Source organism: Actinomadura atramentaria DSM 43919, from assembly GCF_000381885.1.
Classification (GTDB): Bacteria; Actinomycetota; Actinomycetes; order Streptosporangiales; family Streptosporangiaceae; genus Spirillospora; species Spirillospora atramentaria.
This window is the reverse complement of the sequence record NZ_KB907226.1, coordinates 57,317-113,731: the sequence shown is the minus strand read 5'-3', so window position 1 is coordinate 113,731 and position 56,415 is coordinate 57,317. Positions and strand designations below refer to the sequence as shown.

Genomic DNA, 56,415 nt, shown 5'->3' with positions numbered 1-56,415 from the left:
GTTGCGCTGGATCTCGTTGGTCCCGGCGTAGATCGGTCCGGCGAGGGCGAACAGGAACCCGTCGAGCCACGGCCCGGCGGCGGGCGCGTCCGGGCCGAGCAGTTCGAGGGCGAGTTCGTGCATGCGCAGGTCCAGCTCGGACCAGAACACCTTGGTCAGGCTGGACGCCGCGCCGGGGTCGATCCCCTCGGCGAGGTCGGCGGCGGCGCGGAAGGTGTGCAGCCGGTAGGCGTCGGCGTCGCACCACGCGGCGGCGGCCCGGTCGCGCAGGGCGGCGTCGGCGCTGCCGCGCGCGAGGGCCAGCAGCCGGTCGGCGGTGGCCATGAACCGGCCGGGGCTGCGCAGCGTCAGGCCGCGTTCGGAGCCGGTCGTGGCCATCGCGACGCGCCAGCCCTGGCCGGGTTCGCCGAGGACGGCGTCGTCGCCCACCCGGACGCCGTCGAAGAAGATCTCCGCGAAGCCGGCCTCGCCGTCGAGCTGCGCGATGGGCCGGACGGTGACGCCCGGCGCCTCGAGCGGCACCATGAAGTAGGTGAGGCCGCGGTGCCGCTCCGCGTCCGGGTCGCTGCGGAACAGGCCGAAGCACCGGTCGGCGAACGCGGCGCGCGAACTCCAGGTCTTCTGCCCGTCGAGCCGCCAGCCGTCGCCGTCGCGGACGGCGGTGGCGCGGATCGCGGCCAGGTCGCTGCCCGCCTCGGGCTCCGACCACGCCTGCGCCCAGATGTCGTCGCCGCGCGCCATGCGCGGGAGGTGGCGGCGCTTCTGCTCGTCGGTGCCGTACGCCAGGAGCGTCGGCGCGAGCAGGAAGATCCCGTTCTGGCTGACGCGGCCGGGCGCGCCGGACGCCCAGTACTCCTCTTCGAAGATCAGCCATTCGAGGAGGTCCGCGCCGCGCCCGCCGTACTCCCGCGGCCAGGACACGGCCGACCACCGGTCGGCGGCGAGGGTCCGCTCCCACGCGCGGTGCCGCTCGAAGCCCTCGGCGGTGTCCATCGAGGGGAGCGGTTCGGCGGGGACGTGCGCGGCGAGCCAGTCCCGGACGCGGGAGCGGAACGCCTGGTGCTGCGGGCTGAAGGTGAGATCCACGTGCCCTCCGGACGGCGACCAACCTAGCGACCGCTTGGTACGCTAGCCGCCGCACCGCCCGCGCGGCAAGACCCGCTCGACCAAGCAAGTGCTTGCTGTTAGCGTGACGCCCAGATCCCCGACCCCGGAGGGCGGACGACGTGACGAGCGAGACCACGACCATGCGGGCGGCGCTGCTGCGGAAGTTCGGCGCGCCCCTCGACCTCGCCGAGGTCACCGTCGCGCCGCCCGGCCCCGGTGAGGTCCTGGTGCGCGTCGCCGCCTCGGGCGTCTGCGGGTCCGACCTCAAGGCCATCGCGGGCACGAGCCCCGTCGTCACGCATCTGCCGTGCGTCCTCGGGCACGAGAGCGCCGGGACGGTCGAGGCGGTCGGCCCCGGCGTCGCGTCCGTCCGGCCGGGCGACGCCGTCGTCGTCGCGATGAACGGGCCGTGCGGGAAGTGCCGCGAGTGCGTGCGCGGCCGCGTCCACCTGTGCGGCGGCCGCGCCCGGATGGCGGCGATCATGGGCCTGACCGCCGACGGGACGACCCGGCTGCGCGCGGGCGGCGAGGTCGTCCGCCCCTACATCGGCATCGGCTCGTTCGCCGAGAAGGCCGTCGTGGGCGAGGCGATGTGCGTCAAGGTCGGGAAGGACGACCCGCTGGACCTGCTCGCGCTCACCGCGTGCGCCGTCGTGACCGGGGTCGGCGCGGTGCTGAACACCGCGCGCGTCGAGCCGGGCGCCAGCGTGCTGGTGGTCGGCTGCGGCGGGGTCGGGCTGAACGTCGTCCAGGGCGCGGTCCTCGCCGGGGCGACGACGATCATCGCCGCTGACATCGCGGAGTCCAAGCTGCGCCTCGCCCGCGAGTTCGGGGCCACCCACACGATCGCCGCCGACGACCTCGCCGACCGCGTCGGCGCGATCGTGCGCGGCGGCGCCGACTACGCCTTCGACGTCACCGGCGTCCCGGGCGTCCTGGCCGCCGCGTTCGCCGCGACGCGCCCCGGCGGCACGACGGTCATGGTCGGCAGCCCCGCCGCCGACGCGGCCGTCCAGATCCCGCCGGGCCTGCTGTTCGGCTCGCGCCGCCTCATGGGCACCCAGGGCGGCGACGCCAACCCGGCCCGCGACCTGCCGCTGCTGGCCGCGCTGCACCGCGCGGGCCGCCTGCGCCTCGACGCCCTGGTCAGCGAACGCCTCCCCCTCGACGCCGTCAACGACGCGGTGCGGCACGTGAAGGAGGGCGGGGTGGCCCGCTCGGTGCTGGTCTTCTGAGAAACCGGAGCGGCAGGACGCGCGTCCTACTATGAACCACCGAAATCGGAAGGAACCCCCGTGCAGGACGCGCCCCCGCCGCCCGACGACGACTCGCGGCCCCCACCCCACGGCTACCCCTACGGAGCACCGGGGGGCCACGCCTACGGCTACGACCCGCGCTACGGCTACGGTCCGCCGGGCGTCCCGCCGGGCGGCTACCGGCAGGGCGCCCCGACGAACCCGCAGGACACCAACTGGGCCGTCGGGATCTACATGGGGACGCTGTTCGCGGGCATCCTCGTGCCGCTCGTCATCTACTTCGCCAAGCGCTCGGACTCGGCGTTCGTCCGGTTCCACGCGGCGCAGGCGCTGAACTACCAGCTCACCGTGATGATCCAGATGTTCGCGCCGCTCCTGGTGCTGGTGCCGATCGCGATCCTCGCGGACACGCCGGTGTTCCTCATCCCGATCATCCCGATCTTCTTCTTCCACGCGATAGCGCAGTACGTCTTCCTGATCCTCGCGACGGTGCGCTCCGCCAAGGGCGAGCTGTACCGGCTGCCCACGGTCGTCTGCTTCCGCATGGTCCGCTGACGGCCGTCCCGCGCCCTCCCCCGGCGGGAGGGCGCGGGGCGCCCGAATCCGGCTCGGATTTCTCCAACCAAGCGATTGCTCGGCTTGCGCCAATTGATGTAGCGTGCGCTTGTTCGGTCACGTCGCCGGAAGGGGGATGCCGATGCCGTTCGCCGACCTGGGCGACGCGCGCCTGTTCTTCACCGACGACGCGCCGCGCGCAGCGCCGACCGGGCCGCCGCTGCTGCTCGTCCACGGGTTCGCCGCCGACTCGGCCGACTGGTCGTTCCACGTCCCGGAGCTGAACCGCGCCCGCCGCGTCGTCGCCCCCGACCTGCGCGGCCACGGCCACTCCTCGGCCCCGCCGACCGGCTACCGCCCGCAGGACCTCGCCGCCGACCTGCTCCGGCTCCTGGACCGGCTCGGCGTCGCGCGCGCCGACGTGATCGGCCACTCCCTCGGCACGATGGTCGGCAGCGTCCTGGCCGTCGAGCACCCGGACCGCGTCCGCGCGCTCGTCTGCGTCGACCCCGCCTACGGCCAGCCGACGTCGGTCGCCGCCCACTTCCCCGCGATGTTCGCGGGGCTGCGCGGCCCCGACCCGTACGCCACCGCGCTCGCCAACGACGCGTGGTGCTACACCCCCGACTCCCCCGCGTGGCTGCGCGAGTGGCACCGCCGCAAGATCCTCGCCACCGCCCCCGCCGCGCTCGCGCAGGCGTTCGCCGGGCTGTACGAGGGGCCGGACGCGTTCGGCGTGCGGCCCGCCAGCGCGGCCTACCTCGCGCGGCGCGCCGTGCCCGTCCTGTCCCTGTGGTCGCAGGCGCAGGCGGGCTCCGCCGCCTGGGAGCGCGACCTGCCCGGCCATCCCGCGTCCCGATCCGTCCTCGTCCCCGGCGGCGGGCACCGGCTGCACGCCGAGCGGCCGGAGGAGTTCCTGCAGACCGTCACCGCGTGGCTCGACGCACTCGACAAGGAGTAGACCCCGTGAAGTTCTCGATCTTCCTCAACCCGCAGATCCCCGGGTCGGGCTGGGCCGCCGAGGAGAACGCCAAGGCGCGGCGGCCCATCGGCCGCGACGTCGAGTCGTACCAGAAGCTGCTCGACGAGGTCCGCGAGATCGCCGTCCACGCCGACCGGGTCGGCTTCGACGCGCTCATGATGACCGAGCACCACTTCCACTCCGAGGGCTTCGAGTTCTCGGTGAACCCGCTGATGTTCCTCACCGACCTCGCGGCCCGCACCGAGCGCATCCTGCTCGCGCCGCTCGGGCTCGTCCTGCCCGCCTGGGACCCGATCCGCGCCGCCGAGGACGTCGCGCTGCTCGACCACTTCTCCAAGGGGCGGCTGCGGCTCGGCGTCGCGCGCGGCTACCAGGCGCGCTGGGCGAACGTCCTCGGGCAGCGGTGGAACGCGGCCGCCGCGCGGTCGGACGGGTCGGCGTCCGACAACCGCAACTTCGACGTCTTCGGCGAGATCCTGAAGATCATGAAGCTGGCGTGGGCGAACGACTCGCTGCGCTACAAGAGCGACGTCCTGGACTACGAGGTCCCGAACCCCTACAGCGGCATCGAGGGCTGGCCCGCGCAGGAGTGGACGAAGACGTTCGGCGCGCCCGGCGAGATCGACGAGAACGGCGTCATCCAGTCCGTGTCGGTCTGCCCGAAGCCGTACCAGAACCCGCACCCGGAGCTGTGGCAGCCGTTCACCGTCTCCGACCGGTCGGTCATCCGCGCCGCGCAGGAGGGCATCCTGCCGTGGATGTTCACCCCGAACCCCGACGACCACGCCGCCAAGGCGAAGCTCTACCAGGAGGAATGCGCCCGCCAGGGCAAGGACTACAAGCTCGGCGAGCACACCGGCATCCTCAAGATCGTCGGAATGGCCGACACCCGCGAGGAGGCCATCCAGACGTACGGCAAGGGCATGCAGAAGGACTTCGCGTCGTTCTTCGGCCCGTTCGGCTACCTGGAGGTCCTGCGCAAGAAGGAGGACGACCGGCACAAGCCGATCTCGCCCGAGAAGGGCGACTTCAAGCGCATGAACGAGGTCGAGATGGCGCTGCTCGGCACCCCCGACGACGTCAAGCGCGGCATCCAGCGGATGCTCGACCGGATGCCCGACCTGGAGTGGTTCGGCCTGTTCATGCAGGGCCAGCAGGGCGTGCTGCCGCTCGACACGGTGAAGCGCAACCTGGAGATGTTCGCCACCGAGGTCATCCCCGAGTTCCGGGACTGACGCGATGCGCTTCTGGCTCGGCGCCTCCTTCGCCGACGCGGGCGAACTCCCCGGCCTCGCCCGCGCGGCGGACCGCCTCGGCTTCGACACGGTCGCCGTCTCCGACCACATCTTCCACACCGACTACAGCAGCCCGTACCCGTACACGGCGGACGGATCGCCGCCGTACGAGCCCGGGACGCACTGGCCCGACCCGTGGGTGGTCATCGCCGCGATGGCCGCCGTCACCGAGCGGGTCAAATTCGCGACGAACGTTTACGTCGCGCCCGCCCGCGACCTGTTCACCGTCGCCAAGGCCGTCTCGACGGCGGCGTTCCTGTCCGGCGACCGCGCGCTGTTCGGCGTCGGCGTCGGCTGGTGCGCCGACGAGTTCGCCCAGACCGGCCAGGACTTCCGGACGCGCGGCAGGCGGCTGGACGAGATGATCCCGGCGCTGCGCGCGCTCTGGGCGGGCGGCGAGACCGAGTTCCACGGGCGGTTCTACGACTTCGGGCCGCTGAGCATCGCGCCCGTCCCGTCGAAGCCCGTTCCGGTCTACGTCGGCGGCGACAGCGACGCCGCGCTGCGCCGCGCCGCCCGCGTCGGGGACGGCTGGATCGGCAACCGCATCTACGCCGAGGACGACCTGGAAGACCTTCTGAAACGCCTGGAGGGCTTCCTGGCCGAACACGGCCGGACGCTCGCGGACCTCGACGTCGTCGCCCCCATCGCGGCGATCCCGACCCCCGACCTCTACCGCAGGTGGCGCGACCGGGGCGTCACCTCGACGCTCGCCGCCCCCTGGTGGCTCGCCACCCCCGACGAGAAGGAGCGCCACGGCAAACGCACGCCCGCCCTGAAACTCGCCACGATGGAGCGCTTCGCCGCCGAGGTCATCGACCGGATGTGACGCGGGCGACGGCCCGGACGGGCGCTCCGTCCGCGGCCAGGCTCAGCGGGAACAGGAACGCCTCGACCGCGCGTCCGGCCGCGCGGGCGGCGGCAACGCGGGCCAGGTTCGCCAGGTTCTCCGCGATCACCCCGTCCGCGCCGAGCAGTGCGCGGTGCGCCGCGAGGTCCCCGCCGTCCGGTTCGCCGGGCGGCGGGGTGCGGTCCACGCTCGGCGCGTCGATCCCGACCGTCCGGACGCCCGCCGCGACGACCGCCGCCGCCGTCTCCGGCGCGAGGTACGGATGCGCGAAGTAGCGGCCGGTCGCCCAGTGCTCCGACCAGCCCGTCCACACCAGCAGGACGGCGCCGGGGCGCAGCCCGGCCGGGAGCGCGGCCGGGCCGATCGCGGCGTGCGGCGCGTGCCCGCGCGCGTCCATGACCTCGACCGGGCCGGTGAAGCGCGACAGCGGCAGCGCGTCGAGGCGCGGCCAGGCGTCGTCGAGGTGGAACGGGGCGTCCACGTGCGTGCCCGACTGCGAGCCCAGGTGCAGGCGCTGCACGTTCACGCCGTCGCGGGACGCGGTCAGGGCGGGCTCGACGCGCACCTGCGGGTCGCCGGGAAAGACCGGCGTCCCCGTCCGCAGCGGCACCGACAGATCGACCAGCTCGGCGGTTTCCACGTCGCGCACGATAGCGTTCAGGCGTGCTTCCGCTCGTGACCGCCGTCCGGTACGTGACCCCCCTCCGCGAGGGCGGCTCGCTGCCCGGCATCGTCGAGGCCGACGACCTCGGCACCTACGTCATGAAGTTCCACGGCGCGGGGCAGGGCCGCAAGGCCCTGGTCGCCGAGGTGGTCGCGGGCGAACTCGCCCGGCGGCTCGGGCTGCGCACGCCCGACCTCGTCGCCCTCGACCTCGACCCGCTCATCGGCCGCCACGAGCCCGACCCCGACGTCCAGGACCTCCTCAAGGCCAGCACCGGGCTGAACCTCGGCGTGGACTACCTGCCGCGCTCGTTCGGGTTCGACCCGCTCGGCTGGAAGCCCGACCGGGCGTTCGCGTCGCGGGTGCTGTGGTTCGACGCGTTCATCGGCAACGTCGACCGGAGCTGGCGCAACCCGAACATGCTCGTCTGGCACGGCGACGTGTGGCTCATCGACCACGGCGCGAGCCTGATCTTCCACCACGCGTGGGCGAACGCGGCGCGGCTGTTCAGCGGCGCGTACGACGTGGACGACCACGTCCTGACGCCGTTCGCCGACGACCTGCCCGGCGCGGAGGCCGAGCTCGCCCCGAAGATCACCGAGGCGCTGCTGCGGGAGATCACCGCGCTCGTCCCCGACACGTGGCTGGAGAACGAGCCCGGCTTCGCCTCCCCGGACGACGTCCGCGACGCCTACGTGGACATCCTCCTCAAGCGCGTCGCCGAACCCCGCGTCTGGCTGCCCGACCTCGACGTCTCCGCGCGCCGCCCCCACACCGGCGCGCGGCGCGGCGAGAACCGCCCCGGCTGGCTCGGAGGCCCGGTGTGAGCCCGACCGTCTTCGAGTACGCGGCGCTGCGCGTCGTGCCGTGCCAGGAGCGCGGCGAGGCGATGAACGTCGGCGTCGTGCTGTACTGCCGCGCCCACGACTACCTCGGCTGCCGCGCCGACGTGGCCGACGCGCGGCTGCGGGCGCTCGACCCGGCGCTGGACCTCGCCGGCGTGCGGACCGCGCTGGCCGCCGTCGCGGCGCTGTGCGCGGGCGGGGCGGACGCGGGCCAGGCCGCCGGGGAGCCGCCCGGCGCGCGGTTCCGCTGGCTGACCGCGCCGCGCAGCACCGTCCTGCAGCCGGGGCCCGTCCACGCGGGCCTCACCGAGGACCCGGCGGCGGAGCTGGACCGGCTGCTCGACCTGCTCGTCCGGTAGCTCAGAACAGCACGGACATGAACACGCCGGTCTCGCGCAGGCCGACGCGGTGGTACGTGGCGCGCGCGGGCGCGTTGTAGTCGTTGACGTACAGCGACACGACCGGCGCGACCGTCCGCAGCGCCTCCCCGACCAGCGCCGCCATCCCGGCGGCCGCCAGCCCCCGGCCGCGCAGGTCCGGCGGCACCCACACGCCCTGCACCTGGCAGGCGCGCGGGGTGACGGCGCCGATCTCGGCCTTGAACATGACGCGGCCGTCCTCGATCCGGGCGAACGCGCGGCCCGCGCGGATCAGCTCGGCGACCCGCGCCCGGTACAGCACGCCGCCGTCCCCCACGTTCGGGGAGACGCCGACCTCCTCGGTGAACATCGCGACGCACGCCGGATACACCAGGTCGAAGTCGTCCATCCGGACGCGGCGCACCGCCGGATCGGGCGGGACGTCCGACGGCTCGGACGTCGCCATCACCGGCTGCGCCGACCGGATCGCCCGCGCCGGACCCCAGTACGGGCCGAGCACCTCCCACATCGCCGAGACCGCGTCGACCGGCCCGACGATGGACGAGCAGCGGCGGCCCTGCGCCTGCGCGCGCTCGGCGAACGCCCGGACGGCGGCGGGCCCGGCGTTCACCGGGATCAGGTTCGCGCCCGCGTAGCAGACCGCCCCGAGCCGCCCGTCCCGGACGTAGCCCCACATCTGCGCGCCGAGCCGGCGCGGGTCCAGCCCGGCCGCGTGGACGCGCGAGCCGACGAACACGTTGGCCACCGGGTCGGCGTCCAGCAGGTCGAGGACGTCGTCCCGGTACCGGTCGTCCAGGAGCCGCACGGGCGACCCCAGCATCCGCATGCTCACCGGCTCCGCGGGACCGGAGGCCGGTGGGGCCTCAGCGCTGTCTCGGTCACGGTGCCAGCCTATGCCGTCCCGATCATCGGGCCGCCAGGGGCCGCCGCCGTCACCGGGCCGCGGGCGGCGGTCCGGCCTGGCACGTCGCGTCCACGCCCGGCCCGGCGGGCGGCAGCGCCCCGGTCCGCAGGTACGCGGCGACGGCCCCGTCCACACAGGCGTCGCCGCCGCCCGTGACGCCGTGGTCGCCGCCGCCGCGCTGCACCAGCAGCCGCGACGCGGGGAACAGCCGGTGCGTCTCGACCGCGCCCGGGTACGGCGTCGCCGCGTCCTCGGTGGCCTGGATCAGCAGCGGCGCGGCGGTCCCGCCGACCGCCGGGGCCGGGCCGCCGGGCACCGGCCACGTCGCGCACGGCGCGTTGTACCAGGTGTTGCCCCACGTCTCGAAGCGGTAGCCCGCGCGGAACTGGCGGACGCTGTCGCGGTGCCAGGTCTTCCAGTCGCGCGGCCACGCGGCGTCGCGGCACTGCGTGGCGGTGTAGACGGCGAAGTTGTTCTGGTCGAGCCAGCCGGGGGCGCGCCAGCGGGCGCGCAGGCCCGAGTCGTCGCGGCGGTTCACGTACGCGGCCAGCGCGGCGGCGTGGGTGGGCCAGGTGGACTGGGTGTACCCGTCGTCCAGGAACAGGTCGTCCAGCTCGGACGCGCCGATCTTCCCGGCGGCGGGCGCGGCCTTCAGCCGGGCGCGCGCCTTCTCGTAGTTCGCGCGGACGGCCGTCCCGGTGCGCCCGAGGCGGTACACCGCGTCGTTCTTCGCGATCCACCCGAAGAACGCCCGGATGCGCTTCTCGAACGCGACGTTCTGCGCGAGGTTGTCGGCGTACCAGACGCCGCTCGGCCGGACGACGCTGTCCAGCACGAACCGGCGCGCGTGCTGCGGGTACCGCGTCGCGTAAACAGCCCCCAGGTAGGAACCGTAGGAGTAGCCGAAGTAGCTGATGCGGTCCTGGCCGAGCGCGACGCGGATCGCGTCGACGTCGCGGACCCACGCGTCGGTGCCGAGGTACGGCAGCAGGTCGCCGTAGCGGCGCGCGCAGTCGCGGGTGTACGCGGCGGCGCGGGCGCGCCACGCCTTCTCGGCGGCGGCGTTCGCGGGCCGGGTGTCGGCGCGGGGACGGCCGGGGTTCAGGTAGGACGTGTCGCAGACGAGCGCGGGCCTGCTCCCGCCGACGCCGCGCGGGTCGAACCCGATCCAGTCGTAGGCCGCGACGACGTCCGCCGGGAACCCGGCGCGGAACTCGTTCGGCATGTCGCGGCCGTGCGCGCCGGGGCCGCCCCGGTTCAGCAGGATCGCGCCCTGCGAGCGCGCGGCCGTGTGCCGGAGCCGGGTGAGCGCGAGCGTGATCGTCCGGCCGCCCGGGCGGGCGTGGTCGAGCGGGACGCGGAGGGTTCCGCACTCCAGCCCTTTGAGCCGCTCGCCCTCGACGGGGTCCTTGGCGGGGCACGCCTTCCAGGAGATCGCGGGCGGCGGCGCGGCGGGCGCGGGGACGGCCGGGAGGGACAGGAGCGCGGCGAGGGTCGCGGCGCTCGTGGCGGCGCCGCTTCGCAGAGTGATGAGCACCCGACGATTACACCTGCGGCGGGGCCGGTCACCCGGTCACGCCGCAAGTCCCGCGATTCCCGGCGAATGCCGTCATCTCCCCCGGTGGACGGGGCCGGTCGCGCGCGACCGGCCCCGCCTCCGAGGTCCCGCTACGGCCGGGCCAGCAGCAGGTTCTTGTCCGGCTCACCGGCGACGCGCGGCGCGGCCTGCGCGGCGCGCGCGGTCGCGCTCGTCGGCACCGGGTCGTTCAGCGCGGGCAGCGCCTCGCAGACGACGTCCGCGGTCCGCCCGGCCCGGCGCGCCGGAAGGCTGCCGTCGGTGAGGTACGCGGCGACGCGGTCGTCGAGGCAGGTGTTGCCGTTGAGCGTGTTGGCGTGCGTCTTGCCGCCCTCCTCGGCGACGAGCCGCGCCGACGGGAACAGCGAGCGCATCTGCTCGCCGCCCGGGTACGGCGTGGCCGCGTCGAGCGTCGACTGGACGAGCAGGATGCCCGGCGTCCGCGTCGACCCGACCGCGAACGGCCGGTTCCCCGACGCGTGCCAGTAGTGGACGGGCGCGTTGAACCACAGGTTCGACCAGGCGTTGAACCGGATGCCGCTCGCGTACTGCCGCGCGACGTCGTTGTGCCAGGTGCTCCAGCTCTTCGGCCACTGCGCGTCCACGGCCTGGACGGCGTTGTAGACCGCGAACCCGTTGTCGCCCTCGCCCTCGGTGAGCCAGTCGAGCAGGCCCGCCGGGTCCTTGTCGTTCGCCCAGGCCGACAGCGCCTCGGCGAACGGGATGTAGAAGCCGGTGTTGTACCCGGCGTTGAGGACGGTGTCGTCCAGCTCGTCCGGGCCGATCTTCCCGGCGATCGGGCTCTTCTTCGCGGCCGCGCGGATCGCGTAGTACTTCGCCTCGACGGCCTTCTCGGTCGCGCCCAGGTGGTACACCGAGTCGTACTTGGCGACCCAGGACCACCACAGCTTCATGTTGCGCTCGAACGCGACGTTCTGGCTGAGCTGGCCCTTGTACCAGACTTCGCGGGTGTCGACGTTGCCGTCGAGGACCATGCGCTTGAGCCGCTGCGGGAACAGCGTCGCGTAGGTCGAGCCGAGGTACGTGCCGTACGAGAACCCGTAATAGCTGATCTGCTTCGCGCCGAGCGCCGTGCGGATCGAGTCGATGTCACGCGCCGCGTCGGTGGTGCGCATGTACGGCAGCATCCAACCGAACTTCTTCTGGCACGCGTCCGCGTACGCCTTCGACCGCGCCTTCCACACCGCCTCCTCCTTGGCGTTCGCCGGGACGTAGTCCGGACGGACGGGATCGGAGTAGTCGGGGACGCACGTCAGCGCGGGCTTGCTGGACTCCACACCGCGCGGGTCGAACCCGATGATGTCGTAGCGCGCGGCGACGTCCTTGGGCAGCCACGACGCCAGCCCGCCCGACAGGTACAGCCCGGACCCGCCCGGACCGCCCGGGTTGCCGAGCAGCACGCCCTGGTAGTTCTTGTCGTCGGTGTGCTTCACGCGCGACACCGCGACCGAGATCTTGCGGCCGTTCGGCCTGCGGTAGTCCAGCGGGACCTGGACCTGCCCGCACTCGGCGTTCGCGAGGTACGCGCCGCCGGTGACGTCGGTGGGGCACGCCGACCACCGGATCGCGGCGCCCGGGGCGGTGTGCCCCTGCGGCGCGGCGAGGGCGGCGGTGGCCGACCCGCCGACCGCGACCGCCGCGGCGGCGGTGATCACTACGAGCCTTTTCAAGGAAACCCCCTTGTCGCCGGCCGCCCGGGGCAGGGAGGTCCGGGCGCGCCGGGAAGGCGATGATGAGCGCAAACGGTGTGGATTGTCGTCACCGCGACGCATTTGCCGGGAGGGGCTGCGGCAAGAGGATGCCCAATCGTGACAATATTCGCGAAAGTTTGTGATCACCGAACACGTTTCAACCCCCCGCCCTGACTCCATCCCCTGACAAACACGGCCGCGGCGGGGCGACGCGCTCCGCGCCTCGCCCCGCCGCGGCCGACCATCGCCCACCCGACCACGCACCTCCGCGCGTCCCGCGCGCGGCGTGCCCCACGACACCGCGTGCGCCGGGGCACGGCGAGCGCCACCCGCGCCGCGACACGGCCGCCCCGCGCGCGCGTGGCGCGCGGCGGGGCGCTCGCGTTCGTGTAGCCCCGCGCGCGAGCGGGGGTGCTCGCGTTCTGCGCGTGTAGCCCCGCGCGCGGGCGGGGCGCTCGCGTTCTGCGCGCCCGCGTTCGTGTAGCCCCGCGCGCGAGGCGGGAGCGGGTGGGTGCGGCGGGGTGTGAGCCGCCAGGCGAACACCCCGCCGCACCCCTTGGTTTCCTTTAGCGGACGACCTCCAGGTCGCGGGTCGCCTGGGCCGCGCGGGCGGTCTTGGCCGCTGCCGCCTTGGCCGCCGTCGCCGACTGCGCCGGGGGCACCGGGTCACCGAGCTGCGGCACGTGGACGGTCCGCTGCTTCGGCCGCGTCCCGTTCAGGAAGTACGCGTCGAAGTAGGCGTCCACGGCCGCCGAGCCCCGGTGGACGATGCAGTGCGTCCGGTCGCCGTCCTGCACGACCAGCCGCGAGCCCTTGAGGTGGCGCTGCATGTCGAGCGCGCCCTCGTAGGGCGTGGCCGCGTCCGCCGTCGCCTCGAACATCAGGATGTTCTCCGGGAAGCCCTTGGCCCTGCCGATGTCCACCGGCTTGCCGGCCTTGGCCGCCCAGTTGCGGCACGGCGCGTTGAACCAGACGTTGCCCCACGTCAGGAAGGGGTGCTTCCGGTTGATGCGGTCGTTGTCGCGCTGCCACTTGTTCCAGCTCAGCGGCCACTGGACGTCGGTGCATTCGGTGGCGAGGTACATCGCCCACGTGTTGTCGTCCGAGCCGCCGGTGGTCTGCGCGCCGAAGATGGACGCGAACGTCGCGGCGTCGCCGGACTTGTACGCCGACAGCCCGACGCCGAACATGTCCCACAGCGCCTGGCTGCGCCGGTACGCGGCGTTCTGGATGACGTCGTCCAGCTCGTCCGGCCCGACGGCCAGGGAGGTGCCGTCGACCGTCTGGTAGACGGGCTTCTTGGCGAGCGTGTCGACGAGGCCGTAGAAGAACTTCCGCACCTGCGTCTGCGTCGTGCCGAGGTGGTACACGGAGTCGTACTTGGCGAGCCAGCCGAAGTAGTACTCGATGTTCTTGTCGAACGCAACGTCCTGGTCGAGGTTCGCCTGGTACCAGACGCCCTTCGGCCCGACGACGCCGTCCAGCGCCATCCGCCCGACCGTGCGCGGGAACAGCGTCGCGTACACCGAGCCCAGGTACGTGCCGTAGGACGCGCCGTAGTAGTCGAGCTTGGAGTTCCCGAGCGCCTTGCGGATGGACTCCAGGTCGCGCGCGGAATCGGTGGTCTTGACGTGGTTCAGCAGCCCGATCTTGTCGGCCGCCGCGCACTTGGCCGCGTAGTCCGCGGACCGCTTCAGCCAGACCGACACCGACTCGCGGTCGCCGTTCCCGTAGGCCGGGCGGGGCGCGTTGGAGCTGTCCGGGTCGCAGCTCAGCGACGGGACGCTGTGGCCGACGCCGCGCGGGTCGAACCCGATGACGTTGTAGGCGTCCTGCATCGCCTTGGAGTTCTGCGCGAACACGCGCGCGCCGAAGTCGATGCCCGCGCCGCCGGGCCCGCCGGGGTTGACCACGAGGTCGCCCTTGGCCTTGCCGGAGCCGGTGTGCGGCGTCCGGGTGAGCTGGAGGGTGATCTTGCGGCCGGTCGGCCGGGCGTAGTCCAGCGGCACCTGGAGTTCGGCGCAGCGGATGGTCTCGGAGACCTTCACGGAGCTGAGCGCGTCGTACGGCTTCACGCTGTCGACGATGTCGGCGGCGCACCGGTGCCAGGCGAGTCCGGCGGGGGTGGACCCGCCGGGGGACGCCAGGGCTGGCGTCGCGGCGGCGGCGCCGAGCCCGGTGAGGCCCAGTCCCGCGGCCACGGCGGCGCTGACGAGTTTCTTCACGAATCCTCCTCCTGCGCGGTCCCGGACTAAAGGGACCAACATGCGCATTCCGGGAGGGAACCGTGCCACTCGGTCATTTAAGACGGCAGAGGCCGGTGGGAAGGGATGCGGATTCGTGATCTTTCAGACGCCGGATCGTGAGTCATGGAACGTTCCGAAATGATCTCGGCGCAGACGACGACGGCCCCCGGGCGAACCCGGGGGCCGTCGGACCGGACGGCGGGGAACGTTCCCGGCGATCCGGATGAAGACTGCGGCGGTTAGCTCACGACGACCTCGGCACCGGGGCCCGACGCCGCGCCGTCCTCGCCGATCTCGATGCCCATCTCCTCGGCGATGCGCATCGCCTCCTCGATCAGCGTCTCGACGATCTGCGCCTCCGGCACCGTCTTGACGACTTCGCCCTTGACGAAGATCTGGCCCTTGCCGTTGCCGGACGCGACGCCGAGGTCGGCCTCGCGCGCCTCGCCGGGCCCGTTCACCACGCAGCCCATCACGGCCACGCGCAGCGGCACCGGGAAGTCCTTCAGCCCGGCGGTGACCTCCTCGGCGAGCGTGTAGACGTCCACCTGCGCGCGCCCGCACGACGGGCACGACACGATCTCCAGCCCGCGCTCGCGCAGCCCCAGCGATTCGAGGATCTGGGTGCCGACCTTGACCTCCTCGACGGGAGGCGCGGACAGCGAGACGCGGATGGTGTCGCCGATGCCCTGCGACAGCAGCGCGCCGAACGCGACCGCGGACTTGATCGTCCCCTGGAACGCCGGGCCCGCCTCGGTGACGCCGAGGTGCAGCGGGTAGTCGCAGGCGGCGGCGAGCTGCCGGTACGCCTCGATCATCACGACCGGGTCGTTGTGCTTGACCGAGATCTTGATGTCCCGGAAACCGTGCTCCTCGAACAGCGAGCACTCCCACAGCGCCGACTCCACCAGCGCCTCGGGCGTGGCACGGCCGTACTTCTCCAACAGCCGCTTGTCCAGCGAACCGGCGTTCACGCCGATGCGGATCGGGACGCCCGCGTCCTGCGCCGCCCGCGCGATCTCCCCGACCTTGTCGTCGAACTTCTTGATGTTCCCCGGGTTCACCCGCACCGCCGCGCACCCCGCGTCGATCGCCGCGAACACGTACTTGGGCTGGAAATGGATATCGGCGATCACCGGGATCGGCGACTTACGCGCGATCTGCGGCAACGCCTCGGCATCGTCCTGCGACGGGACCGCGACCCGCACGATCTGGCAGCCGGACGCGGTGAGCTCCGCGATCTGCTGAAGCGTGGCATTGACGTCGGCGGTCAGCGTCGTGGTCATCGACTGCACCGAGACGGGGGCGTCACCGCCCACCGGCACACTGCCGACCATGATCCGGCGGGACTTGCGGCGGGGCACCGCGGGCGTCCGCCTCCCCGCGTCCTCGCCGCGCACCATCGGAATTCCCAGTGAAACGCTCATCCCTCTCCTCTGACTCGCCCCTCCAACCCTAAGCGCCCGGCCGACGAGGCGTGACGCCGACGCCCGACGAAACGGGTGACATCCCGAAAACTCCCGGTGACATCGTCCGTTTCCTGCCGGTCAGCCCGGTATCTGGAGCGGATTGATCAGGTCGGCCAGGATCAGGAGTACCCCGAATCCCACCAGGAGCACTACGGCGAGGTAGGTCAGCGGCATCATCCGGGTGAGATCGACCGTCCCGGGGTCCGGCCGCCCCCGGACGCGGTTCACGCCCGCCCGCGCCTTCTGGTAGGCGACGACCGCGAGGTGGCCGCCGTCCAGCGGCAGCAGCGGGACGACGTTCAGCGCGCCGAGGAAGATGTTCACCGACACCACCAGCGACAGGTACAGCGCGATCTTCTCCCGCGCCGTCCCGTGCGCGGAGAAGATCTGCCCGGACGCCTCGGTCGCGCCGACGACGCTGCCGACCTGGCCGCCGGGCGTCGCGCCCCGGTCGGGCGAGAACAGGCGCGGGATCGCGGACGGCAGGTCGGCCACGGCCGAGCCGAGGGCGCCGAGCGTCGAGCCGATCCCGTCGGCGGCGAAGGCGAGCGCCCCGCCGGGCCCGCGCCGGTCCCAGCCCGCGCCGACGACCTTCGCCGACATGCCGAGGAACGGCGCGCCGCCGACGTCCGCGAGCCGCGCCCGCAGCGTCAGCGTGCCCGCGCCCGGCCGCTCCACCGTGATCGGGACCGTCTGCCCCGGCTTCGCCGCGCCGATCGCGGACCGGAGCTGCGCCCAGTCCGCGACGGGCCGTCCGCCGAACCGGACGATCCGGTCCCCCGGCCGCAGCCCGGCCGCCGCCGCCGGGGACCGCGGACGGCCCGGCCCGCACTTCCCGGCCAGGTCGGCGGGCACGCACGGGCTGACCTCCGCCGCCGTCGAGGTCGCGGTGCCCGGGTCGCGGACGCCGACCGTCATCGCCATCACCGCGAGCAGCAGGAACGCGAACACGAAGTTCACGACGACGCCCGCCGCGATCACCACGGCCCGCCGCCCGGCGGGCTGCCGGAAGAACGCGCGGTCCCGGTCCTCCGGCGGGACGTCCTCCAGCGGCGTGTACCCGACGATCCGGACGAACCCGCCGAGCGGGATCGCCTTCACCCCGTACTCGGTCTCGCCGCGCCGCCAGGAGAACAGCGTCGGCCCGAAGCCCACGAAGTACTGCGTGGCCTTCATCCCGAACCGCTTGGCGGCCACCAGGTGGCCGCCCTCGTGCAGCATGACGGTGACCAGCAGCGCGACGACGAACGCCACCGCGCCCAGAAAGTAGGCCATCGACCCTCCCGTGCCCGCGGGCGCGGGAGCGCCCGGGTCAGGCCGCGGCGGTCAGCTCCCCGGCACGGGTCCGCGCCCAGTCGTCGGCGGCGAGCACGTCGTCCAGCGACGGCGCGTCCGCACGGCCCGTCCCCCCGGCCTCGTGCTCCTCCACTACCCGCGCGACCGTGTCGACTATCCCGAGGAACGGCAGGCGGCCCGCGCGGAACGCCTCGACGCACGCCTCGTTGGCCGCGTTGTAGACGGCCGGGAACGTCCCGCCGAGCGCGCCGACGCGCCGCGCGAGCGCGACGGACGGGAACGCCTCGTCGTCCAGCGGGAACAGCTCCCAGGTGTGCGCCTTCGTCCAGTCCAGGGCGGGCGCGGCCTCGGGGACGCGGTCCGGCCAGTCCAGGCCGAGCGCGATCGGCAGCCGCATGTCGGGCGGGCTGGCCTGCGCGAGCGTCGACCCGTCGGTGAACTCCACCATCGAGTGGATCACCGACTGCGGGTGGACCATGACGCCGATGCGGTCCATCGGGACGTCGAACAGCAGGTGCGCCTCGATGACCTCCAGGCCCTTGTTCACCAGCGTCGCGGAGTTGATCGTGACGACGGGGCCCATGTCCCAGGTGGGATGGTTCAGGGCCTGTTCGACGGTCACGTCCGCCAGCTCGGCGCGGCTGCGGCCCCGGAACGGCCCGCCGCTGGCCGTCAGCACGAGCCGCCGGACCTCGTCGGCGCGCCCGCCGCGCAGGCACTGCGCGAGCGCCGAGTGCTCGGAGTCGACCGCGACGATCTGACCGGGCCGCGCCCGCTCCTTCACCAGCGGGCCGCCGATGATCAGCGACTCCTTGTTCGCGAGCGCGAGCGTGCGGCCCGCGTCCAGCGCGGCGAGCGTGGACGCCAGGCCGAGCGCGCCCGTCACGCCGTTCAGCACGACGTCGCAGGGCAGCGCCGCGACCTCGGCGACCGCGTCCGGGCCCGCGACGATCTTGGGGATCGGGAACTCGCCGGACGCGAAGCCGCGCTTGCGCGCCTCGGCGTAGAAGGCGAGCTGGAGGTCCTGCGCGGCGGACGCGCGCGCCACGGCGACGACGTCCGGCCGGAACTCCAGCGCCTGCGCGGCGAGCAGGTCCACCCGGCCGCCGCCCGCCGCGAGCGCCGCGACGCGGAACCGGCCGGGGTTGCGGGCGATCACGTCGAGGGCCTGGGTGCCGATGGAGCCGGTCGAGCCGAGGACGACGACGTCCCGGGGAGCGGTGGTGTCAGAAGGAGGCGTCACGGCGTCCATTGTCCACGCGGTGGCGCCGGTGGGGCGCGGCGACCGGCCTCGCCGCACCGGCTGCCGACCTTTGCCGCTCTTTGCACTCACGGTAACGGTCGCAACACCTGTGGCGACATATAAAGGGAGGCACGCGACAGCGGCTCGTCCGGGAAGGAGGGGACATGACCGGAGCGACCGAACCGGGGTTCGACCCGAGCGTGCTCGACGCGGCGCAGCGCCACGGCGACGCGTGCGTCGTCTGCCGCAAGCGGTGGCCGCGGCCCCGCGTCCGCGTCGGCCACGTGCCCGGCGGCGGGGGCGTGTTCGCCTGCGCCGAGTGCGCGGCGCTGCTCCCCGTGCCCGCGCCCGCGACGCCCGCCGGCGAGCGGCCCGCCCGGCAGCGCCCGGCGTGGGCGGCGGCCGGCGACTGACCGCCGCGGACCCCCCGACAGGACTTTCCAGGAAGAAGAGGGTGACCCGGGCCATCGGGGGGAGGCTCGGGACCACCCGGGGCGTGCGCTCGGCTGGGGGCGGTCGAGCGCGCGCGGACGGGCCCCGGCGGCCGCCGACTCCGATCGGCGGCGCCGGGGCCCGCTCACATCAGCGGGCGAGTTTCGTCGCCTCGATCCACGCGCGGGACCACTCGACGTAGTCGGTGCAGCGGCGCTCGCCCTTGTCGGGGCCGCCCACGCACACCGCGGACGGCGTCCGCGCGAACAGGATGCCGTTGAGCCGGTCCCGGTCGCCCACCCGGTAGGCGTCGCAGAACCCCGACTTGGCGCGCTCGCCCGAGCACGCCTGCGGGTTGGCGGGCGCGACGCCCGACCATGCCGCGACCTGCGCCTGCACGTCGGGCGAAGCCGTCCAGCGCAGCCACTGGTACATGCAGTTGGGGTGCGCGGCGCGCGCGCCGATCATCCACGCGCTCATCCAGCCCGTCACGCCCTCGGACGGGTCCGCGGTCTGGACGCCGCGTCCGGCGCGGCCGAGGACGTCCGCCTGGTAGGGCGAGCCGCCGCCGAGCACCGCGCCGCCCGCCGCGAACGCCGACACGGCGTCGGCCGAGTCCGTCCAGTAGTCGCGCACGCTCGGCCGCTGCCGCTCCAGCAGGCGGCGGACGGCGGCGAGCTGCTTGGGCGTCAGCGAGTACGGGTCGGTGATCTTGAGCTTGCGGTCGCTGGCCTTCAGGTAGAGGGCCGCGTCGGCGATGCTGAGCGGGGAGTCGCGGACGACGATGCGGCCCGCGTACCGGCGCGCCTGGTCGGGGTCGTACAGCGCGCCCCAGCTCGACGGCGCCGGGACGGTCCGCGCGTCGTACATCAGCACGTTCGCGCCCCACAGGTACGGGACGCCGAACACGTCGCCGTCCTTCTTCAACAGGTTCCGCAGCTTGGGTTCGAGCTTCTTGTAGCCGTCCACGAGGTCGGTGTTGACCTGCGCGACCTGCTTGCCCGCGACGAGCCGCCCGGACACCTCCGGCGGGGCCAGCACGCCGTCGTAGCGGCGCGCCGGGTTGCTCATCAGGTCGGTCATCTCCTGCGTGGTGCGGGCGGTGCGCCAGCTCACGGTGCAGCCGGTGCGCTCCTGGAACGGGGTGACCCAGTCGACGCGGGGGTCGTTGCCGCCGTTCTCGATGTCGCCCTGGAGGGCGACGAGGTTCAGCTCGCCCTCGGCGGGGCCGAGCGTCCCGGCGACGCGCGCCGCCGTCGCCGCGCGGTGGCCGCCGTCGCCGCCGCCGCAGCCCGCGAGCAGGAGCGCCAGCGCGGCCAGCGCCGCGCCCGCCCGCGCACCCGTGCGCGCGGCACCCCGCCGTGACCCGCGCCGTGACCCCAGCATGTCGCTCCCGATCCGCTTGCCCGGACCGTCCCCGCGGTGATCCGGCCCATCGGCGCAGCGTAGCGCCTCCCGGGGCGCGGCGATCCGCGCGCCCCGGCCCGTACGGGGGCGCGGGCGGGCCGCCGGAAATCCCCGCGGCGAATGCCGGGAAGCGTTTCTTTGGACATGTCCCATTTCCCCGGCCGGGGGCGCGGCGGCGTTTATCGCGGGGCGCGGGCGCGCAATTTTCGGTGCAACGGCGCGGGGCTGTCCGGGACGGAGGGCCGCCGCGGCCCGGGGAGGACGGTGTGCGCCAGGGTCCGCGCCGCGCCCCGGTTCGCTGGAGGGGGGTGCGGCGCGGCTCGCCCGGCCCCGGGCCGCGGCGGCCGCGGCGGTGGCGGCCAGGTAAGGACGGCGGTCACCTCGCGGTGCCGCCCGGCCACGCGACCACCGGTACCCGGGGGGACGGCGGCGGTGTGGCGCCCTCGACACGGAGCAGGTTCGAGGGACGCCGCGCGTCCCGCCGGGGCTGGGGGGACGGCGGCCGCGCGGGGGCCCGCTCGGGGTGCCGCGCGGCGCGGGGGACGGGGGGACGGTCGGCGGGCGGGCGGCCCTCGATGCGGGCGATGAGGTGCTGCGGGGTGGCGGCCTCGACGAAGCCCCGGGCGGCGCTCCCGCGCGGCGGCAGGGCCCACCAGTGGCCGGTGTAGGGGCCGTACCAGACGGCCCATCCGGGGAAGCGGCGCCGCAGTGCCTCGACCTCCGCGGCGTGCTCGTCTGCGCTCATAACGCGGCTCCCCTGCGGCGGACCGGCCGGACGGCCGGTACGAACCTTTAACGTTTTAGCCACATTTAATTGGAACAGTCAGATTGTGTCGCCCGACACAGACCCAGTCAATGGCCGTGGCGATGATTTGTCGATACCGCGCAGACGGAAATTAACGACAACAACCAACAGTCGTCAACAATCTTCGGGAACCCGACGAACAGGGCATTCGCCCCAGACGGCTCGCGACCCGGCCGCCGCGCGGGCGTTGTGAAATTTGTCCCTCTTCGCGCGTTTAGTCCGTTGTTTCGCCACGCGCGCGGCGGCCCAGCAGGCGCAGCAGGCCGGGGTCCGTCGCGAACAGCCGGTCCAGCTCGTGCTCGCCGACCCGCTCGGCGAGGATCTGCAGTGCGGCGTCCTGCCGCACGTACTCGGCGGCCATCAGGGCGACCGCCGGGTCGGCGGTGTAGATGCCCCACGCCGTCCCGTCCGCGCCGAAGCCGCCGACGACGGCCTCCCGGCGGTCGCCCACGACGACGATCAGGCGGTAGCCGAGGTCGTCCAGGACGGCCTCCGGCGCGGAGTAGCGGTGGCGGTGGACCGTCGCGGCCGCCGCGAGGCCGTCCGGCTCGGGGCCGAACGCCAGGACCGACACCTCGACGCCGCGCTCCCCCGCGTCGCGCAGGCCGTCCGCGAGGTGCGCGGCCTCCTGCGGCCACAGCGAGGCGAACACGTCGCGGCGGGCGGCGGCCAGGACGTCGGCGGCGCGGGCGAGCAGCGCCGCGCCGTCGCGCAGGTTGTGGATGACGTGCGGCTCGGGGGCGGCGGCGACGGCGGGCAGCGCGGTGCGCAGCACCGAGACCGAGCCGTCGAACTCGCGGCGCAGCCGGTCGAGCAGGGCGTCCGGCGGGAGCGGCAGGTACCCGGTGGCCTCGCCGTCGCCGCGCAGCTCGTAGGCCGCGCCCCGGCTGACGAGCTTGCCGAGCGTCTCGTAGACGGTGCTGCGCGGGACGCCCGAGCGCTTGGCGACCTCGTACCCGTTCAGCGGGCGGCCCGCGCCGACGAGCGCGGTGTACGCCTTGGCCTCGTAGCCGGACATGCCGAGCCGCTGGAGGTGCGCGAGGACGTCCTGCATGCTCACCGCCGACATCCTAGAGGCGTCCGCGGCCGTGACCGCCCCGTGATCTAGGATCCTTGAAACGATCTTGGAGGGGACGCATGGACCTCGGACTGGACGGCCGCCGCGCCGCCGTCGCCGCCGCGTCGGGCGGGCTCGGGCTGGCGAGCGCGCGGGCGCTGCTGGCCGAGGGCGCGCGGGTGGCGATCTGCGGACGCGACGCGGACCGGATCAACGCGGCGGCGGCCGACCTCGGGCCGGGCGCGCATCCGATCGTCGCGGACGTCGGGACGCCGGAGGGCGCGACGGGGTTCGTCGCGGCGGCGCGCGCGGCGCTCGGCGGCGTGGACATCCTCGTCGCCAACGCGGGCGGGCCGCCGCCGGGCGGGTTCGCGGACACGCCGCTGGAGTCCTACGGCCCGGCGCTGGAGCTGAACCTGCTGTCGGTCGTGGCGATGTGCCGGGCGGCGGTGCCGGAGATGCGCGAGCGCGGCTTCGGGCGGGTCGTGGCGATCACGTCGCTGTCGGTGCGGCAGCCGAACCCGAACCTGATCCTGTCGAACACGGCGCGCGCGGGCGCGACCGCGTTCCTGCGGACGCTGGCGCGCGAGGTCGCCGCCGACGGCGTCACGGTGAACTCGCTGCAGCCCGGCTCGCACGCGACCGCGCGGCTGGCGAAGCTGTACGGCGGCGACCTGGCGAAGGCCGCCGCGCAGGTCCCGGCGCGGGCGGTCGGCGCGCCGGAGGACTTCGGCGCGTTCGTCGCCTACCTGTGCTCGCGGCAGGCGTCGTTCGTGACGGGCGCGGCGATCCCGGTGGACGGGGGCGAGTACGCCGGGCTGCTGTGACCCGGCCCGCCCTGCGAATAAGCGCTCGGTGACTACGATGCGGGGATGGCCTCCCCCGTGGACTGGACGCCCCCGTCCGAGCACCTGATCCGCGCCGCCGACCTCGCCCTCGCGCCGTGGCGCGCGTGGACGTCGCCCGTCTTCCACGGCGTGGAGAACGTGCCCGTGCGCGGCCCGGCGCTGCTCGTCGGGAACCACACCGTCTACGGCGTGGTGGACGCGCCGCTGATGTTCTTCGAGATCCACCGGCGGCGCGGCGTCTGGGTGCGGTCGCTGGCCGACCACCTGCACTGGCTCGTCCCCGGCTGGCGGACGCTGCTGACGGCGGGCGGCTCGGTGGGCGGCACCCGCGACAACTGCCGGGCGATGCTCGCGGCCGGGCAGACGGTCGTGGTGTTCCCCGGCGGCGCGCGCGAGGCGACGCGGCGGCGCGGCGAGCGGTACCGGCTCCAGTGGGAGGGGCGGCTCGGCTTCGCGCGGATGGCGGTGGAGGCGGGCTGCCCGATCGTCCCGTTCGGGTCGGTCGGCGCGGAGGAGATGTTCACGACGGTCGTGGACGCGGCGAGTCCGCTGCTCGGCCCGGCGCGGGCGCTCGGCCGCGCCGTCCTCGGCGACCGCGGCCGCCGCGACGACCTGCTGATGCCGCTGTCGCGCGGGATCGGCCCCACCCCGATCCCGCGCGCGGAGCGGCTCTACTACCGGTTCGGCGCGCCGATCGACACCTCCCCGTGGCGCGGCCGCGCGGACGACGTCGGCGCGCTCACCGAAGTGCGCGACGCGACCCGCGAGGCCGTCGAGGGGATCATCGACGGGCTCCGCGCCGAGCAGGCCGCCGATCCCGGCCGGACGCCCGCCGGGCGCCTCGGCCGGGGTCTGGCGCGCGGCGCGCGGCGGCTGCCCCGGCCGCGCGCCGCGCTGTCCCTTCCGCCCGTGCCGCTCGCCCGGCGGCGCGCCGCGCCGCCGGGCTGACCGTCACGCGGCCGCGCGCCGCTGGAACGGCAGGTAGCGGTCCGCGCGGTGCGGCCGGGCCGGCATCCCGGTGGACTCGACGGCGAGGATGCGGTCGAAGCGGAACGCGCGCACGCCCCGCCGCATCCGGCACCAGCCGACGAGGTACCAGTGGTCGCGGTGGACGAGGCAGGTGACGGGCTCCACCTCGCGGATCGTGACGTTCGCGCCCGCGTCGCCGTAGCAGAGCCGGACGACGCGGTGCTCGGTGATCGCGGACGCGATGACGCGGGCGCGGTCGGCGGTGGCCGCGTCCTGGGCGTCGGTGAGGGTCTGCAGGGTCTCGGCGGCGACGGCGTCGTGCGGGCCGTCGCCGAGGAGGGCGCGCAGGGCGCGGCGGGCGGTCGCGGCCTGCGGTCCCGCGCCGAGGTGGGCGAGCGAGAGCGCCAGCGAGGCGACCTCGGCGGGGGTGAGGGCGGGCTCGGTGGTTGCGGACTCGGTGGTTGCGGGCTCGGTGAAGAGCGGTTCCGTGCGGGGCGTCGCAACGTTCGGCATGGTTCGATTATATGTTCGAACACCGACATTTCCCAGGGCCGCGGGCCGCCCGCGAGGGGGCCACTTGAGCAGATCAGCGCGGTACGGGACACTGATCCCCCTATCAGGGGAATGACAGGTTCCAGTGCCGTCCGGGGGTGTGCCGCTTGACCGACGCGTTCCCCGTGCTCGACCGCGACGGCGTGGACGCCGAGCTGGCCGCCGTCCGCGACGCGCGGGACCGGATCAACGCCGAACTGCTCGAACTGGAGGCGCAGCCGGGCTACCGGATGCTGCTCGGGGCGCCGGTCGAGGGCGCGACCGCGCGGGCGCGGGCCGAGGTCCGGGCGGGCGTCGCGGAGCTGTGGGACTGGTTCGGCCGGTACGCGCGGGTGGTCGACGCGGCCGGGGAACTGCGCGCCCGCCGGTCCCGGCCCGACCGCGCCGAGCTGGCCGAGCTGTCGCGCCTGCTGCTCGGGCGGTCCGTCGAGCCGCCCGCCCGCGAGGTGCCGCTGGAGCGGCGGACGCTGCTCGCCGCGCCGCCGCCGAACCACACGCTCGCGACCGTCGTCGACCGGATGACCGACCTGTACGAGGACGCCGTGCGCCGCGTCGCCGACGTCGACGCGGCGTGGTCCGCGCTGCTGCCCGCGCTGGAGCGCGCCGAGCAGGCCGGACGCGACGCCGCCGCGCTGCCCGAGGCCGCCGCGCCGCTCGCGGAGCTGGCCGCGCTCGCGGCGGCCGTCCGCGCCGACCCGCTCACCGCGCTCCGCGACGGGCTGCCGCGCCTCACCCGCGTCCACGACGCGCTGGCCGGGCTGCGCGAGCGCGCCCGCGCCGAGGCTCGGGCGCGCGCCGAGCTGGGCGACCGGCTCGCGGCGCTGGACGCGGCGGTCGCGCTCGTCCGCGACGCCGAGGACGAGGCGCGCCGCGTCCGCGCCGAGGTCGCCGCCAAGGTAGCCGCCCCGCCGCCGCCGGACGTCCCGGCGCTCGCCGTAGCCCTCGCGGACCGCTGCGCGGCCGTCCGGCGGGCCGGGGACGCGCCCGGCCTGGCCGACCGCGTCGCCGCGCTGGAGGCCGCCGCCGCGGACGCGCTGCGCCGCGTCCGGGAGAGCCGCGACCTGGCCGCCGGGCTGCTGGACCGCCGCGAGGAGCTGCGCGGACGGCTGGACGCCTACCGGATGAAGGCGGCCAGACTCGGCCACGCCGAGGACGCCGACCTCGCCGAGCTGCACGAGCGCGCCCGCGCGCTGCTGTGGTCGGCGCCCTGCGACCTGCGGCGGGCCACCGCGGCGCTGTCGGGCTACCAGCAGGCCATCACCGCCCGCGCGAAGGGACCGGACCGTTGAACTGCACCGCGCCGGGATGCACCGGAAACATCGAGGACGGTTACTGCGTCATATGCGGCATGCCACCTTCCTCCGGCACGCCCGCGGGCGGGGCGCTGCCCGGCGCCGCGCCGCCGACGACGCGCACACCCGCGTCGGGGCCGCCCGCGCCGCGCTACGGGTCGCCGTCCGGACCGCCGAGCGCGCCGCCGTCCGCTCCCCCGCCGGGGACGCCGTCCGCGCCGCCGTCCGGGCCGCCGTCCGGGCCGCCGTCCGCGCCGCCGCGCTGCGCGGTGGCGGGCTGCGGCGGGACGATCCGCGACGGCTACTGCGACGTCTGCGGCATGCCGCCCGGCCAGGGCGCCGAACCCGCCCCGCCCACCGTCGTCAGCCGCCCGGCCGCCGCCGGCTCGCACGCGTCGCGCGGCAGCTACGGCACGCACGCGACCGGCTCGGTGCGCACCGGCAGCACGCGGACGGGCTCGGCGCGGTCGTCGGGCCGGCGCGGGATGCTCGGCGCGGGCCTGGTCGAGGTGCCGCGCGTCCCCTACCGCGACCCGTCCACGGCGGTGCTGTCCAACGCGGAGGTCGCGGAGAACAAGCGGTTCTGCGGGAGCTGCGGCGAGAAGGTCGGCCGCGCGCGCGGCGACCAGCCCGGCCGCAGCGAGGGCTTCTGCCCCAAGTGCGGCACGCGGTTCTCGTTCACGCCGAAGCTGCGCCCCGGCGACCTGGTGCGCGGCCAGTACGAGGTGCTGGGCTGCCTCGCGCACGGCGGGCTCGGCTGGATCTACCTCGCCAAGGACCGCAACGTCAGCGACCGGTGGGTGGTGCTGAAGGGCCTGCTGGACACCGGCGACGCCGACGCGGCCGCCGCCGCGCAGGCCGAGCGGGCGTTCCTGGCCGAGGTCGAGCACCCCAACATCGTCAAGATCTACAACTTCGTCGAGCACGCCGGTGACGACTACATCGTCATGGAATACGTCGGCGGCCGGTCGCTGAAGGAGATCCTGTCGGCGCAGCGCGCGACGGGCGCGGAGGCGCTGCCGCTCGGCCAGTCGATCGCGTACGCGCTGGAGGTGCTGCAGGCGTTCGGGTACCTGCACGCGCAGGGCCTGCTGTACTGCGACTTCAAGCCGGACAACGTCATCCAGTCCGAGGAGCAGCTCCGGCTGATCGACCTCGGCGGCGTCCGCCGGGTGGACGACCAGGTCAGCCCGATCTACGGGACGGTCGGGTACCAGGCGCCGGAGATCTCCGAGGTCGGCCCGTCCGTCACGTCCGACCTCTACACGGTCGGCCGGACGCTGGCGGTGCTGAGCTTCCCGTTCCGCGGCTACACCGGGAAGTACGCGACGAGCCTGCCGCCGCGCGAGGACGTCCCGCTGCTGGCCCGGCACGAGTCGTTCGACCGGTTCCTGCGCCGCGCGACGCACCGCGACCCGGCGGAGCGGTTCCAGGACGCCGCCGAGATGGCCGAGCAGCTCACCGGCGTCCTGCGCGAGGTGCTGTCGGCCGAGGACGGGCAGCCGCGCCCCGCCGCGTCCGGGCTGTTCGGCCCCGAGCGGGCGGTGCCGGGCACCGAGGGCGACGCGGCGACGGCGCTGCCGCCCGTCCCGCCCGCCGAGGCGGCCGCCGCGCTGCCGGTGCCGCTGGTGGACGGCGCGGACCCGGCGGCGGGCACGCTCGCCGGGCTGACCGCGATGGAGCCCGCGCAGCTCGCGGCGGCCGTCGCGGCGATCCCCCGGCAGACGCCCGAGGTCCGGCTGACGCTGGCCCGGGTGCGGATCGAGCTGGGCGACGGCGCGGGCGCGTGGTCGGTGCTGGACGGCGTCGCCGCCGACCTGCCCGGCGACTGGCGGATCGAGTGGTACCGGGCGGTCGCGCTGCTCGCGGACGGCCGCACGGCCGAGGCCGAGCCGCGCTTCGACCGCATGTACGGGCTGCTGCCCGGCGAGGCCGCGCCCAAGCTCGCGCTGGCGTACTGCCGCGAGCAGTCCGCGCCGCGCGACGCCGCGCGCCTGTACGACCTGGTGTGGCGCACCGACCCCGGCTACATCAACGCGGCGTTCGGGCTGGCGCGGGTGTACCTGCGGGCGGGCGACCGGACGTCGGCCATCGCGGTGCTGGACTCGGTGCCGCGCACGTCGGTGCGGCACGTGAGCGCGCAGGCGGCGGCGGTCGCGACGGCGGTGCGGGGCCGTCCTTCGGGCGAGGCGTCGGCCGAGGAGCTGGTCGGCGCGGGCAACCGGCTGACCGTCCTGGAGGTCGACGAGCTGCGCCGCGCCCGGCTCGCGGTGGAGGTGCTGCACGCCGCGCTCGACTCCGTCCGGCACGGCCGGGCGGGCGGGCCGGCGACGGTGTTCGGCGTGCCGCTGGCCGAGCAGCCGCTGCGCGGCCGCCTGGAGGAGACCTACCGGGTGCTGGCCCGGCACACCCGCGACCGCGAGGAGCGGCGCGAGCTGATCGACGCCGCGAACGCGGTCCGGCCGAGGACGCTGCTGTGACGGAGGTTCCGACGATGAAGCCGGCCGACCCGGTCTGCCCCGCCTGCCGCGAGGTCGTGTACGCCGGGGAGGAGTTCTGCGAGGCGTGCGGGAGCCGGCTCGGCCCCGACCCGGTCCCCGCCCGTGTTCCGACCCGCGGCGGCGGGCGGGCGTGCGCGGGTTGCGGCGCGGACGCGGTGGACGCGGACGGCTACTGCGAGCGCTGCGGGCTCAAGCAGCCCGCCCCGCGCGACCGCGTCGAGCTGGAGATCGCGGCGGGCCGCGCGGCGGGCGTCAGCGACCGGGGCCGCCGGCACAGCCGCAACGAGGACTACCTGGCGCTCACCGAGCATCCGGCCGGGTTCGCGACGGTCGTGTGCGACGGCGTCGGCTCGTCCCCCGACCCCGACCGCGCGTCGCTGGCCGCCGCCGAGACGGGCGGCGCGGCGCTGGCCGAGCGGCTGGCGGCGGGCGACGACCCGGCCGACGCGACGCGCGCGGCGCTGCTGCGCGCCGGGGACGCCGTGGCCGCGCTCGCGCCGTCGCCCGCCGAGGCCCCGTCCTGCACGTACGTGTCGGCGGTGACCGGGCCGGGGACGGTCACGGTCGGCTGGGTCGGCGACAGCCGCGCCTACTGGCTCGCCGCCGACGGCTCGGTCGCGGACGGCGACGGCGGCGACGTCCTCGGCCCGTCCCGCCAGCTCACCGCCGACGACTCCTGGGCCGCGATCATGGTCGCCCGCGGCGCGCTGACCGAGGCCGAGGCCGAGGCGCACCCCAACGCCCACGTCATCACCGGCTGGCTCGGCGCGGACGCCGAACAGCTCGACCCGCACGTGCGCACCTTCGCCGTGGACCGCCCCGGCACGGTCCTGGTGTGCAGCGACGGGCTGTGGAACTACCTGCCCGCGGCGGGCGGGCTCGCCGCCGTCGCGGGCGACGCCGCCGCGGCGCCCCTCGACGCGGCCCGGGCCCTGGTCCGGCACGCGCTGGAGGCCGGGGGACGCGACAACATCACGGTGACGCTGCTTCCCGTCACCGCAGGGAACGGAGCGCCCGCATGACCGACCTGCCGCAGTTCGCCATCAGCGTGGACCAGAACAAGTACCTGCCCGAGGGCGGCAGCGAGGTCCACGCGATCGTGTCGGTGGAGGCGACGGGCGGGCCGGTGGCCGCGCCGTCCGCCGCCGCGGCCGAGGTGATCATCATCGACACGTCGGGGTCGATGTCCTACCCCGACACCAAGCTGAAGTCGGCGGTGGCCGCCGCGACCGCCGCCGTGGACACGCTGCGCGACGGCGTGAACTTCGCGATCGTCGCGGGCAACGACTCCGCGCGGATGGTGTATCCGGCCGAGCAGGCGCTCGTCCCGGCGAGCGACGCGACGCGCGCCAAGGCCAAGGCCGCGCTGCGCAAGCTGAAGGCGTTCGGCGGCACCGCCATCGGGTCCTGGCTGCGGCTCGCGGACGAGCTGGTCGAGGACCACCAGGGCGGCGTCCGGCACGCGATCCTGCTCACCGACGGCAAGAACCAGCACGAGACCGACGAGGAGCTGGACGCGGCCCTGTTCCGCTGCGGCGGCCGGTTCGTCTGCGACTGCCGGGGCGTCGGCACCGACTGGAAGGTCGCGGAGCTGCGCAAGGTCGCGTCGGCGCTGCTGGGCGGCGTGGACATCGTCGCGGACCCGCAGGACCTCGTCGCGGACTTCCAGGCGATGACCGAGGCGGCGATGGGCAAGGCCGTCGCGGACGTCGCGCTGCGCGTGTGGACGCCGCAGACCGCGCGGCTGCGGTTCGTCAAGCAGGTCATGCCGACGGTGGAGGACCTGACGGCCCGGCGCGCCGAGTCCGGCCCGCAGGCGGGCGACTACCCGCTCGGCGCGTGGGGCGCGGAGAGCCGCGACTACCACATCTGCGTGGAGGTGCCGCCGAACGCGGTCGGCAAGGAGCTGCGCGCGGCGTGGGTGAAGCTCGTCGTGCCGGGCGCGGCGGGCGCCGAGGACCAGGTGCTCGCCAGCGGCAACGTCCTCGCGGCGTGGACCGACGACGAGGCCGAGTCCACGCGCATCAACCCGCGCGTCGCGCACTACACCGGGCAGGCCAAGCTGGCGGACGCCATCCAGCAGGGCCTCCGGGCGCGCGAGGAGGGCGACCTCGACACCGCCACCGCGCGGCTCGGCCGCGCCGTGCAGCTCGCCGACGAGGCCGGGAACGACCCGATCACCGCGCTGCTGCGCAAGGTCGTCGACGTGGAGGACGCCGCGACCGGCACCGTCCGCCTCAAGCGCGACGTCGACAAGGCCGACGAGATGTCGCTGGACACCCGGTCCACCAAGACCGTCCGGACGCGCGGCGGGGTCTGACATGGCGACCTGCCCGGCCGGGCACGCCTCGGCCGCCGCCGACTACTGCGACGTCTGCGGGGAGCGGATCGGCGGCGCGCCCGCCGCGCACCCGCCCGGCCCCGCGCCGGTCCGCCCCGCGCCGGTCCGCACGGGCGCGACCTGCCCGGACTGCGGCACGCCCGGCGCGGACCGGTTCTGCGAGAACTGCGGCTACGACTTCGCGACGGGCGGCGGAAAGCCCACCCCGGCCCCCGGACCGGCGGACCGCCCGGCCGGCTGGGTCGCGGTCGTCGCCGCCGACCGCGACTACTTCGCGACGGTCCTCGCCGGGGACGGCCCGGACGTCAGCGGCCTGACGTTCCCGCCGTACAACCCCGAGCGCCGCGTCCCGCTGACCGGCCCGGAGGTCCGCATCGGGCGGCGCGGGTCCGCCGGGCCGCCGCCGGAGATCGACCTGCGCGAGCCGCCCGGCGACCCCGGCGTGTCCCGCACGCACGCGGTGCTGCTCGCCCGCGAGCGCGGGTGGGCGCTCGTCGACCCCGGCTCCACCAACCGGACCTGCCTGAACGGCGCCGCCGACCCGATCCCGCTCAACGTGGAGATCCCGGTCGGCGACGGCGACCGCATCCACGTGGGCGCTTGGACCACGATCACGCTCCGGGAGACCCGATGACCGCCGTCCCGCAGGCCGTCCAGCAGGCCGCCGCCGCGCCGCCCGCCCGCCGGGAGCCGCGCGGCCCCGTCCGGCGGCGCGGCCCCGCCCGGCTCGTGCCGCGCACCGCCGCCGCCCGCGTCCGCGCGCTCGCCGCGCTGGTCGTCGTCGCGCTGGCGGTGACGCTCGCGGTGACGTGGAACGCCGTCGCGGACGCCCGGCACGGGATGCGGGTGATCGGGCACGACGCGGGCCCGCAGGTCGTCGCGACCAGCGACCTGTACTTCCAGCTCACCGACATGGACGCGCAGCTCGCCAACGCGCTGCTCATCGGCGGCTCGCAGGGCCTCGGCGCGACCCGCGCGCAGGCGCTCGCCCGCTACGAGCAGAACCACGCCAAGGCCGCGACGGCGCTGCTGCAGGCCGCCAAGCTCGCGGACGAGCCGTCGGAGAACGCCACCGCGCAGGAGGTCGTGATCGCCCTCGGCGACTACGAGCGCCTCGCCGGGCAGGCGCTGCTGCTGGACCAGCAGTTCGGGCACACCGCCGGGCCTCCGTCGCAGCGCGTCCTGGACCTGTACCGGCAGGCCAGCGACATCATGAAACTGGACGTGCTGCCGAAGGCGTACAACCTGACGCTCGACAACGGCACGCTCGTCCGGCACACCTACGAGGACGAGCGCGCGGCCGTCCGCAACGGCGTCATCGCGGTGGTCGCGGCCGGGGCGGTGCTGGTCGTGCTGCTGCTGGCGCTCCAGGTGTTCCTGACGCGGCGGTTCCGGCGCGTCCTGAACCCGCCGCTGGCGCTGGCGACGCTCGTCGCGGTCGCGCTGACCGCGTTCGGCGCGGTCACCCTGTCCGCGCAGTCCGCCCACCTGAAGCGCGCCAAGGAGGACGGGTTCGACTCGATCCTGTCCCTGTCGCGCGCCCGCGCGATCGGCAACAGCGCCAACGCCGACCAGACCCGCTACCTGCTCGACCCGGGCCGCGCCGACACCTACGAGCAGGTGTTCCTCAGCAAGTCCCAGTCGGTGCTGTACCTGAAGGCGGGCAACCTCGCCGCCTACAACGACGCCGTCCAGCGGCAGCGGGGCCGGACGGGCTTCCTCGGCTTCCTCGGCACCGAGGCGGCGCAGCGCGGCATCGCGGGCCAGGACGCCGCGCTGGCGAAGGTCATCGCGGCCTACCGGACGTTCCAGGCCGACGACCACCGCATCCGCGGCCTGGTCGAGGCGGGCCGCCGGGACGAGGCGATCCGGGCGCGGCTCGGCCGGACGGCCGGGTCGTCGGCGGCGGACTTCGCCGCGTACGACGGCTCGCTGGTCAAGCTCGTCCAGATCCACCGCGACGTGTTCGACGACGCGGTCCGCGACGGCGACGGCGGGACGCGGCACTGGGAGTGGGGCCTGCCCGTCGCGGGCCTGCTGGTGGCGGCGCTGGTGCTGCTCGGCGTGCGGCCCCGGCTGGCGGAGTACCGATGAGGAGGCACACGATGCTCGCTTGGACGGGCGCTTCGACCCGGGCCCTCGCCCGCCGGTCCGGCGCGGCCTGCGCGGCGCTCGCGCTGCTGGCGGCCGGCGGCTGCGCGGTCGCGGGCGCGGACGGCGACTCGGTCGCCCGCAAGGACGAGCTGGTGATCGGGATGAGCCCCGACAAGCCGGGCCTCGGGATGCGCACCGGCTCGACCTACAGCGGGTTCGACGTGGACGTCGCGCGGGAGATCGCCAAGCGGCTCGGCGTGCCCGCGGGCAAGGTCGCGTTCCGGCCGGTGACGTCCGCGACGCGCGAGAAGATGTTGCGCGCGCACGACGTGGACATGGTCATCGCGTCCTACTCGGTGACGCCGGAGCGCAAGACGCAGGTGACGTTCGCGGGGCCGTACTACGTCGCGCACCAGGACATCCTCGTCCGCCGCTCGGACACGTCGATCAAGAACGTCCGCGACCTCAAGGGCAAGCGGCTGTGCGACGTGCCGGGCTCGGTGTCGTTCCCGCGCGTCACCCGCGAGCGGGGCGTCGCGGCGGTCTCGGTGAAGGCCGACACCTACGGCGAGTGCCTGACCAAGCTGCAGTCCGGCGCGCTGGACGCGGTGTCCACGGACGACCTGATCCTGGCGGGCATGGCCGCGCAGTCGGCGAAGGACGGCGGCGCGCCGCTGCGGATCGTCAACGCGCCGATCTCCGACGAGCCGTACGGCGTCGGGCTGGCCCGTGACGACGTGGACGGCTGCGAGGCGGTGAACAAGGCGATCACCACGATGTACCAGGACGGGACGGCCGCGAAGCTGCTCAAGCAGTGGTTCGGGCCGGTCGGGCTTCAGGTGACGACGACCGTGCCGCAGTTCGAGGGCTGCGACTGACCGGACGCGCGGTAGAGATCTCGGCCGCGAAACGGTCAGTGATATCAGGCGGTTACGTAAGTACCGGACGTCACACAAGATCGTAGGTTATGGTCGCGGCCAAAATCCGTTCTTGTCCTCACATCTGGTGCGAGGAGCGACATGACGACCATCGTCCTGGTGGTGATGTGCGTCGTGGTCGGAGTCCTCGAACTGGACGCGGGTCGGCGCGGCCGGGACCGCGAACGCGCGTTCGCCCGCCAGATCAACGCGCTGGGCGACCAGATCGCCCGGCAGAACGAGGCGCTGGCGACCGCGGGCGAGCGGCTGACCGCCGAGCTGTCGCGGGTCCGCGACGACGTCCTGCCCGGCCTGGACTCGCGCGTCCGCGACAACGCCGGGCAGGTCGCGGACCTCGCCGAGCTCGTCCACCGCGCCGACGCCCACGTCCGCGCGCAGGCGGGCCGGATGACCGACCTGGAGCAGCAGCGGGTGACGCTCGCCGCGCTGCGCCGCAAGCTGGGCGAGGTCGAGGGCGCGGTCCGCGCGCTGGACCGCGCGGGCGGCGCCGCCGTCGAGGACAAGGTGGACACCGCGCTGGACCGCCTCGCCGACCTCGCGCGCGGTGGCGGCGAGATGCTCGAACTCCAGCGCACCCTCACCCGCACGCTGGAGGAGATCGAGGACGTCGTCGGCGAACTGCTCCAGCTCACCGAGGGCGAGCTGGACGACGCCGTCGCCGGGGCGCTCGCGGGCCGCTCCCCCGACTCCGGCGTCCGCGCGACCGGCCGCCTGTGGACGCGGGACGCGCAGATCCGCGACATCCTCACCGAGGTCTACGAGCGCGCCGTCCGCGCGAGCGGCCTGGAGGTCCGGTTCCGCACCGGCGAGCACGCCGACGGCGCGGCCGAGGGCGAGCGCCGCCGCTACTTCCTCGGCGGACGCCACGTCGCCGACCTCGGCGGCACGTTCACCGCGCTGCTCATCTCCACCGGCACCGACCTGCGGCCCGGCCTCGCCCGCGACGGCGCGGCCCGCGCCCCCGAGGACGAGGCCGCGCTGAAGGCCCTGCTGCGCACCGTCTTCGAGTCCACGGGCGCGGTCGCGCAGATCGGCCCGCTGCTGGCCGTCCGCACCCGCGACGAACTGCTGTGCGCCGTCCTCACGCCCGACCAGAACCTGGAACTGGAGAGCGACGAGGTCTTCTTCGACCCGGTCGCGGCCGTCCGGCGGCTCCGGCTGCTACCGCCGCATCAGGTCTGGGACCTGACGGCCTGGGGCGCGGGGGCGGGCGCGTAGGCGCGGACCCGCCGGTCGTCCGGCGGCCCGATCCGCACGAACACCGGGCAGCGCGGCACGCGCGTGCGCGGGTCCACCTCGGCGCACAGCCCGACCCCGGCCGCGCGGTCCAGCAGGACGACGTTCTCCACGGCCCGCGCCGCGCGCACCGCGTACGGCACCGAGTCGGCGTCGTCGTCGTGGACGAGTTCCTCGAAGGTGAGGCGGCGCGCGAACCGCAGCAGCGCGGCCGCGTCCACGATCCGCGTCCCGGCGGCCTCGGCGGGGCCGGCGATGACGATCCCGAAGCTCGGGTCGGCGCGGCCCCGCACGTAGATCTCCCGGTCCGGCTCCAGGCCGCGCGCCCGCCGCGCGAGCTGCAGCCCGAACCCGGCGTCGCCCGTCAGGAACGCGGGCGGGCCCGCGGCGCCGCACGCGACGCCGACCGCCCCGGCGGGCGCGCGCCAGCCGGGCAGGTACAGGCCGAGCCCGCGCACCAGCAGCCGCCAGACGGGCCGCCCGGTGACGTCGGGGACGAACTCCCCGCCCGTCCCCCGGGCGTTGGCCGGGCCGCCGCCCGGCGGGAGCTGCGACGGGTCCGGAACGAGGTCCACGCGGCCGTCCATGCGCCCATCTTCGGACGCGGGCCCGAGCCGCACAAGGCCGCGCGGGAACGGCCCGGCCGGGACCGGACGGCCGCCGCCCGGCCGCTCCCGCCCGTCCCGCGCGGTCGGCTACGGTGGTTACCCCCACGGACGGACGAGGGTGCGCCCAGCGTGAATATGCAAGACCTGATGGTCCGCCGCGACTCCGAGTCGCGGATCATCGACAAGTACCTCATGTCGTACGAGGGCCGGGTGATCGCGGTGCGCAAGCACCCCGCGGTCCTGCTGCCCGCCGCGTCGGTCGCGGTGGGCGCGCTGCTGGTCTGCGGCGCGGTGTCGGTGGTCACCGGCCTCTGGCTCGTGTGGTGGCTCTGGCTGATCGCCCTGGGGTACCTGCTGTGGAAGATCCTGTCGTGGTCGATCGACTTCTTCCTCGTCACCGAGCACCGGATCATGGCGGTGTCGGGGATCATCAACCGCAACGTGGGCATGGCGCCGCTCAGCCACGTCGACGACATCAAGCTGACCCGCACGGTCCTCGGCCGGACGCTCGGCTACGGCGACTTCGAGCTGCAGACCAGCGGGCAGTGGCACGCGCTCAAGGAGATCGGGTTCGTGCCGTACCCCGAGCAGCTCTACCTGGAGATCTCCTCGGTGATCTTCGGCTCGGACGACTGACGGGGCCGCCGCCGCGACGCCGCCAGCGCGGCCAGCGCCCCGGCCGCGAACAGCAGCGTGCCGAGCGCGTTCGCCTGCGGCGGCACGCCCGTCTTGGTCGCGCCGTACACCCACACCGGGAACGTGACGGTCGAGCCGCCGGTGAAGCCGGTGACGACGACGTCGTCGATCGACATCGCGAACGCCAGCAGCGCGCCCGCCGCGACGCCCGGCGCGATCATCGGCAGCGTGACGAGCCGGAACCGCGCCCACGGGCCCGCGCCGAGGTCGCGGGCGGCCTCGTCCACGGCCGGGTCCAGGCCCGCGACGCGCGCCCGGACCGTCACCGCGACGAACCCCAGCGAGAACAGCACGTGCGCGGCGACGAGCGTCGGGAAGCCGCGCGGCACGTTCAGCGTCACGAACATCGACAGCAGCGCCGCGCCGAGCACCAGTTCCGGGCAGGCGACGCTCATCAGCACGACGACGTTCACCGCGCCGCGCCCCCGGAACCGGTACCGGCCGAGCGCGAGGCCCGCGAGCGTGCCGAGGACCGTCGCGACGGCCGTCGAGACGAGCGCCAGCACGACGGACGTCGCGAACGCGCGCGTCAGGTCGGGCCGGTCGAACAGGTGCTGGTACCAGCGCAGCGTGAAGCCCTGCCAGCGGGTGTTGCCGCGGTTCTCGGTGTCGTTGAACGCGAACAGCGCCATCACCGCGACGGGCAGCAGCAGCCAGCCGAGCAGCAGCCACGTGTAGGCGCGGCCGATCACGCGGCGTCCCCGAGCACGTTGCGGGCGCCGAGCGCGCGGGCGTACGCCAGGACGGCGACGAGCAGCACCGCCATCAGCGTGAACGACAGCGCCGACGCGGTCGGGTACGCGCCGTTGTCGAAGTACTCGGCGCGCACCACGCCGCCGACCATCGTGTCGTCCGGGCCGCCCAGCACCTCGGCGTTGACGTAGTCCGCCGCCATCGGCACGAACGTCAGGACCGCGCCCGCGAACACGCCCGGCAGCGACAGCGGCAGCAGGACGCGCGCGAACGCCGCCGCCCGGCCCGCGTACAGGTCGCGGGCGGCCTCGGGCAGGCTCCGGTCGACGCGTTCCAGCGCGACGTAGATCGGCAGCGCCATGAACGGCAGGAAGTTGTACGTCAGGCCCGCGATCACGGCGAAGCCGGTGTCGAGGACGCGGAAGTCCGTCGGGAGCAGACCGTGGTCCTTCAGCGGGCCGAGCAGCGGGCCGTCGTCGGTGAGGACCTGCCGCCACGCGAACGTCCGCAGCACGAACGACACGAAGTACGGGACGACCAGCAGGAACAGGTACCGGGTCTTGTGGCGTCCGGCGCGGAACGCGATCCAGTGGGCGGCCGGATAGGACAGGACGGCGCACGCGACCGTGGCGGCCAGCGCGTAGCCGAGAGACCTCGCCAGGACGCCGCCGTACACGCCGATGCCGTCTCGGTAGTTCTGCCAGTGGAACGTCTGGCGGAACCCGTCGATCAGATTGCCCGACTGCAGGGACAGCGACGCCATCAGCGTCATCGGAATCAGGAAGAACGCCAGGAGCCACAGCCCGCCCGGCAGGACGAGCAGGTACGGGGCGAACCGGCCGCGCCGCGCCACGCGCGCGTCACGCTCCCCGCGGAATGGGCTCGAACGCGCGCTGGTAGACGGGTTCCTCGTCCTGCGTCAGGCGGCGGTAGCGGCGCAGTCTCGCCAGTTCGTCCGCGTTCGGGAAGACGAGCGGGCTGTCGGCGAGGCGGGTCAGCTCCTTCGCCTTCTTGCCGGACGCTTTCTGCGCGTCGGCCCGGATGATCCGGCGGGTGTCCGGGACGGGCGTGATGTAGTTGACGAACTCGGTGAGCGGGGCGTTGTGCTCGGGGACGTACAGCCAGTCCATGAGCGTCAGCGCGTCCACCGGATGCTCGGCGGTGCTGGGAATGCACAGATTGTCGGTCCAGCTCGTGCCGCCTTCTTCCGGCACGACGAACGCGACGTCCGGCCCGGCCATCGTGTAGACGTCACCGGACCACGCCATCGTCAGCCAGACCTCGCCCTTGCTGACGGCGTCCACGTAGTCCTGCTCGTAGTACTTGCGGACGATGCCGTCATCACGCTGCCGCCTGAGCTTCGCGGCCGCCCGCCGCCAGTCGTCCGGGGTGCTCTTCTCCGGGTCCGCGCCGACCGCGAAAACGCCGAACGAACCGAGTTCCTGCGAATCGCTCATCATCCCGACGCGGCCTTTGTACTTCGGGTCGAAGAGCTGCGCGATGCTCGTGATCTCCTCTTTCACGTACCGCGTGTTGTACGCGATACCCGTGACGCCCGACTCGTACGGGACGGTGAACGCGTTGCCCGGATCGAACGACGGGTTCTTGAATCCGGGCCCGGCGTACTTCTCGAAGTTCGGCAGCCTGGCGTGATCGAGCGGCGCCAGATATCCGAGCCTGCGGCATTTCTCGAGCTGGATGCCGTTCGTCAGGACCATCAGGTCGAAACCGATCGACTGGTGCGCGGCCAGCGGAGCCTGGATCTTCCCGAACCAGGGGCCGGTCTCCTCGATGACCTCGCGGTAGGTCACCCGGACGCCGCTGTCCCGCTCGAACGCCTTGATCGTCGCCTGGTCGTCCTGCATGTAGCCGGGCCAGTTGGCCCAGCTCAGCTTTCCGGCGGCGCGCTTGCCGCGCCAGAAGTCCGCGTCGGGCGCCTTCCCGCGCCCCTTCACACCGCACGCGCTCGCGGCCATGACCGTTCCGGCCGCCGCAAGAAACCCCCGCCGCCTCACGCGACACCACCCCGGCGCGCCGCACCGGACCGCGCCGACCCGTCCGCCTCCGCATCCGACCGCACCGCGCCGTCCGGACCTCCTCCCGACCGCGTCGGTGGTCGCCGGTCGGCGTCCGGGTTCGTGTCGTCGTGCGAGGCGGCGTCGAGCGCGTAGGAGTGGCGCTGGTGCCAGGAGACCCAAACCCTGTCGCCGCGCGCGGCCGGTGTGCGGGTCGCGTCGTCGTTCTGCGCGTAGACGACGACGTCCCCGGCCGCCGTCGCGACGCTGTACGTCGTGGACGCGCCGAGGTACCCGACGTCGGCGACGGTGCCCCGCAATGCGCAGCGCGCGTCATCCGGTCGGTCCCGGCCGATGCCGATCTTCTCCGGCCGCACGGCGATCTCCAGCGGCTCGCCGGAGCGCGCGGACGCGTCCGGAACGACGACCCGGCCGTCCGCGCCGAACGCCAGCACCGCGCCCTCCGGCCTCCATTCGGTAACGCGGCCCGCGATGAGGTTCGACGTGCCGACGAACCCGGCGACGAACCGCGTCCGGGGCCGCTCGTAGACCTCCCGGGGTGTGCCGACCTGCTCGATGCGGCCGTCATTCATCACCGCGACCCGGTCGGACATGGCCAGCGCCTCCCCCTGGTCGTGCGTGACCAGCACGAACGTCACGCCCACCTCGCGCTGGACGCGTTTCAACTCGCCCTGCATCGCCTGTCTGAGCCGCAGGTCCAGCGCGGCGAGCGGCTCGTCCAGCAGCACGGCGCGCGGCCGGTTCACCAACGCGCGGGCGAGCGCGACGCGCTGTCGCTGCCCGCCCGACAGCGCGTCCGGGCGCGCCTTCTCCCGGCCGGTCAGCTCGACGACCTCCAGCATCCGCCCGACGCGCTCGCGGACCTCCGCGCGCCCGACGCCGCGCCTGCGCAGCCCGAACGCGACATTGTCGAAAACGTTCATGTGCGGGAACAGCGCGTACGACTGGAACACCGTGTTGACGTCCCGCCGCTCCGGCGGCACGCCGTCCACGGACGCGCCGTCGAGCCGGACCTCGCCCCGGTCGGGCGTCTCGAACCCCGCGACGACGCGCAGCAGCGTCGTCTTCCCGCAGCCGGACGGGCCGAGCACCGAGAAGAACTCGCCCGCCGCGACCGCCAGGTCGACGCCGCGCAGCGCGGGAACCGTCCCGCCGCGCCCGGGGAACGCCTTGGCGACGTCGCGGAGGCCGATCGCGGGAACGCCGTTCTGCACCCTGCACCCCCGTCCCCGTTGAGCACGCGATCCGGACGCCACTATCCCATTTCCCGCCATATCCCTCGAATCCCGGCTACTCATCCATCCGGGGGATGCCAGCGCGCACTGGCGCGTCGTATTTTGAGGTGCTGCCAGGAAGGAGACCGGCCATGCCCGAGTCGGTTCCCGCTCCCCGCTCCGAGTCCGTCGAGTTCCGCATCTCCCCCGAACAGCACCTGGTCCTCCACGAGGCCGCCGCCCTCCTCGGCTGGACGGTCGCCGAGTACGTCCTGTCCACCGCCCTGGACCGAGCGGAACGAGACCTCCACACCCACGCCGCGACGATCGCGCCCCCACTCCCCGACCCCGACCTGACCCCCTTCACGGTCTTCCTGACCATGAACACCTGACCCACCCGAACCCCCACACGGCAGCAAAACCCCACCCCACCCAAACAACGCCACCAACCACCCGACCACTCGGCCAAACCCGAGACCACCGCCCCACCCCGGGAACACCGCAGACCAGCCCCGCGCGAGAAACCCGGCCGCAACCACACGGCCCATCACCCGAACCGCCCCTGCCCGGCCGCTCCTCGAAAAGCGCCCCGCCCGCATCGAACGCCCCCGGCGCAGGCGCGCCCCCACCCGACCCGCACACCACGTCGCACATCACGGATCACAACCCCGAACGGCCCCGCCGCCCACACGACACACCGCTCAACAGACGACGGCCTCACGGGCCACCCCACCCACACACCAACTCACGCGCCGGAGCCCCTGCAATCGGACTGAGTCCGCAGCCGCCCGCAGCACCGGGTTCCCACATCGCGAGTTCCGGCGATCCTTGCGCGAACACTGATCCCGCAGGCGAGGCGCCGGACGCGTCACCCACACCGATTCCGTGGCAGAGCCACCGGGCCGAAGCCAGGAAATCCGCAGCATCCGTCACGTGCGCGTCTACGTCCCAAGCGCGACCTGCACAACTTCACCGAACCACCCGACGCGCGCGCAGACGACCTCGACGCGGTCAGCCAGGTCACAGCCCCAACGCGATGGCACTCCCCACGCAACGGCTCGGAAGCCCGAGGCCCGTGCCACAGCCTGCCCTCGCAATGGACGCATCGTCGTCGTGGAGCGTCGAAGACCCCAGCAAGCCCATCATGCAAGCAGCCAAGACACCGTGACCATGATGCTCCCGTTTCGCTCGCGGACGTCTACCCGACTGCGGGAACAAACCCACGCGCGTCACCCCGAGAGACCACACCACGCACCGCTCCACCCGCAGACCTCTGCCCGACCTGCGGAAATGGACCGACGCGCGCCGACCCGGGAGACCGCGCCACGCTCCGTTCCACTCGCGGACCTCCGCCCGACCTGCGAGAACAGACCAGTGCGCGCCGACCCGAGAGACCTCGCCACGTCTTACTAAGCCCTCTGGGCGCGCGACCTGCCGAGCGTCACAACGCGCGCGTCGAGCGTGGGAGCGCCGCGCCTCATGCCGGATGCGGCCCAGCAGTCCGCTGCTCACCGGGTGGCCGCTCTCCAGCCCGCGGCTCAGGATTCGAGGGCCGCGCGCAGGCGGGCCGCGTACTCGGCCGCCTCATCCTCGGACTCGTACTTGTGACGGGGCCAGAAGAAACCGCGCAGGCCGTCCTTCGGGTTGCGTGGGACGACATGGACGTGCAGGTGCGGGACGCTCTGGCTGATCCGGTTGTTCTCCGCGACGAACGAGCCCGCCGCGTCCAGTGCCGTCTCCATCGCGGCCGCCAGACGGCGGGCGTGGGCGAACAGCGGGCCGACCTCCGCCTCCGGCAGGTCGACCAGCGTCTCCCGGTGGACGCGCGGGACCACGAGCGTGTGCCCCTTGAACAGCGGCCGGACGTCCAGGAACGCGACCGCGTCGGGGGCGTCGAGGACGCGGTGCGCGGGCCGCGTCCCCGCGATGATCTCGCAGAACAGGCAGTCGGTCATGCCCGGCATTGTCCGCCCGAACCGGCTTGACGACCCGCTTACACGCCGGTCGCTAGCGTGCGGCTGCGATGCGCCTCGACGATGTCGCCTTCCGCTACCGCCGCCGCGGCCCCTGGGTCCTGCGCGGCGTGACCCTCGACGTCCCGTCCGGCCGGATCATCGAGGTGACCGGCGGGAACGGCTCGGGCAAGTCCACGCTGCTCCGCGTCCTGGCGGGCCTGCGCCGACCTCGGCGCGGCTCGGTCACCGGCCGCCCGGCCCGCGTGGGGTACGCGCCCGAACGCTTCCCCGTCGCCCAGCCGTTCACCGTCCGGTCGTACCTCGCCCACGCGGCCGCGCTCCGCCGCGTCCCGAAGCACGTCGTCACCGACTGGGCCGAGCGACTGGAGTACACGCGCCTTCTGGACGTCCGCCTACCCGACCTCTCCAAGGGCAGCGCGCAGAAGATCGGCCTCACCCAGGCCTTCCTGGGCGACCCCGGCCTGCTCATCCTGGACGAGCCGTTCGCCGGTCTCGACGCGCGCACCCGCGACGCCCTGCCCGCACTGCTCACCGAGCACGCCGAACGCGGCGCGACCGTCATCGTCAGCGACCATCAACGCGTCCTGGACCACCTCCCCGCCCTCCCCCGCCTCCGCGTCGCCAACGCCACGGTCACCCCTCTCGCCGCGCTCGATGCCTCTCTCGCCGCGCTCGGTGCCAACCCCGACGCGCACCCGCCAAAAACGTCAGAGGACGCAGACCCCAGGGAAACCGCAGACCGCAGGGGAACGGCAGTCCCCAGGGAAACCGCAGATCCGAGGGAAACGAACGACGACGCCAGCTCGGACACCGCTGCGGTGACCGCACCCGGCGCGCGGAAACCGAACGAGCAACGAGCAAGGCCCGCAGACCCCACGCGTCCGGACGCGTCCGCTAAGCAGGAGGAGCAGACCATCCTCGAAGTGACGGTCGCCACCAGGGAGGCGGACGCCCTCGAAACGCGCCTGCGCGCCGACGGCCACCGCGTCCGGAGACTGCCGTGATCGCACTCATCCGTTTCCTCCTGGCCGGTTATCTGCGGTCATCCCGCGTCCTCTACGCGGTGATCCCGATGGTCCTGCTCATGGCCCTGGCCCTGACCCAATGGCCAGCGGGACTTCCGGACGTGCGACTCCGGCTGGGCACCGGCGAGCTGGGCGACGTCCCCGCGTTCATGTTCCCGATCTGGGCACTCGCCGCCCGAAACCTGATCAACACCCAGCCGGACGCGCAACGCGACCTGTCCTTCATGGCGACCCGCCGCACGCACGTCGCCGACCTCGCCGCCGCGTCGATCGCGAACCTCGCGCTCGCCGTCATAGTCCTACCGCTCCCCTTGATCCAGGCGATGGACGCCGACGTCCCCGCATCCGCGCTCCTCGCCGGAGCCGCACTCACCTTCCTCGCCTGCCTGGCCGCGACCGCCCTCGGCGCCTGGACGGCCCAGACGCTCATGCCCCGCGCCGCGACCTCCGTCTTGGTCCTCCTGTGCCTGCTCACGGCCGTGATCCTGCTGAACCTCAGCTCCCTGACATGGCTCTCCATCCCGGTCATCGCCTGGACGAAGGCAGCCCACGACGGCCCCACCTCGTTCACGGCCGCATTCCCCGGCACCGCCCTGCACCTGTTCCTCTGGACGGCCGTCGCGACCACCGCCTACCTCACCGCGACGCGCACCCGCCCCTAACCCGACTCCCCCCGACCACCCGTCCCGTAATCCCAGGGGCGCATTCCCCGGTAACGCGCTCCGCCAGTTCCCCGGACCACGGCCAGAACCCTTTTCGTCATCGCCACTCGCACTCTCCCTCAACTCGCATGCCATCGACCCCCCAGCGTTCGCTTCGCACACGCGTCCTTCAGCAACGCGCTTCGCTTTCTCTGCTGGATAGCGCTCCCGGCCACCGTTCTTCTCGCCACGACCGCACCGCGTTGAATCCGCACGCCGTCAATCACCCGACCTGCGCCCACCGGCAGCGCGACCCAAGCTCAAGATGCGTACGCCACCCGGTCGCCCGCCCCGCGCCCTCTGCGGAGCCGCACCGTCTCCGCCCGACCCACGCGCTTCGATCACGCACGCCGAGCCAGATACATGTGCGCGGCCTGGTCACGCATCTCTCACATGAATTCGTCTGTGCCTCCCTTCCGCACGCCTCCCGCGACGCCGCGCGCACGTCCACAGACGCCAACCAGGCGACGTGCCATGCCCCGCCCCATGCTGACGCTCTTTGACTCGCGCACGTGATTCGACGCGCACCTGTGTTCGCGCATGTCTGCCACTCCCGCACTCTCGCGAAAACCAGGCTCCGCCAATGCGGAAGCGCCGTTTCCTCCGCACCCGCCCGATGTCGGGAACCGCGCGGCTTCCCCGCGCGCGAGCGTCGTGCCCTGCAACACGCTGGCCATCAGCAGCGCCACCAGACGCGTCGCCAGCGGAAAGCCTGGCCGACAGCGTGCTGGTCGGCAGTAAAGGAACAGATGCATGACGCCCGGCGCGGTTCCCGCTTCCCTCAGCTCGCGCACCGTCCGACCGACGCTCGTGTTTCGCCAGCGCCCGCGCCTTGGCTGCCGCCCGCGTCCTGGCTGCCGCACGCGTTTCAACCAGAGCCCGCGTTCCGACCGGCCTATTCCTTTCGGCCGGCATCCCCGCCTCGGCTGCCATCCCCGCTTCGATCGGCCTCCCCGCTTCGGCCGGTGACCCCGTCTCGACCGACATCCACGCCCCGGTCGGCACCCCCACCCCGGTCGGCACCCCGCTCGGCATCCCCGCCCCGCTCGACGGCTGTGCGTCGGCCGAGGCTCGCGATCTGGCCCGCTCGCGCCGTCCGCCCCGGCCCGCGCTTCTCAGGCCGCGCATTGTTCGTCCCGTCGCGACGCGGTGTCCGGGCGTGCGCGGTGGGCGTACGCGGACTGTGTCATCGCCGCCGTTTCCTTGATGGGCTCACCCACACCACGATGGAAGAACACGCGGCCCGGCTCTCCCCAATACCGGTCGATGCGCGGATCGCTGTCGAGTTGCAGGAGCAGGCTGCGATCGGGCACAGGCCGGGCGAGCGCGGATCGGACGAGCGCGGACCCGGCCGAAGCGGCCCGGCCCGCCACCGGCTCGACCTGCACTGACGCAGCGGGCTCAGACCCGTCGGACGCCGACTGGACGAGCGCCCGCGTTGACGCACCGAATCCGGGCTGGTCAAGGCCCACCTGTGCAACCGCACATCCAGCGGATTCAGAGGCCGCAAGCACCGACCCCGCGAATCCAAGCCCGCTGACCGGCGAACGAATGAACCCGCCATCGTCCCCAACGAGTGAAGGCCACCCACCGAGGCGATGTTCCGGCTCTCCATCCGGACTCAGATGGCACCGCCACGCCTCGTAGACCGCCTCGTAAACGCCTAAGAGACCAACGAACCTTCGCTCCAGCGCCTGAACGGCCGGCTCCGTCGGCGACGGCGGCGACAGGACCGGCGTCACACCGCAATCCAACACCGACAACCCCTGGCCGGACTCGGCCGCGCCCATCAAGGAATCGCCAGCACCGTCACGGTCCCACCGGACGCACCAGCCATCCCCTCCACCAGCAGGCGGCCCCGGCATGCATCCGCCGTGGAACGACATCCACCCCCGCAGCGGAAAGCCCGGCAGCCGGAGCACCGCCGCGAGCGCCGCGCAGTCAACCCCCGCCAAGAGCCCGAGCGAAGCGTCGTCCAGCCCCCGCGAACGCCCCGGCGGCGGGCCGCAGAGCCGCACCACCGCCCCCTCCCCCGGCCGCAACCGCAGCGCGGGACGGGCCAGGGACAGAACGACCGCCACCGCCTCGGGCACGAGATGGAGGCCGAGAAGCGAACCGAGCCGATGGCGCTGGGCGCTGAGAGACGTCATGTCGCCCAGCGTTCACCACACGACCACGCTCCGCGAAAATTCCGCCGAGGCTGTGGATAACTTCAGTCGCGCTCCAGGACGTCGGCGAGCTTGACCAGGAACCGGTGGACCTCCCGGCCGTCATAACCCGGCATGAACCGGACGACCGTGAACCGCACGCTCCGCACCTCGGCAGCGGCCACCGGTGCCGCGTCCCCGCACAACCCGGCCACGACCCGGTCGAGGAACGCGTCCACCTCCTGCGCGTCGAACCCCGGCCGGAACCGGCTGGCCCGGAACCGCGCACCCCGCACCCACTCCGCCAGCGCGGCCGCCCCAGCGTCACCCGGCCGCTCGCCAGGCACACCGGACCCACCGGGCTCCGCGCAGTAAGCGGCCAGCAACTCGTCCACGGCGCGGCGGTCGTAGCCGCGCGCCACCACGTCGAACCGGGCCTCGCGCACCTCGTCCGCAGGCACGGTCGTCCCGCCCTGCCCGGCCCGGTCGAGCCGGTCCAGCAGCGCGTCGACCTGCGCGGGTGAGTACCCGCGCATCGCCAGCGGCGGGCGCTTTGTCGCCTTCGGGGTCATGCGGCTCCTCAGCAGTGTTCGCCTGAACTCGCGGTGCCCCCGCACCTGTCCACGGCCGCCCGTCCCCCACGGGCGGCGACGCGACCAGCCTGACGCGGCGTTCGACACGCGTGCAACCGATCTCACGGATCGGGGCGGGCGGACGGCGGAACGGGCCGCACTATCTGTGCGCCGCCGGAAACGTTACGCGCGAAATTCTGGGCGATTCGGACGCTCAACGTACCAAGAACGCCCGCGAACCACACCGAAGCTCACTCGGTCCCCCCGCCCCGACCTGCGCGGACGCCACCCGGTTCGCCTGAACTGACAAGAATCCCCACCCGCGGACCGGGTTTTTCACCTGGCCGCATCCGGCCGCGCGCCGCCGAACGCGATTCAACCCGACTGCGCGGCGAGCTGCCCGCAGGCCCCGTCGATCTCCCGGCCCCGCGTGTCCCGGACCGTCACCGCGACGCCGTGCGCCTCCAGCCGCCGGACGAACTCCCGCTCGTCCTGCGGCCGCGACGCCGTCCACTTCGACCCCGGCGTCGGGTTCAGCGGGATCAGGTTGACGTGGACCAGCCGCCCCTTGAGCAGACGTCCCAGCAGGTCGGCGCGCCAAGCCTGGTCGTTCACGTCCTTGATCAGCGCGTACTCGACCGACACCCGGCGGCCGCTGCGCTCGGCGTACGCCCACGCCGCGTCCAGCACCTCCGCGACCTTCCACCGGTTGTTGATCGGGACGAGCTCGTCGCGCAGCTCGTCGTCGGGCGCGTGCAGCGACACCGCGAGCCGGACGGACAGCTCCTCGGCCGCCAGCTTCTCGATCGCCGGGACGAGCCCCACCGTCGACACCGTCACCGCCCGCTGCGAGATCCCGAGCCCCGCCGGAGCCGGATCGGTGATCCGCCGCACCGCGCCGATCACCGACCGGTAGTTCGCCAGCGGCTCGCCCATCCCCATGAAAACGATGTTGGAGACGCGCCCGGGACCGCCCGGAATCCGCCCGCGCGCCAGCGCCCGCGCACCCGCCGCGACCTGCTCCACGATCTCCGCCGTGGACAGGTTGCGGGTCAGCCCGGCCTGGCCCGTCGCACAGAACGGGCAGTTCATCCCGCACCCGGCCTGCGAGGACACGCACATCGTCGCCCGGTCCGGGTAGCGCATCAGCACCGACTCGAACAGGACTCCGTCGAACGCCTTCCACACCGTCTTGAGCGTGCGCCCGTCGTCGCAGGCCAGCTCCCGGACGGGGCTGAGCAGCGGCGGCAGCAGATCGCCGACCAGCCGGTCCCGCGCCGCCGCCGGAAGATCGGTCATCTCCGCCGGATCATCCACGAGCCGGGCGAAGTAGTGCCGGGAGAGCTGGTCGGCGCGGAACGGCTTCTCGCCGAGCGCGACGACGGCCTCGCGCCGCTCCGCCGGGCTGAGGTCGGCCAGGTGCCGGGGCGGCTTGGCGCGGCGGGGCGCGGCGAAGACCAGTTTCGCGGGCGTCCGCGCGGCGGCGGCGTCAGTGCTGGAAGACATGGTCCTTCCAGTGTCGCAAACCCGAGCCGATGCCCGAGCCGTCCCGCCGCACGCGTTCCGGCGCGGGGACGGGCCCGGCGGACTAAGGTCTCGATCATGTCGGTATTGCGCAGGGGGTCCGCTTCGGCGCGGCGCACCGCCACAGGGGGCGCCGCGGCGACGGTGCGGTCGGAGATCAATCCGTACGGCAGCCGCCGGCTCGTGATCGAGAGCGACGGAACCGTCACCTCGGCGTCACTGCTGGACGCCCGCGAGCGGGTGATAGGCGCCGTCTGGGTCGCCAATCACGAGCCCGCCCCCGACCAGCCCGACCAGGAGCGGCTGGCGGCGGGCGCGGCGCCGCTGCTGCCCGCCGCGCACGTCCGCTCCCCCGAGCCGAGCCCGCCGCTACCGGTGGCGGACCTCGACATCGTGTGGTTCGAGGAAGGCGACGGCGTCGCGGCCCTGGACGACGGCGAGCCGCTGTTCGTCATCCCTGGCTGGTCCGACATGGGCCGCGGCATCCCCGGCTACAGCCGCGACGCCACCGCGCAGAGCCCCTTCGCGTTCCCCCTCGACGACGAGCGCGACGCGTTCGACGCCCGCGTGGAACGCGCTCGCCGCCACTGGGCCGACGTGGCGTCGGAGGAGGCGTTCGCCGAGTACCAGCAGTCCGTCCTCGGCCACCTGCTGCAGCGCCTCGGACCCGGTGGCCACTACTGGCACGACGTCGGCCGCGGCCTCACCGGCGGCACCGCGACCGCGCCCACGGTCGGCCTGTCCGAGCGCCCGCCGCAGGACGGCCGGGACTTCGCCGTCCTCAGCACGGTCGGCATGTCCCGGCAGCGCATGCCGACCATCGAGCTGTACGAGGACGACGTCACCCCGCACGCCCGGATCGAGCTCGCCGTGGCGACGCGCCTGCCCAGCAAGCGCGCCGGGGCCGTCTTCCCGTGGCTCGCGCAGTACCCGTGGCGGTCGGTGACGTGGTTCGCGCCCGGCGACGTCGTCAAGTGGTACCACGACGCGGGGACGTTCCCGCTCGGCGGCGACGACGCGGCGTTCGAGGGCGTCCTGCTCCTGGACGACCCGAGCCGCCTCGCCGGGCCCGTCCCGCCCGGCCTCACCGGCTTCACGGCCGGCGGCGACCCCGTCCGCTGGCTGTGGCTGATCCCCATCACCGGCGAGGAGCACCGGTACGCCAAGAACGAGGGCTCCGACGCGCTCGTCCGCCGCCTCGCCCAGCAGGGGCGCTCCTGGGTCGTCTCCTAGTGAAAAGCGAAGGCCACGGAACCGGCGGCGGTTCCGTGGCCTCGTTGTTCCACCCTGATCAGGACGGGACGAACAGCTCCAGCAGCATCCACACCACCGGCGCCGTCGCGACCAGCGAGTCCAGCCGGTCCATGACGCCGCCGTGCTCCGGCAGCAGCGTGCCCATGTCCTTGATCCCGAGATCCCGCTTGATCATCGACTCGACCAGGTCCCCGACCGTCGCCGCGACGACCGCCGCGAACCCGATCAGCACACCCGGCCAGATCCGGTGGTCGTCCAGCAGCCACCACAGCAGCCACGCCCCGACCGCCATGCACGTGACCGCCGAACCGGTGACGCCCTCCCAGGTCTTCTTCGGGCTGATCGTCGGCGCGAGCTTGTGCCGCCCGAGATAGGAGCCCGCGAAGTAGCCGCCGATGTCGCTGGCGACCGTCACCGCGATGAAGATGACGATCCGGTGGTCACCGTCGTCCGGCCGCATCAGCAGCGCGACGACGCCGCCCATCAGCACCAGGTATCCGGCCGTGAAGACCCCGGCCGTCACGTCCCGGACGTAGCCGTCGCTGCTCCCGCGCGCCATCCGCACGATCATCACGGCGAGGACCGTCAGCGCCACGACGGCGACCAGGCCCCGCGTCCCCCACCAGTACGCGACGAGCGGCGCGGCGACCATCGCCGCCGCGACCGGCGCGAACGGCACCTCGATGCCGCGCGACCGGAACGCCTGCGTCAGCTCGCGCATCCCCAGGAACAGGAACACGATCATGACGGCGAGGAAGATCTCCTTCACCGTGTAGAGCGAGACCAGGACGAGGGCGCCGAGGAAGACCCCGACGCCGATCGCGACCGGCAGGTTCCGCCCGCCGCGCTTCTTCGCCGGGGGCTGCTCCCCGCCGCCGGATTCCTCCGGCCCGCCGGGTGAGGTCACGGTGTCCCCGGTCCTGTCGGTTTCCATCAGACTTCGAGCAGTTCGGCTTTCTTGTGCTCGAGCAGCTCGTCGATCTGCGCGACGTACTTCTGCGTCGCGTCGTCGAGCTCCTTCTCAGCACGCCGGACCTCGTCCTCGCCCGCGTCGCCGTCCTTGGCGAGCTTCTCCAGCGCGTCCTTGGCCCGCCGCCGCACGTTGCGGATCGACACCTTCGCGTCCTCGGCCTTGCCGCCCGCCACCTTGACGAACTCGCGGCGGCGCTCCTCCGAAAGCTCGGGGAACACGACGCGCAGCACGTTGCCGTCGTTGGTGGGGTTCACGCCGAGGTCGCTGTCGCGGATCGCCCGCTCCACCGCCGACAGCGACGACTTGTCGAAGACCTGGACGATGACCATCCGCGGCTCGGGCAGCGTGAACGACGCGAGCTGGTTGATCGGCGTCGGCGTCCCGTAGTACTCCGCGGTGATCTTGTTGAACATGGCCGGGGTGACGCGCCCGGTGCGGATGCCCTGGAAGTCCTCCTTGGCGACCGCGACCGCCTTCTCCATCTTCTCCTCGGCTTCGAGGAGGGTCTCGTCGATCACTTCGACTCCCGGTTCACCTTTGGTCGGCCGTTTCCGGCCCGTCTGTGGTCAGCGGTCCGCCGGGCTGACCAGCGTGCCGATCTTCTCGCCGCGGACGGCCCGGACGATGTTGCCCTGGCCCATCAGGTCGAAGACCACGATGGGCAGCGCGTTGTCCATGCAGAGGCTGATGGCCGTCGCGTCCATGACCTTCAGACCCCGCTGCAGGACCTCACCGTAGTCCAGCCGGTCGAACTTCACCGCGTGCGGATTCTTGCGCGGGTCCGCGTCGTACACGCCGTCGACCTGGGTGGCCTTGAGCACCGCCTCCGCGCCGATCTCCAGGGCGCGCTGCGCGGCGGTGGTGTCGGTGGAGAAGAACGGCTGGCCGAGCCCGGCGCCGAAGATCACGACGCGGCCCTTCTCCAGGTGCCGGATCGCGCGGCGGGGGATGTACGGCTCGGCGACCTGGCTCATCGTGATCGCCGTCTGGACGCGGGTGTCCAGGCCCAGCTTCTCCAGGAAGTCCTGCAGCGCCAGGCAGTTGATCACGGTGCCGATCATGCCCATGTAGTCGCCGCGCCCGCGGTCCATGCCGCGTTCGGCGAGCTGCGCGCCGCGGAACATGTTGCCCCCGCCGCACACCACGGCGACCTGCACGCCGTCGCGGACGGCCTCCGCGACCGCCTCGGCCACGTGCTGCACGACGGCGGGGTCGATGCCGAGCGGGTCGCCGCCGGCGAACGCCTCGCCCGACAGCTTCAGCAGGACGCGTTTCCAGCCCGCGCGCGGCGCGTGCTGGTCGGACGACGAGGCCGCCGTCGTGTCAGTGGTGGTCTTCTCCGGCACGTCGGCGGCCTCCTCGTTGCGTTGCGAATATGCGGTCCCGTTCGTCCGGGACCTACGCCTGGCCGACCTTGATGCGGATGAAGCGGACGACGTTGACGCCCGCCTCCTCCAGGACCTTGGCGATCGTCTTCTTGCCGTCCTTGACGAACGCCTGCTCCAGCAGCACGAAGTCGCGGAAGTACGCGTTGACGCGGCCCTCGACGATCTTCGGGATGGCCTGCTCGGGCTTGCCCTCGTCGCGGGTGAGCTGCTCGGCGAGCGCCCGCTCCTTGGCGACGGCCTCCGCCGGGATGTCCTCGCGGGTGAGGTACTTCGGCGACATCGCGGCGATCTGCTGCGCGACGTCGCGGGCGACCTCGGCGTTCTCCTTGTCCAGCTCGACCAGGACGCCGGTGGTCGGCGGCAGGGACGGGTCGGACTTGTGGAGGTAGCTGGCCACGTACGCGCCCTGGTAGTGCGCGAACCGGCCGATCTCCAGCTTCTCGCCGATCTTCGCGCTGGCCTCCTGGACCAGGGCGTCGACGGTCTTGCCGGACTCGATCTCGGCGGCGAGCAGCGCCTCGGCGTCGGCCGCGCCGCTGGTGGACGCGAACTCGACGATGCGGTCGGCCAGCGCGATGAACTCGGCGTTCTTCGCGACGAAGTCCGTCTCGCACTTGAGTTCGAGCAGGGCGCCGTCGCCGGAGCCCTGGAAGTACTGCGCGACCAGGCCGTTGGCGGCGGTGCGCTCGGCGCGCTTGCCGACGTCCTTGGCGCCCTTGAGGCGCAGGATCTCGACGGCCTTGTCGAAGTCGCCCTCGGCCTCGGTGAGGGCGTTCTTGCAGGCCATCATGCCGGAGCCGGTCAGCTCCCGGAGCCGCTTGACGTCGGCGGCGGTGAAGTCAGCCATCGCTCTTTCGTCTCTGGAGTGGGTGGAAAAGTCTGCGGGGACGGCGTCCCGGGGCCGCTGCGGCCCCGGGACGGCGCGTCGTCAGGCCTGCTCGGCGGCGCCGTCGGCAGGCGCCTGCGCGGCCTCGGCCTGCTCGGCCGGGGCGGCCTCGGCGGCGGGCTGCTCGGCCTCCGCCTGCGCGGCGGCGGGCTCCTCGGCCGGGGCCTCGGCGGGCGCGGCCTCGGCGGCGCCCTGCTCCTTGTTCTCCAGCAGCTCCCGCTCCCACTCGGCGAGCGGCTCCGCGCCGCCGCCGGACTCGGCGGGCTTCTCGTCGCCGCCGGACGCGGCGCCCGCGCGGGCGATGAGGCCGTCCGCGACGGCGTCGGCGACGACGCGGGTCAGCATGCTGACGCTGCGGATCGCGTCGTCGTTGCCCGGGATCGGGTAGTCGACCTCGTCGGGGTCGCAGTTGGTGTCCAGGATCGCGACGACCGGGATGCCGAGCTTCTTGGCCTCGTTGACCGCGATGTGCTCCTTCTTGGTGTCCACGATCCAGACGGCGCTGGGCACCTTGGCCATGTCGCGGATACCGCCGAGGGTGCGCTCCAGCTTGTCCTTCTCGCGGCGCAGCCCGAGGAGCTCCTTCTTGGTCATGCCGGAGCCGGCCACGTCGTCGTAGTTGATCTCCTCCAGCTCCTTGAGCCGGGTGAGACGCTTGTGGACGGTGGAGAAGTTGGTGAGCATGCCGCCCAGCCAGCGCTGGTTGACGTACGGCATCCCGACCCGCGCGGCCTGCTCGGCGATGGCCTCCTGGGCCTGCTTCTTGGTGCCGACGAACAGGATCGTGCCGCCGTGGGCGACCGTGGCCTTGACGAACTCGAAGGCGCGGTCGATGTAGGACAGCGACTGCTGCAGGTCGATGATGTAGATGCCGTTGCGCTCGGTGAGGATGAAGCGCTTCATCTTCGGGTTCCAGCGGCGCGTCTGGTGGCCGAAGTGAACGCCGCTCTCCAGCAGCTGCCGCATCGTGACGACGGGTGCCATATCCCGTGTTCTCCTCTTCTGGCCCGCCGTTCCGGTTCCGGTCGGGAGGGCCGCGTGTCGGTTGTGTCTGCGCCCCGACACCGCCTCGCCGCCGCGAACGGCGGACCGAGAGGCCGTGCCCCACCGGCCGCGAGGACCGGATGGCGCGAGAGCGCGTGAATTCGGCCGCCTGGGCATGGACCCACGCAGCCGTTCTCCGATTCTATGGGATGAGCGACGTGCGGGTGGAATCAGCCGACCGCAGCGGCCTTCGGACGGAGTTGTCCACAGGTTCGGCCGCCGTTCGCGCCGGTCGGTGGCGGCTCGTCAGGCTCGCGGCATGACTGCATTCGCACTCGCGCTCGCGATCTTCGCCGCGCTCGGCCTCTCGCCTTCCACCGCCTCGCCGGGCGGTCCGCACGGCTTACGGCCCGGCGGCGTACACGGCACCGCGTCCACCGACCCGGCCGACGCTGCCCCTGGCGGTCGGCGGGCACGCCCCGCGAACAGCGCTCCGACGCGTCACGCCGTAGGGCGCGACGCCTCCAGCGGGTGGCGCTGGCCGCTCGGACCACCGACGCCCACGGTCGTCCGAGCGTTCTCACCGCCCGCCGTCCCGTGGGGGCCCGGCCATCGGGGCGTCGATCTCGCGGCCCGGCCCGGTGCGCCGGTCCGGGCCGCCGGAGCCGGGACGGTCTCGTACGCCGGGCGGCTCGCGGGCCGGAGCGTCGTCGCGGTCAGCCACGGGGTGCTGCGGACGACGTATCTGCCGGTCCTCCCCTCGGTGCGGGTCGGCGCGGCCGTCGCGGCGGGGACGCCGATCGGGGTCCTGGAGCGCGTCCCGTCGCCGCACTGCGCGGTTCCGTGCCTGCACTGGGGCCTGCTGCGCGGGACGGTCTATCTCGATCCGCTGTCGCTCGTGGGCCGGGGCGTTCGGCTGCTCCCCCAGTGGGCGACGGCATCGTCCGCGCCGCACGTTCCGGGAACCGCCCGAAGGACGCCTGATGTTGCGCTGCGCTCCGCGACGTCCTTCAGCGGGACGTGGCTGACGGGAATGGGCTCAGGCTTCCTGCTCGCGTTCCTGGCGCTGTTCGTAGGGCGGCACGCGCGGCTCAGACGGCCCGCGCGCCGACGCCAGCCCTGCGAGGTGATCGACCTGGCACGGGAACGCCGCCTGCGCCGGGTCCGCTGACCGCGCATTCACTCGGCTCCGCGCGGATGCGCCTGGCGATGCACGCTCCGGAGGCGTTCCACGGAGACGTGCGTGTAGATCTGCGTCGTCCTCAGTGACGCGTGGCCGAGGATCTCCTGGACGCTGCGCAGATCCGCGCCGCCCTCCAGAAGATGGGTCGCGGCGCTGTGCCGCAGGCCGTGCGGGCCGAGGTCGGGGACGTCCCCGGCCTCGGCGATCCGCGCGTGGACGATCTTGCGCGCCGTCGTCGGGTGGAGCCGCCCCCCGCGCGCGCCGAGGAACAGCGCCGCGCCGCTGGACTCGGTCGCCAGCGCGGGGCGGCCCGCGCGCAGCCAGTCCTCGGCGGCCTGGACGGCGACGGCGGCGATGGGGACCCTCCGCTCCTTGTCGCCCTTGCCGATGACGCGGACGGTGCCGCGTCCGGGATCGAGGTCGTCCACGTCCATCCCGCACAGCTCGCTGACCCGGACGCCGGTCGCGTAGAAGACTTCGAGGACGGCCAGGTCGCGCAGACCGATCGGGCCGTCCGCCGTCATGCCGTCGAGCAGGCGCGCGGCCTGCTCCTTCGACAGCACGGTCGGCAGGTCGCGGTTCGGACGCGGCGTGCCGAGCAGCGGACCGGGGTCGGCTTCGAGGAGCCCCCGGCGGTGCAGGTACCGGGTGAACGCGCGCGCGGCGGCGGTCCTGCGTGCGAGCGTCGCGCGCGACCGGCCCTCGGCGTGCTGCCGGGCGAGCCACGCGCGCAGGACGCCGACCTCCAGCTCCCCTGGCCCGGCGAGGCCGACGGCGGCCGCGTGCCGCACGAGATCGCCCACGTCGCCGAGGTACGCGCGGAGCGTGTGCGGCGACAGGCCCCGCTCCGCGCGCAGGTGGCGCTCGAACTCCGCGATGGCCTCGCTGAACGGGGCGGGGATCGCCTCCTGGTCATCGGTCGTCACAGCGCCACGCTCGCCGTTCCACGACCCGATTGCAAGCGCCGCCTCCGCCCGGCGGAGGGCCGTGAGTCGTATCACCGAGAGCCGGTCACCAACGCCCCCACGAAACCCCAGGTCAAGGGGCCGATCGTTGTCGGTCCGACGCGGTCGGCGCACCCAGTTATCCACAGCCTCGAAACGATTTTCCGTTGGCCGCCCCCGAGGACGCAGGGTCGTGCCCGGAGGTGATTCCGATGCGATCGGAACTCAACACGGCGCACGCCCTCGGCGCGCGAGGCGAGGCCATCGCCGCGCACCACCTGGTGCGTCTCGGCTGGACCGTCGTCGACCGGAACTGGCGCTGTCCCGAAGGCGAGCTGGACATCGTCGCGCGCGACGGCCGCTGGTACGTGGCGTGCGAGGTGAAAACCCGCCGCAACGGCAAGTTCGGCCATCCCCTGGAAGCGGTGACCCCCGCCAAGGCGGCTCGCCTGCGCCGCCTCGCCCTGCGCTGGGGCGCCGACCACGGCATTCCCCCCACCCATCTGCGGGTGGACGCCCTCGGCCTGCTCCTGGCCCCCGCCGGCTTCACCATCGAGCATCTACGCGCGATCAGCTAATGCCCACACCCCACAACAACCACCCGCAACCCACCGACCACCGCCGGGTCGTCGGGTACACGCCCACCCACTGGAACACAACAGCACATCAGCACCTCACCGACCCCAACACAACGCATCCGCACTCCCCCACACGACTCTCTCCCCGCCCCACCCACCACACCACCGAATCCCGCGGCCC

The 56,415-nt window shown here is 73.8% G+C and carries 53 protein-coding genes (1 of these 53 running past the window's edge); 25 read left to right on the top strand and 28 right to left on the bottom strand.

What is annotated here, in order from left to right; genetic code table 11:
• Window positions 1–1,086, bottom strand: partial view of an acyl-CoA dehydrogenase family protein gene (locus G339_RS0130645; protein ID WP_019634892.1) — the 5' portion only. It extends 36 nt beyond the left edge of the window; the window shows 1,086 of its 1,122 coding nt (coding positions 1–1,086); the start codon lies at window positions 1,084–1,086; the stop codon falls past the left edge of the window.
• Window positions 1,087–1,247: 161 nt separating this feature from the next.
• On the opposite strand from G339_RS0130645, the gene G339_RS0130640 reads away from it, so the two are divergent.
• The 5 genes from G339_RS0130640 to G339_RS0130620 all read left to right on the top strand — a co-directional run bounded on the left by G339_RS0130640 (window position 1,248) and on the right by G339_RS0130620 (window position 6,024).
• Window positions 1,248–2,342: a zinc-binding dehydrogenase gene (locus G339_RS0130640; protein WP_026341925.1), complete on the top strand. Its 1,095-nt coding sequence runs from the start codon at window positions 1,248–1,250 to the stop codon at window positions 2,340–2,342.
• A 60-nt stretch (window positions 2,343–2,402) separates the two neighbouring features.
• Window positions 2,403–2,918: a DUF4870 domain-containing protein gene (locus G339_RS0130635; protein ID WP_019634890.1), complete on the top strand. Its 516-nt coding sequence runs from the start codon at window positions 2,403–2,405 to the stop codon at window positions 2,916–2,918.
• Window positions 2,919–3,060: 142 nt separating this feature from the next.
• A complete protein-coding gene (locus G339_RS0130630; RefSeq protein WP_026341924.1) occupies window positions 3,061–3,879 on the top strand; it encodes an alpha/beta fold hydrolase in 819 nt (272 codons plus the stop codon).
• 5 nt (window positions 3,880–3,884) lie between these two features.
• Window positions 3,885–5,135 (top strand): LLM class flavin-dependent oxidoreductase, encoded by a 1,251-nt coding sequence (locus G339_RS0130625; protein WP_019634888.1) that lies wholly within the window; start codon window positions 3,885–3,887, stop codon window positions 5,133–5,135.
• A 4-nt stretch (window positions 5,136–5,139) separates the two neighbouring features.
• Entirely contained in the window at window positions 5,140–6,024 is an 885-nt protein-coding gene (locus tag G339_RS0130620) for a TIGR03619 family F420-dependent LLM class oxidoreductase (RefSeq protein WP_019634887.1), read from the top strand.
• Here G339_RS0130620 and G339_RS0130615 read toward each other — a convergent pair.
• Entirely contained in the window at window positions 6,008–6,694 is a 687-nt protein-coding gene (locus G339_RS0130615; protein ID WP_019634886.1) for a cyclase family protein, read from the bottom strand. The genes G339_RS0130620 and G339_RS0130615 overlap by 17 nt on opposite strands.
• Before the next feature lie 14 nt (window positions 6,695–6,708).
• Between G339_RS0130615 and G339_RS0130610 the strand changes: the two genes are divergently transcribed.
• Window positions 6,709–7,536, top strand: a complete 828-nt coding sequence (locus G339_RS0130610; RefSeq protein ID WP_019634885.1) for a HipA family kinase — start codon at window positions 6,709–6,711, stop codon at window positions 7,534–7,536.
• Window positions 7,533–7,913 (top strand): DUF3037 domain-containing protein, encoded by a 381-nt coding sequence (locus tag G339_RS0130605; protein ID WP_019634884.1) that lies wholly within the window; start codon window positions 7,533–7,535, stop codon window positions 7,911–7,913. Before G339_RS0130610 ends, G339_RS0130605 begins: the two co-directional genes overlap by 4 nt.
• Before the next feature lies 1 nt (window position 7,914).
• Here the strand turns inward: G339_RS0130605 and G339_RS0130600 are convergent, their stop codons facing one another.
• The 7 genes from G339_RS0130600 to dxr all read right to left on the bottom strand — a co-directional run bounded on the left by G339_RS0130600 (window position 7,915) and on the right by dxr (window position 18,389).
• Window positions 7,915–8,760 carry a GNAT family N-acetyltransferase gene (locus tag G339_RS0130600; protein ID WP_205625670.1) on the bottom strand — a complete coding sequence of 282 codons (846 nt, stop codon included), beginning with the start codon at window positions 8,758–8,760 and terminating at the stop codon, window positions 7,915–7,917.
• Between the two features lie 106 nt (window positions 8,761–8,866).
• Window positions 8,867–10,375 carry an alpha/beta hydrolase gene (locus tag G339_RS0130595; RefSeq protein WP_019634882.1) on the bottom strand — a complete coding sequence of 503 codons (1,509 nt, stop codon included), beginning with the start codon at window positions 10,373–10,375 and terminating at the stop codon, window positions 8,867–8,869.
• A 131-nt stretch (window positions 10,376–10,506) separates the two neighbouring features.
• Entirely contained in the window at window positions 10,507–12,105 is a 1,599-nt protein-coding gene (locus G339_RS0130590) for an alpha/beta hydrolase (RefSeq protein ID WP_026341923.1), read from the bottom strand.
• A gap of 587 nt (window positions 12,106–12,692) precedes the next feature.
• Window positions 12,693–14,351 (bottom strand): alpha/beta hydrolase, encoded by a 1,659-nt coding sequence (locus G339_RS0130585; protein WP_019634880.1) that lies wholly within the window; start codon window positions 14,349–14,351, stop codon window positions 12,693–12,695.
• Window positions 14,352–14,611: 260 nt separating this feature from the next.
• Entirely contained in the window at window positions 14,612–15,799 is a 1,188-nt protein-coding gene (gene ispG / locus G339_RS0130580) for a flavodoxin-dependent (E)-4-hydroxy-3-methylbut-2-enyl-diphosphate synthase (RefSeq protein WP_026341922.1), read from the bottom strand.
• Window positions 15,800–15,919: 120 nt separating this feature from the next.
• Window positions 15,920–17,116, bottom strand: coding sequence for a M50 family metallopeptidase (locus G339_RS0130575; RefSeq protein ID WP_019634878.1), 1,197 nt, complete (start codon window positions 17,114–17,116; stop codon window positions 15,920–15,922).
• A gap of 37 nt (window positions 17,117–17,153) precedes the next feature.
• Window positions 17,154–18,389, bottom strand: coding sequence for a 1-deoxy-D-xylulose-5-phosphate reductoisomerase (gene dxr / locus G339_RS0130570; RefSeq protein ID WP_019634877.1), 1,236 nt, complete (start codon window positions 18,387–18,389; stop codon window positions 17,154–17,156).
• Between the two features lie 155 nt (window positions 18,390–18,544).
• On the opposite strand from dxr, the gene G339_RS35895 reads away from it, so the two are divergent.
• Window positions 18,545–18,793, top strand: coding sequence for a hypothetical protein (locus G339_RS35895; protein WP_019634876.1), 249 nt, complete (start codon window positions 18,545–18,547; stop codon window positions 18,791–18,793).
• 169 nt (window positions 18,794–18,962) lie between these two features.
• Here G339_RS35895 and G339_RS0130560 read toward each other — a convergent pair whose 3' ends face one another.
• The 3 genes from G339_RS0130560 to G339_RS0130550 all read right to left on the bottom strand — a co-directional run bounded on the left by G339_RS0130560 (window position 18,963) and on the right by G339_RS0130550 (window position 22,078).
• Complete coding sequence (locus G339_RS0130560) at window positions 18,963–20,198, bottom strand: extracellular solute-binding protein (RefSeq protein ID WP_019634875.1); 1,236 nt, start codon at window positions 20,196–20,198, stop codon at window positions 18,963–18,965.
• Window positions 20,199–20,595: 397 nt separating this feature from the next.
• The gene (locus tag G339_RS0130555) at window positions 20,596–20,964 is read right to left on the bottom strand and encodes a hypothetical protein (protein WP_019634874.1); all 369 of its coding nucleotides are present in this window, start codon (window positions 20,962–20,964) and stop codon (window positions 20,596–20,598) included.
• A gap of 274 nt (window positions 20,965–21,238) precedes the next feature.
• A complete protein-coding gene (locus G339_RS0130550) occupies window positions 21,239–22,078 on the bottom strand; it encodes a TrmB family transcriptional regulator (protein WP_157408115.1) in 840 nt (279 codons plus the stop codon).
• 83 nt (window positions 22,079–22,161) lie between these two features.
• Between G339_RS0130550 and G339_RS0130545 the strand changes: the two genes are divergently transcribed.
• Both G339_RS0130545 and G339_RS0130540 read left to right on the top strand, forming a co-directional pair.
• On the top strand, window positions 22,162–22,908 hold the full coding sequence (locus tag G339_RS0130545; RefSeq protein WP_019634872.1) for an SDR family oxidoreductase: 747 nt from the start codon (window positions 22,162–22,164) through the stop codon (window positions 22,906–22,908).
• Window positions 22,909–22,953: 45 nt separating this feature from the next.
• A complete protein-coding gene (locus G339_RS0130540) occupies window positions 22,954–23,877 on the top strand; it encodes a lysophospholipid acyltransferase family protein (protein WP_019634871.1) in 924 nt (307 codons plus the stop codon).
• Window positions 23,878–23,880: 3 nt separating this feature from the next.
• On the opposite strand, the gene G339_RS0130535 is transcribed toward G339_RS0130540, so the two are convergent.
• Complete coding sequence (locus G339_RS0130535) at window positions 23,881–24,411, bottom strand: helix-turn-helix transcriptional regulator (RefSeq protein WP_019634870.1); 531 nt, start codon at window positions 24,409–24,411, stop codon at window positions 23,881–23,883.
• Window positions 24,412–24,557: 146 nt separating this feature from the next.
• Here G339_RS0130535 and G339_RS0130530 point away from each other — a divergent pair, with 146 nt between their 5' ends.
• From G339_RS0130530 to G339_RS0130495, 8 genes are all read left to right on the top strand, one after another.
• Window positions 24,558–25,739 carry a hypothetical protein gene (locus tag G339_RS0130530; RefSeq protein WP_019634869.1) on the top strand — a complete coding sequence of 394 codons (1,182 nt, stop codon included), beginning with the start codon at window positions 24,558–24,560 and terminating at the stop codon, window positions 25,737–25,739.
• 59 nt (window positions 25,740–25,798) lie between these two features.
• On the top strand, window positions 25,799–28,222 hold the full coding sequence (locus G339_RS0130525; protein WP_019634868.1) for a serine/threonine-protein kinase: 2,424 nt from the start codon (window positions 25,799–25,801) through the stop codon (window positions 28,220–28,222).
• Entirely contained in the window at window positions 28,219–29,265 is a 1,047-nt protein-coding gene (locus G339_RS35890) for a PP2C family protein-serine/threonine phosphatase (RefSeq protein ID WP_019634867.1), read from the top strand. The genes G339_RS0130525 and G339_RS35890 overlap by 4 nt, the downstream gene beginning before the upstream one ends.
• Window positions 29,262–30,563: a vWA domain-containing protein gene (locus tag G339_RS0130515; RefSeq protein WP_019634866.1), complete on the top strand. Its 1,302-nt coding sequence runs from the start codon at window positions 29,262–29,264 to the stop codon at window positions 30,561–30,563. The genes G339_RS35890 and G339_RS0130515 overlap by 4 nt, the downstream gene beginning before the upstream one ends.
• Before the next feature lies 1 nt (window position 30,564).
• The gene (locus G339_RS0130510; RefSeq protein ID WP_019634865.1) at window positions 30,565–31,218 is read left to right on the top strand and encodes an FHA domain-containing protein; all 654 of its coding nucleotides are present in this window, start codon (window positions 30,565–30,567) and stop codon (window positions 31,216–31,218) included.
• The gene (locus G339_RS0130505) at window positions 31,215–32,678 is read left to right on the top strand and encodes a hypothetical protein (RefSeq protein WP_019634864.1); all 1,464 of its coding nucleotides are present in this window, start codon (window positions 31,215–31,217) and stop codon (window positions 32,676–32,678) included. Before G339_RS0130510 ends, G339_RS0130505 begins: the two co-directional genes overlap by 4 nt.
• A gap of 11 nt (window positions 32,679–32,689) precedes the next feature.
• Window positions 32,690–33,556: a glutamate ABC transporter substrate-binding protein gene (locus G339_RS0130500; protein WP_019634863.1), complete on the top strand. Its 867-nt coding sequence runs from the start codon at window positions 32,690–32,692 to the stop codon at window positions 33,554–33,556.
• 141 nt (window positions 33,557–33,697) lie between these two features.
• On the top strand, window positions 33,698–34,834 hold the full coding sequence (locus G339_RS0130495) for a hypothetical protein (RefSeq protein ID WP_019634862.1): 1,137 nt from the start codon (window positions 33,698–33,700) through the stop codon (window positions 34,832–34,834).
• Here G339_RS0130495 and G339_RS0130490 read toward each other — a convergent pair.
• Window positions 34,789–35,439, bottom strand: coding sequence for a hypothetical protein (locus G339_RS0130490; RefSeq protein WP_019634861.1), 651 nt, complete (start codon window positions 35,437–35,439; stop codon window positions 34,789–34,791). The genes G339_RS0130495 and G339_RS0130490 overlap by 46 nt on opposite strands.
• Window positions 35,440–35,595: 156 nt before the next feature.
• Between G339_RS0130490 and G339_RS0130485 the strand changes: the two genes are divergently transcribed.
• Entirely contained in the window at window positions 35,596–36,096 is a 501-nt protein-coding gene (locus G339_RS0130485; protein WP_240489944.1) for a PH domain-containing protein, read from the top strand.
• On the opposite strand, the gene G339_RS35885 is transcribed toward G339_RS0130485, so the two are convergent.
• The 4 genes from G339_RS35885 to G339_RS0130465 are packed head-to-tail and all read right to left on the bottom strand — an operon-like array spanning window position 36,054 to window position 40,099.
• Window positions 36,054–36,848: an ABC transporter permease gene (locus G339_RS35885; RefSeq protein WP_019634859.1), complete on the bottom strand. Its 795-nt coding sequence runs from the start codon at window positions 36,846–36,848 to the stop codon at window positions 36,054–36,056. The two genes, G339_RS0130485 and G339_RS35885, sit on opposite strands and share 43 nt — an antisense overlap.
• Window positions 36,845–37,702, bottom strand: a complete 858-nt coding sequence (locus tag G339_RS0130475; protein ID WP_019634858.1) for an ABC transporter permease — start codon at window positions 37,700–37,702, stop codon at window positions 36,845–36,847. Before G339_RS0130475 ends, G339_RS35885 begins: the two co-directional genes overlap by 4 nt.
• Before the next feature lie 7 nt (window positions 37,703–37,709).
• Window positions 37,710–38,825, bottom strand: coding sequence for a polyamine ABC transporter substrate-binding protein (locus G339_RS0130470; RefSeq protein ID WP_019634857.1), 1,116 nt, complete (start codon window positions 38,823–38,825; stop codon window positions 37,710–37,712).
• A 35-nt stretch (window positions 38,826–38,860) separates the two neighbouring features.
• The gene (locus tag G339_RS0130465; RefSeq protein WP_019634856.1) at window positions 38,861–40,099 is read right to left on the bottom strand and encodes an ABC transporter ATP-binding protein; all 1,239 of its coding nucleotides are present in this window, start codon (window positions 40,097–40,099) and stop codon (window positions 38,861–38,863) included.
• A 152-nt stretch (window positions 40,100–40,251) separates the two neighbouring features.
• Between G339_RS0130465 and G339_RS0130460 the strand changes: the two genes are divergently transcribed.
• On the top strand, window positions 40,252–40,491 hold the full coding sequence (locus G339_RS0130460) for a type II toxin-antitoxin system TacA family antitoxin (protein WP_019634855.1): 240 nt from the start codon (window positions 40,252–40,254) through the stop codon (window positions 40,489–40,491).
• Between the two features lie 1,146 nt (window positions 40,492–41,637).
• Here the strand turns inward: G339_RS0130460 and G339_RS0130455 are convergent.
• Window positions 41,638–42,054, bottom strand: a complete 417-nt coding sequence (locus G339_RS0130455) for an HIT family protein (RefSeq protein ID WP_019634854.1) — start codon at window positions 42,052–42,054, stop codon at window positions 41,638–41,640.
• 68 nt (window positions 42,055–42,122) lie between these two features.
• Here G339_RS0130455 and G339_RS35880 point away from each other — a divergent pair, with 68 nt between their 5' ends.
• Both G339_RS35880 and G339_RS0130445 read left to right on the top strand, forming a co-directional pair.
• Window positions 42,123–43,079, top strand: coding sequence for an ATP-binding cassette domain-containing protein (locus tag G339_RS35880; RefSeq protein ID WP_019634853.1), 957 nt, complete (start codon window positions 42,123–42,125; stop codon window positions 43,077–43,079).
• Entirely contained in the window at window positions 43,076–43,762 is a 687-nt protein-coding gene (locus G339_RS0130445; RefSeq protein WP_019634852.1) for a hypothetical protein, read from the top strand. Before G339_RS35880 ends, G339_RS0130445 begins: the two co-directional genes overlap by 4 nt.
• Window positions 43,763–44,916: 1,154 nt before the next feature.
• Here the strand turns inward: G339_RS0130445 and G339_RS0130440 are convergent.
• The 3 genes from G339_RS0130440 to rlmN all read right to left on the bottom strand — a co-directional run bounded on the left by G339_RS0130440 (window position 44,917) and on the right by rlmN (window position 48,026).
• On the bottom strand, window positions 44,917–45,951 hold the full coding sequence (locus tag G339_RS0130440; protein ID WP_019634851.1) for a YwqG family protein: 1,035 nt from the start codon (window positions 45,949–45,951) through the stop codon (window positions 44,917–44,919).
• A gap of 62 nt (window positions 45,952–46,013) precedes the next feature.
• Entirely contained in the window at window positions 46,014–46,520 is a 507-nt protein-coding gene (locus tag G339_RS37235) for a DivIVA domain-containing protein (protein WP_019634850.1), read from the bottom strand.
• A gap of 375 nt (window positions 46,521–46,895) precedes the next feature.
• Window positions 46,896–48,026, bottom strand: a complete 1,131-nt coding sequence (gene rlmN, locus G339_RS0130430; RefSeq protein WP_019634849.1) for a dual-specificity RNA methyltransferase RlmN — start codon at window positions 48,024–48,026, stop codon at window positions 46,896–46,898.
• Between the two features lie 201 nt (window positions 48,027–48,227).
• Between rlmN and G339_RS0130425 the strand changes: the two genes are divergently transcribed.
• Window positions 48,228–49,277 carry a suppressor of fused domain protein gene (locus tag G339_RS0130425; protein WP_240489942.1) on the top strand — a complete coding sequence of 350 codons (1,050 nt, stop codon included), beginning with the start codon at window positions 48,228–48,230 and terminating at the stop codon, window positions 49,275–49,277.
• Window positions 49,278–49,335: 58 nt separating this feature from the next.
• Here the strand turns inward: G339_RS0130425 and G339_RS0130420 are convergent, their stop codons facing one another.
• The 5 genes from G339_RS0130420 to rpsB all read right to left on the bottom strand — a co-directional run bounded on the left by G339_RS0130420 (window position 49,336) and on the right by rpsB (window position 53,529).
• Window positions 49,336–50,205, bottom strand: a complete 870-nt coding sequence (locus G339_RS0130420; RefSeq protein ID WP_051108007.1) for a phosphatidate cytidylyltransferase — start codon at window positions 50,203–50,205, stop codon at window positions 49,336–49,338.
• A gap of 26 nt (window positions 50,206–50,231) precedes the next feature.
• On the bottom strand, window positions 50,232–50,789 hold the full coding sequence (gene frr / locus G339_RS0130415; RefSeq protein WP_019634846.1) for a ribosome recycling factor: 558 nt from the start codon (window positions 50,787–50,789) through the stop codon (window positions 50,232–50,234).
• A 48-nt stretch (window positions 50,790–50,837) separates the two neighbouring features.
• Window positions 50,838–51,617: a UMP kinase gene (gene pyrH, locus G339_RS0130410; protein ID WP_019634845.1), complete on the bottom strand. Its 780-nt coding sequence runs from the start codon at window positions 51,615–51,617 to the stop codon at window positions 50,838–50,840.
• A 52-nt stretch (window positions 51,618–51,669) separates the two neighbouring features.
• A complete protein-coding gene (tsf, locus tag G339_RS0130405; protein WP_019634844.1) occupies window positions 51,670–52,506 on the bottom strand; it encodes a translation elongation factor Ts in 837 nt (278 codons plus the stop codon).
• Window positions 52,507–52,587: 81 nt separating this feature from the next.
• On the bottom strand, window positions 52,588–53,529 hold the full coding sequence (rpsB, locus tag G339_RS0130400) for a 30S ribosomal protein S2 (RefSeq protein ID WP_019634843.1): 942 nt from the start codon (window positions 53,527–53,529) through the stop codon (window positions 52,588–52,590).
• A 319-nt stretch (window positions 53,530–53,848) separates the two neighbouring features.
• Here rpsB and G339_RS38290 point away from each other — a divergent pair, with 319 nt between their 5' ends.
• Window positions 53,849–54,700, top strand: a complete 852-nt coding sequence (locus G339_RS38290) for a murein hydrolase activator EnvC family protein (RefSeq protein ID WP_205625669.1) — start codon at window positions 53,849–53,851, stop codon at window positions 54,698–54,700.
• Between the two features lie 8 nt (window positions 54,701–54,708).
• On the opposite strand, the gene G339_RS0130390 is transcribed toward G339_RS38290, so the two are convergent.
• Window positions 54,709–55,638, bottom strand: a complete 930-nt coding sequence (locus G339_RS0130390) for a tyrosine recombinase XerC (protein WP_019634841.1) — start codon at window positions 55,636–55,638, stop codon at window positions 54,709–54,711.
• Window positions 55,639–55,868: 230 nt separating this feature from the next.
• Here G339_RS0130390 and G339_RS0130385 point away from each other — a divergent pair, with 230 nt between their 5' ends.
• Complete coding sequence (locus tag G339_RS0130385; protein ID WP_019634840.1) at window positions 55,869–56,234, top strand: YraN family protein; 366 nt, start codon at window positions 55,869–55,871, stop codon at window positions 56,232–56,234.
• Window positions 56,235–56,415: the final 181 nt, after the last annotated feature.

What these genes read in the sequence shown, in the direction of transcription:
- G339_RS0130640 (WP_026341925.1), top strand. Translation starts at nt 1,248, where the DNA reads ATGCGGGCGGCGCTGCTGCGGAAGTTCGGCGCGCCCCTCGACCTCGCC.
- G339_RS0130630 (WP_026341924.1), top strand. Translation starts at nt 3,061, where the DNA reads ATGCCGTTCGCCGACCTGGGCGACGCGCGCCTGTTCTTCACCGACGAC.
- G339_RS0130620 (WP_019634887.1), top strand. Translation starts at nt 5,140, where the DNA reads ATGCGCTTCTGGCTCGGCGCCTCCTTCGCCGACGCGGGCGAACTCCCC.
- G339_RS0130600 (WP_205625670.1), bottom strand. Translation starts at nt 8,760, where the DNA reads ATGCGGATGCTGGGGTCGCCCGTGCGGCTCCTGGACGACCGGTACCGG.
- ispG (WP_026341922.1), bottom strand. Translation starts at nt 15,799, where the DNA reads ATGAGCGTTTCACTGGGAATTCCGATGGTGCGCGGCGAGGACGCGGGG.
- G339_RS0130575 (WP_019634878.1), bottom strand. Translation starts at nt 17,116, where the DNA reads ATGGCCTACTTTCTGGGCGCGGTGGCGTTCGTCGTCGCGCTGCTGGTC.
- dxr (WP_019634877.1), bottom strand. Translation starts at nt 18,389, where the DNA reads ATGGACGCCGTGACGCCTCCTTCTGACACCACCGCTCCCCGGGACGTC.
- G339_RS35895 (WP_019634876.1), top strand. Translation starts at nt 18,545, where the DNA reads ATGACCGGAGCGACCGAACCGGGGTTCGACCCGAGCGTGCTCGACGCG.
- G339_RS0130560 (WP_019634875.1), bottom strand. Translation starts at nt 20,198, where the DNA reads ATGCTGGGGTCACGGCGCGGGTCACGGCGGGGTGCCGCGCGCACGGGT.
- G339_RS0130555 (WP_019634874.1), bottom strand. Translation starts at nt 20,964, where the DNA reads ATGAGCGCAGACGAGCACGCCGCGGAGGTCGAGGCACTGCGGCGCCGC.
- G339_RS0130550 (WP_157408115.1), bottom strand. Translation starts at nt 22,078, where the DNA reads ATGCAGGACGTCCTCGCGCACCTCCAGCGGCTCGGCATGTCCGGCTAC.
- G339_RS0130545 (WP_019634872.1), top strand. Translation starts at nt 22,162, where the DNA reads ATGGACCTCGGACTGGACGGCCGCCGCGCCGCCGTCGCCGCCGCGTCG.
- G339_RS0130540 (WP_019634871.1), top strand. Translation starts at nt 22,954, where the DNA reads ATGGCCTCCCCCGTGGACTGGACGCCCCCGTCCGAGCACCTGATCCGC.
- G339_RS0130535 (WP_019634870.1), bottom strand. Translation starts at nt 24,411, where the DNA reads ATGCCGAACGTTGCGACGCCCCGCACGGAACCGCTCTTCACCGAGCCC.
- G339_RS0130525 (WP_019634868.1), top strand. Translation starts at nt 25,799, where the DNA reads ATGCCACCTTCCTCCGGCACGCCCGCGGGCGGGGCGCTGCCCGGCGCC.
- G339_RS0130515 (WP_019634866.1), top strand. Translation starts at nt 29,262, where the DNA reads ATGACCGACCTGCCGCAGTTCGCCATCAGCGTGGACCAGAACAAGTAC.
- G339_RS0130510 (WP_019634865.1), top strand. Translation starts at nt 30,565, where the DNA reads ATGGCGACCTGCCCGGCCGGGCACGCCTCGGCCGCCGCCGACTACTGC.
- G339_RS0130505 (WP_019634864.1), top strand. Translation starts at nt 31,215, where the DNA reads ATGACCGCCGTCCCGCAGGCCGTCCAGCAGGCCGCCGCCGCGCCGCCC.
- G339_RS0130500 (WP_019634863.1), top strand. Translation starts at nt 32,690, where the DNA reads ATGCTCGCTTGGACGGGCGCTTCGACCCGGGCCCTCGCCCGCCGGTCC.
- G339_RS0130495 (WP_019634862.1), top strand. Translation starts at nt 33,698, where the DNA reads ATGACGACCATCGTCCTGGTGGTGATGTGCGTCGTGGTCGGAGTCCTC.
- G339_RS0130490 (WP_019634861.1), bottom strand. Translation starts at nt 35,439, where the DNA reads ATGGACGGCCGCGTGGACCTCGTTCCGGACCCGTCGCAGCTCCCGCCG.
- G339_RS0130485 (WP_240489944.1), top strand. Translation starts at nt 35,596, where the DNA reads ATGCAAGACCTGATGGTCCGCCGCGACTCCGAGTCGCGGATCATCGAC.
- G339_RS0130470 (WP_019634857.1), bottom strand. Translation starts at nt 38,825, where the DNA reads ATGGCCGCGAGCGCGTGCGGTGTGAAGGGGCGCGGGAAGGCGCCCGAC.
- G339_RS0130460 (WP_019634855.1), top strand. Translation starts at nt 40,252, where the DNA reads ATGCCCGAGTCGGTTCCCGCTCCCCGCTCCGAGTCCGTCGAGTTCCGC.
- G339_RS0130455 (WP_019634854.1), bottom strand. Translation starts at nt 42,054, where the DNA reads ATGACCGACTGCCTGTTCTGCGAGATCATCGCGGGGACGCGGCCCGCG.
- G339_RS35880 (WP_019634853.1), top strand. Translation starts at nt 42,123, where the DNA reads ATGCGCCTCGACGATGTCGCCTTCCGCTACCGCCGCCGCGGCCCCTGG.
- G339_RS0130440 (WP_019634851.1), bottom strand. Translation starts at nt 45,951, where the DNA reads ATGACGTCTCTCAGCGCCCAGCGCCATCGGCTCGGTTCGCTTCTCGGC.
- G339_RS37235 (WP_019634850.1), bottom strand. Translation starts at nt 46,520, where the DNA reads ATGACCCCGAAGGCGACAAAGCGCCCGCCGCTGGCGATGCGCGGGTAC.
- rlmN (WP_019634849.1), bottom strand. Translation starts at nt 48,026, where the DNA reads ATGTCTTCCAGCACTGACGCCGCCGCCGCGCGGACGCCCGCGAAACTG.
- tsf (WP_019634844.1), bottom strand. Translation starts at nt 52,506, where the DNA reads ATGGCTGACTTCACCGCCGCCGACGTCAAGCGGCTCCGGGAGCTGACC.
- rpsB (WP_019634843.1), bottom strand. Translation starts at nt 53,529, where the DNA reads ATGGCACCCGTCGTCACGATGCGGCAGCTGCTGGAGAGCGGCGTTCAC.
- G339_RS38290 (WP_205625669.1), top strand. Translation starts at nt 53,849, where the DNA reads ATGACTGCATTCGCACTCGCGCTCGCGATCTTCGCCGCGCTCGGCCTC.
- G339_RS0130385 (WP_019634840.1), top strand. Translation starts at nt 55,869, where the DNA reads ATGCGATCGGAACTCAACACGGCGCACGCCCTCGGCGCGCGAGGCGAG.